Origin of the sequence: Kibdelosporangium banguiense (genome assembly GCF_017876405.1) — a bacterium.
Taxonomy (GTDB): domain Bacteria; phylum Actinomycetota; class Actinomycetes; order Mycobacteriales; family Pseudonocardiaceae; genus Kibdelosporangium; species Kibdelosporangium banguiense.
Genome location: NZ_JAGINW010000001.1, coordinates 6,534,712 through 6,592,382, shown reverse-complemented (window position 1 = coordinate 6,592,382; position 57,671 = coordinate 6,534,712). Strand labels below are relative to the sequence as shown.

At 66.5% G+C, this 57,671-nt stretch carries 15 protein-coding genes (2 of these 15 only partly in view); 3 read left to right on the top strand and 12 right to left on the bottom strand.

Annotated elements, in window-relative coordinates; genetic code table 11:
* Nucleotides 1-2,930, top strand: partial view of a condensation domain-containing protein gene (locus tag JOF56_RS30780; RefSeq protein ID WP_209642968.1) — the 3' portion only. 2,842 nt of this gene lie to the left of the window's left edge; the window shows 2,930 of its 5,772 coding nt (coding positions 2,843-5,772); the start codon falls outside the window, past its left edge; it ends in the stop codon at nt 2,928-2,930.
* Nucleotides 2,927-8,062 carry a non-ribosomal peptide synthetase/MFS transporter gene (locus tag JOF56_RS30775; protein ID WP_209642967.1) on the top strand — a complete coding sequence of 1,712 codons (5,136 nt, stop codon included), beginning with the start codon at nt 2,927-2,929 and terminating at the stop codon, nt 8,060-8,062. The genes JOF56_RS30780 and JOF56_RS30775 overlap by 4 nt, the downstream gene beginning before the upstream one ends.
* On the opposite strand, the gene JOF56_RS30770 is transcribed toward JOF56_RS30775, so the two are convergent.
* The 6 genes from JOF56_RS30770 to JOF56_RS30745 all read right to left on the bottom strand — a co-directional run bounded on the left by JOF56_RS30770 (nt 8,004) and on the right by JOF56_RS30745 (nt 14,520).
* Nucleotides 8,004-9,014: a 2-oxo acid dehydrogenase subunit E2 gene (locus JOF56_RS30770; protein ID WP_209642966.1), complete on the bottom strand. Its 1,011-nt coding sequence runs from the start codon at nt 9,012-9,014 to the stop codon at nt 8,004-8,006. The genes JOF56_RS30775 and JOF56_RS30770 overlap by 59 nt on opposite strands.
* A 19-nt stretch (nt 9,015-9,033) precedes the next feature.
* Nucleotides 9,034-9,987 carry an ACP S-malonyltransferase gene (locus JOF56_RS30765; RefSeq protein WP_209642965.1) on the bottom strand — a complete coding sequence of 318 codons (954 nt, stop codon included), beginning with the start codon at nt 9,985-9,987 and terminating at the stop codon, nt 9,034-9,036.
* An 8-nt stretch (nt 9,988-9,995) separates the two neighbouring features.
* On the bottom strand, nt 9,996-11,561 hold the full coding sequence (locus JOF56_RS30760; protein ID WP_209642964.1) for an AMP-binding protein: 1,566 nt from the start codon (nt 11,559-11,561) through the stop codon (nt 9,996-9,998).
* A 14-nt stretch (nt 11,562-11,575) separates the two neighbouring features.
* Nucleotides 11,576-12,832, bottom strand: coding sequence for a pyridoxal phosphate-dependent aminotransferase (locus tag JOF56_RS30755; protein WP_209642963.1), 1,257 nt, complete (start codon nt 12,830-12,832; stop codon nt 11,576-11,578).
* Nucleotides 12,833-12,847: 15 nt separating this feature from the next.
* Complete coding sequence (locus JOF56_RS30750) at nt 12,848-14,203, bottom strand: KamA family radical SAM protein (RefSeq protein ID WP_209642962.1); 1,356 nt, start codon at nt 14,201-14,203, stop codon at nt 12,848-12,850.
* 137 nt (nt 14,204-14,340) lie between these two features.
* Entirely contained in the window at nt 14,341-14,520 is a 180-nt protein-coding gene (locus JOF56_RS30745) for a hypothetical protein (protein ID WP_209642961.1), read from the bottom strand.
* Nucleotides 14,521-14,633: 113 nt separating this feature from the next.
* Between JOF56_RS30745 and JOF56_RS30740 the strand changes: the two genes are divergently transcribed.
* Nucleotides 14,634-15,221: a TetR/AcrR family transcriptional regulator gene (locus JOF56_RS30740; RefSeq protein ID WP_209642960.1), complete on the top strand. Its 588-nt coding sequence runs from the start codon at nt 14,634-14,636 to the stop codon at nt 15,219-15,221.
* Between the two features lie 8 nt (nt 15,222-15,229).
* On the opposite strand, the gene JOF56_RS30735 is transcribed toward JOF56_RS30740, so the two are convergent.
* From JOF56_RS30735 to JOF56_RS30710, 6 genes are all read right to left on the bottom strand, one after another.
* Nucleotides 15,230-16,819: an AMP-binding protein gene (locus JOF56_RS30735; protein WP_307855329.1), complete on the bottom strand. Its 1,590-nt coding sequence runs from the start codon at nt 16,817-16,819 to the stop codon at nt 15,230-15,232.
* On the bottom strand, nt 16,816-32,628 hold the full coding sequence (locus tag JOF56_RS30730; protein ID WP_209642959.1) for a type I polyketide synthase: 15,813 nt from the start codon (nt 32,626-32,628) through the stop codon (nt 16,816-16,818). The genes JOF56_RS30735 and JOF56_RS30730 overlap by 4 nt, the downstream gene beginning before the upstream one ends.
* A gap of 36 nt (nt 32,629-32,664) precedes the next feature.
* Entirely contained in the window at nt 32,665-37,203 is a 4,539-nt protein-coding gene (locus JOF56_RS30725) for a type I polyketide synthase (RefSeq protein ID WP_443667648.1), read from the bottom strand.
* A 25-nt stretch (nt 37,204-37,228) separates the two neighbouring features.
* Nucleotides 37,229-40,225: a type I polyketide synthase gene (locus JOF56_RS30720; RefSeq protein ID WP_209642957.1), complete on the bottom strand. Its 2,997-nt coding sequence runs from the start codon at nt 40,223-40,225 to the stop codon at nt 37,229-37,231.
* Between the two features lie 188 nt (nt 40,226-40,413).
* On the bottom strand, nt 40,414-50,217 hold the full coding sequence (locus JOF56_RS30715) for a type I polyketide synthase (RefSeq protein WP_209642956.1): 9,804 nt from the start codon (nt 50,215-50,217) through the stop codon (nt 40,414-40,416).
* Between the two features lie 3 nt (nt 50,218-50,220).
* A protein-coding gene (locus tag JOF56_RS30710) for a type I polyketide synthase (RefSeq protein WP_209642955.1) crosses the window boundary here: on the bottom strand, nt 50,221-57,671 show its 3' portion. It continues 8,047 nt past the right edge of the window; only the last 7,451 of its 15,498 coding nucleotides appear in the window; its start codon lies off the right edge, out of view; the stop codon is at nt 50,221-50,223.

The window sequence follows — 57,671 nt, the reverse complement described above, 5'->3', positions numbered from 1 at the left end:
CGACCGTCACCGGTCTCGCCGCGTCCCTGACCGACCACATCCCCACCGAGGTTCCCCAGCCCAGGCCGGTGGGCACGCCGCCGCCGCTTTCGCCTGGCCAGGAACGGTTGTGGTTCCTGCAGCGGCTCGATCCGGATGACGCGTCCTACACGATGTTCATCGTCCGGCGGCTGGCCGGGCCACTTGATGTGACGACGTTCCGGCGCGCGTGCACGGATCTGGTGGCACGGCACGAATCTCTGCGGACGGCGTTCCCCGAAGTGGACGGCCGGCCGCTGGCTGTGGTGCAGGACCCTGAGCCGGTTGATGTCGAGTACATCGATGTCGGCAGCGAGGACGAAGCTCGTGCCCGAGCAGCTCAGCAGACGAACTCTCCGTTCGACCTTGCCGCGCCCCCGCTGCGGTTCACGCTGATGCGACTCGACGAAGCCGATCACGTCCTGTGCGTCACGATGCATCACATCATCGCCGACGGATGGTCTCTCAACGTCTTCCTGGACGATCTCTCCACTTTGTACTCCGGCGCAGAGCTTACCGAGCTGCCGGTGCAACACGGCGATATCGCGCTGTGGCAACGCGGGCGGGAACCTTCGCTCGACTATTGGCTCAACCAGCTCGCCGATCCGCCCGTCCTGGATCTACCCCGGTGCACCAATGGTCACGGTGGGTTTCATGCGTTCCGGATCCCTGGTGATGTCGCTAATGGACTCGAACGGGTCGGTCGCGAGCACGGCGCGACGCTGTTCATGGTGCTGCTGGCGGCGTATCAGGTGTTGCTGGCACGGCACACCGGGCAGACGGATCTACTGGTCGGCTCGCCGGTGGCCGGCCGTGATCTGGTCGAACTGGAGCCCGTGATCGGCTATCTCAGCAACACGGTGGTCCTTCGTGGAGACTTGAGCGCGAACCCGGTCTTCACCGAGTTTCTCGAACGGACCAGGGATACGGTCCTTGACGCGATGGCGAATCAGGATGTGCCGTTCGAGAGCCTGCTTGCCCGCCTTGGCGTCGGGCGTGACCTCACCCGGACCCCGCTGTTGCAGACCATGGCCGTGCTGCACACTCAGGCCCTGCCCCGCGAAACGCTAGGCGATCTGCGGATGACCATGTTCGACGCGGGCTACCGGCAGGCCAAATTCGATCTGATGCTGGAGGCCTGGCGCGACCCCGACAGCATCTACACGGTCCTCGGATACGACACCGCTGTCTTCGACGCGACTACTGTTGCCCAATTCGCAGAGCGGTTCACGACTATCCTCAGTGGAATCGCATCGCGTCCGGAGCTTTCCCTTTCAGCTCTACCTGTGCTGACCGAAGCGGACCACACTCTACTTGCGACACTGGGCGGCAGCTCGGCGCATCCGCCGTCGACTTCCGTCCCTGAGCTCATCGACGAAGCGTTCGAAACCTGTTCGGACGAGATCGCGTTGGTCTGCGGTGAGAAGGCCATCACCTATGGCGAACTCGGCGAGCGGGTTGCCCGCACAGCTTCTGCCACTCCCGGGGCAGTGCTGGGCATCGAATCGAGCCGTAACATCGACACGATTGTCTCGCTACTGGCGGCTTGGCGAGGTGGGGCCGCCTATCTGCCGCTGGACCCGGACCTTCCCCCGGCTCGCCGTACGTATCTGTTGGAGGACAGCTCGGCTGCTGACGCTTCCCGTGGCCTGGCCTATGTGCTGTACACGTCAGGTTCTACGGGCTTGCCGAAAGGCGTACTGGTCGACCACGAGAACCTGGCCGCCCGAGTGCACTGGATGCGGGAGGCTTACGAGCTCGGGCCCGGTGATCGGATCGTGCAGCTGGCATCGCTTTCGTTCGACACGCATGCCGAGGAGATCTACCCGGCATTGACCACGGGTGCGACCGTCGTCCTGCTTCCGGAAGGGCCGACGGCGTTGCCCGCGTTGCTTGCCAGGCAGCCCGGCATCACAGTGCTCGACCTGCCCACGGCGTTTTTCCACCGGCTGGTCGACATGATCGACGATGTGCCCTGGCCGGACAGCCTCCGGTTGATCATTCTCGGCGGTGAGCAGCTTCAGCAGGCCAGTCTGCGACGGTGGCGTGACCACTTCGGCGACCGCGTCCGGATCGTGAACACCTACGGCCCGACCGAGACGACGATCGTGGCCACGGCTGGAGATCTGGGCGACGACGTCCACATCGGACGCCCGATCTCCGCGACCACTGTGCGGATCGAGGACGAGTACGGCCGGCTCGTACCGCCCGGCTCACCAGGTGAACTCGCGATCGGCGGCGCGGGCGTGGCTCGTGGTTACCGCAACCGGCCTGATCTCACCGCGCAACGATTCGTCAACCGGGAAGGCGGCCGGTACTATCTGACAGGCGACCGGGTCCGGTGGCGGCCGGACGGGAACCTGGAATTCCTCGGCCGGACCGATGACCAGGTCAAGGTCCGCGGCCACCGGATCGAACCCGGGGAGATCGAGAGCCGGCTGCTGGAGCATCCCGAGATCACCGCGGCCAAGGTCATCGCCAGGCACGACAAGCTGATCGCCTACACCGTGGGCCGGTGTGAGCCCGGATATCTGAAGGAAACCCTGCCACCGTACATGATTCCGGTGTCCTGGGTGGAGCTCGTCGAACTCCCGTTGACCAGGAACGGCAAAGTCGACACGGCCGCGCTCCCGGACCCCGAACCTGTGCGGGACATCGGTTTCATCGAGCCCTGCACGGAGGCCGAAGAACTCGTGGTGTTCGTCTGGGGCGAGGTGCTCGGCATCGACGGAATCAGTGCGACGGACGACTTCTTCGCGCTCGGCGGGCACTCGCTGCTGGCCGTCCAGGTCGCGGCCCGGCTCGGCTCGATCATCGAGGTGGACGTGCCGATCCGGATGCTGTTCACCCTGCCCACCGTCGAGCAGCTCGCCGCCGGACTGGAAAATCTGCTGGTCGAGGCCACCTCATGACCGAGCTGAGTGAGGACATCCGGGCCCGTCTCCGACGCCGCACACCTGCCCGGACAATCGACCGCAGGCCACCGGGCGAGACGCCGCCGTTGTCGTACGCGCAGGAACGACTGTGGTTCCTGGACCAGTACGCGCCTGGCAACACCGCCTACACGATCCCGGTGGCCAGGCGCATCCGCTCCGCCGTCGACCCGGATGACTTGACCAGTCGGCTGGCCGCCATCGCCGCGAGGCACGAACCGCTACGCATGCGGTTCACCCCAGAGATCGTCCTGGGCGACAACACAATCCCTTTGACGGTCACCGTGGCCGGGACCGAGGCGGAAGCCCAGGCCCTGATCAGCGACTTCCTTCGTGAGCCGGTCGATCTGAGCACTGGGCCGGTCTGCCGGGCCCTGCTCGTCCGGCTGGCGCCCGAGGATCATGTCCTGGCGTTCGCCCTGCATCACATCGCGGGTGACGGCTGGTCAGCGGAGATCCTGCTTCGTGAATTGCTCGACGGTGCGGCGCCGGAACTCCCGGTACGGTACGGCGACTACGCACGCTGGCAGCGAAACCGGGATGATTCCGCCGACGTCGCGTACTGGCGAGCGCAACTTGATGGCGTTCAACCAGTGGATCTTCCGGCTGACCGGCCCAGACCACCTGAGCTCACCTACCAGGGAGCCCCACACAGCTTCCAGCTCGGCCGGGCACTCACTGACCGCGTTACGCGGCTTGCCCGTGAGCAAGGTGCGACGCCGTTCATGGTGATGCTGGCGGCGTTCGCGATCACACTGGGCAGGCATGCCGGTCAGGACGACGTGACCATCGGCTCGCCTGTGGCCGGGCGGTCCCGGCCGGAGTTCGAGAACCTGATCGGCTGTTTCGTCAACACCCTGGCCCTGCGGATCCGGATCGACCAGCCATCCTTTGCAGACCTGCTGTCGAGTGTCCGGGACACCACGCTGGATGCGTTCGGTCATCAGGAAGTCCCGTTCGAACGACTCGTGGCAGAGCTCGATGTCGAACGCGACGTCGCCCGCTCCCCTGTTTTCCAGGTGCTGTTCGCGTTGCAGAACTATGCCGCCACGGACACCGAGGGATTCAGCCTCAACGAGTGGGCCACGCGCTTCGACCTCGAGCTGTATGCCAACGAAAACCCTGACGGCCTGGCTGGGCTGTTCATCTACAACACAGCGCTGTTCGACCACGACCGGATCGAACGACTCACCGGCCATCTGCTGACTGTCCTGGAAACAGTGACTTCACAGCCCCAGATCCGGCTGGCCGAGCTCGATCTGCTGACACCGGCCGAGCGTGCGCAACGCCTCGAATGGAACGACACCAACACCGACTTCGGCCCGGCGGAGTGTCTCCACAAGCTGGTGAACCATGAGGCCACACTGATCCACTCCGGTGGCGAGCTCTCGTGGACGACTCTCGATCGACGAGCTAGCCATCTAGCCACACGACTAGCCGGAATACAGCCGAACGAACTCGTGGCCGTGGTAATGGAACGCGGATGGGAGCAGGTCGCTGCCGTTCTAGCGATCACCAAGGCTGGTGGCGCCTACCTCCCGGTCGACGCAGACCTGCCCGAAGAACGGCGCCGTCATCTCATCGAACGCGGTGAATGCCGTTACGTCATCACGCAGGCGAAGTTCGCCCAGCCCGGCTGGCTTGTCGTGACCGAGGACGAAGCCGAGACCGAACCTGTTTGCCCGGCCACACCGGCGGATCTGGCGTACGTGATCTTCACGTCCGGATCGACCGGCGAGCCCAAGGGCGTGATGATCGAACACCGGATGGCGTGGAACACCATCCAGGACGTCAACCAGCGCTTCGGCGTCACCCCGGACGACCGGATCCTTCAGCTGTCGGCCTTGAGTTTCGACCTCTCGGTGTACGACATCTTCAATGGGCGGGCCAGCTTGGTCATGCCCGATCCCAGCCAGGACAAGGACCCCGCGGCCTGGGCGAAACTCGTCGCCGAGCACGGGATCCCAGTGTGGAACACCGTGCCCGCGTTGATGGAACTGCTGGTGGACCATGCCGAGCACGAGGGCACTGACATCTCCTCGCTACGGCTGGTGATGATGTCGGGCGACTGGATTCCGCTGAGCCTGCCCGGACGCATCCGCGCCCTGGCACCGAACGCGCGGATCATCAGCCTCGGTGGGGCGACCGAAGGCTCGATCTGGTCCATCCACCACCCGATCGGCGACGTGGACCCGGCCTGGACGTCGATTCCCTACGGCCGTCCCCTGGCCAACCAGTCATTCCATATCCTCGACGCCCATATGCGCGACATTCCTGTAGGCGTGACCGGTGATCTTTACATCGGCGGTGTGGGTGTCGCGCGTGGCTATTGGCGGGATGAACGCACTCGGACCGCGTTCGTCAACGGCATGTACCGGACCGGTGATCTTGGGCGCTACGGCCCGGACGGCACGATCGAGTTCCTCGGCCGGGCCGACAGCCAGGTCAAGATCCGCGGCTACCGGGTCGAGCTGGGCGAGATCGAGGCCCAGCTGAGCCGGCATCCCGAGGTCGCCGACTGTGTGGTCACCACACGTGGCGAACGCACCAACCGACAGCTCGTGGCGTATGTCGTGCTTCGCAATGACATCGATCTGAGGGCGTACCTCACCGGCATTCTTCCTGCGTACATGGTGCCCACGTGGTTCGTCACGCTCGACCGGCTGCCGTTGACCGGGAACGGGAAGGTCGACCGAGCTCGGCTGCCCGAACCTGAGGCGCCGGCCCGCCAGGTCGCGCAGGCCGCGACAGAGACTGAACGTGTGATCGCCGCGATCTGGGCCGAGCTGCTCGAACTCCCGGTCGGGGCCGATGACAACTTCTTCGAGCTGGGCGGGCACTCGCTGCTCGCGATCAAGGCTGTCGCGCAGATCCGCCGCGCGCTGGACCAACCGGTCGCGGTGATGGATCTGTTCAAGTACCAGACCGTGCGTGAACTGGCCGCCCAACTGGGCACCGAGGACAACCGCGGTCTGCTGTACGAACTCACGCCGAAGCGCCCGACAACCGTGAGTTACGTCTGTGTCCCGTATGGCGGCGGGAGCGCAGCGGTCTATCAACCACTCGCGGACGCACTTCCCGAGAACTGTGCACTGTGGTCAGTGGCGATCCCCGGCCATGATGTCGGGCTGGACGAGGACAGCCTGCCGTTTCACGAACTCGCGGCCCGGTGTGCCGCAGAGGTTCAGGCAAAGGTGCGCGGGCCGATCGTGCTTTATGGCCACTGCGGCGTCGGCTCCGCTCTGACCGTGGCCATCGCGGCGAGACTAGAGGCCGGGGGCCGGCCGCCCGATTCCGTCTACATCGGAGCGATCTTCCCGTTCGCCCGGCCCGGCAGCAGGCGGCTGGGCCGGTTGGCCCGCCTGGAGTTCCTGCGCGGCGACCGGACCTACGCGAACTGGCTGACGTCCATGGGTGTGGACATGAGCGACCTGGAGCCGGGCCAGGCCACACGGATCATCCGGACCATGCGCCGGGACACCGACGCGGCCGAGGAGTACTTCACCAGTCTGTTCCAGTCGGCCACGCGGCTGAAGGCACCGATCATCGCGGTGGTCGGCGACCAGGATCCGGCGACCGAGTTCCACCAGGAACGCTACCGCGAGTGGCACTTCCTGACCGATACGGCCAAACTGGTCGTCCTGGACGAGGCCGGGCACTTCTTCCTGAAATACCGCGCCGACGAGCTGGCCGCGATCCTCACCGGCGGCACGGCAGGTGACCATTGGCGGCTGGCGGCCACATCGAAGTCGGAGCGGGCTTCCCGTCCCACGGGCCCGCAGCCCAGTATGCGGCGGTTCCTCGGCGTGGCCGCCGGGCAACTGGTGTCACTGATCGGGTCCGCGCTCACCCAGTTCGCCATTCCGCTCTGGATCTACCTGACCACCGGTTCGCTGGCCCAGTTCGCGCTGTTCGCCGTGATCGGCCTGGTTCCAGGCATGGTCGCGGCGCCGTTGGCCGGCGCGATCGTGGACCGGACATCACGCCGCACGATCATGCTCGCCGGAGACTTCGCCTCCGGAGCGATCCAGCTCGCACTCGGGCTGCTCCTATGGACCGGAAATCTGGCGACCTGGCATATCTGTCCGTTACTGGGATTGCTGTCGGTCGCCACGACATTCCAGCGACTGGCCTACACCTCAGCGGTCCCCCAGCTTGTCCCGAAGCGGTATCTGGGGCACGCCAACGGGATTGTGCAGCTCGCCGGCGGGACATCCCAGTTGCTCGTGCCGGTGGCGGCAGTCGGCCTGATGGCCGGGATCGGGCTTGAGGGAATCCTGATCATCGATGTGCTGAGTTATGTCGTCGCCATCGGCGTGACCTTGGTCGTGCGGTTCCCGGACGCGATGGCCTGGCGGCGCAAGGAACCGTTGCTCGCCGAAACGATCGCAGGGTTGCGCTACTCGTGGGGCAATCCGGGTTTCCGGCGGATGCTGGTGTTCTTCGCGGTTCTCAATGTGTTCCTGTCGCCGCTGTTCCTGATGATCTCGCCTTTGGTGCTGTCGTTCACCACGCTCGCCGACGTCGGGCTGGTGTCCTTTATGGCCGGTCTGGGCGTGTTCCTCGGTGGGCTCGCCATGACGGCGTGGGGCGGTCCGCAGCGCAAGCGGATGCGGGGCGTCCTGCTCAGCACTGTGGCTCTGTCGGTGTTCTGCCTGATCACGAGCCTCCGGCCGGATCTGCTGCTGATCTCGGCCGGCGCTTTCGGGATGTCGCTGTGGCTGACCCTGCTCAACGGGATCTACACCACCATCGTCCAGGTCAAGGTGCCGCAACGACTGCACGGCCGGGTTTTCGCGCTCAACACGCTCATCGCGTGGTCCACTCTGCCGATCGGGTTCGGCCTGGTCGCGCCGTACGCCAGTACCCTGCTCGAACCGCTCGCGCCCAGCGTCAGAGCCCTGATCGGCACCGGCCCCGGGCGTGGCATCGCCTTGATGTACCTGATTTTCGCGCTCGCCATCGCGGTGATCGCCGTGGTGGCGCTGCGCAGCAGGCTCGCCAGGTTCGACGACGAGGTCGCGGACGCCGTGCCCGACGACCTCGTCGGCCTCAAGGCGCTAGCAGATCCCGCAAGCTCTGCAGGAAGACCACCGCGTCCCGGCCGTTGACGACGCGGTGGTCGTAGGCCAGGCCAATGTGGGCAACGCCGTTGTCCGGGGCGCCGAGCGCCAGCGCGCACACGTTGCCAGGGTGGATGATCGGGATCGCCAGCATGATTCCTTCATCGTGATGCAGTGTCACAACGATGTTCGCGCCCAGGAGATCCTCCTGCCGGAAAGTGCCGTGCTGCGCGGAAGTCCGGAACGCCGCCATCTGCCTCGCGATCTCCGGCACCGCCGGATTCCCGCGGATCACCGGGATGTGCAAGCCGTCGCCGAGGTCCACTGTCACCCCGACCTGCGGCGTGTCGGCGAGCCGGATGGTCCGCTCGTCCTGCAGAGTCGCGAAGAACAGCGGGAAGTCCTTGTGCAGCTTGGCGACGGCCGAGACGAGCAGGTCCGGCAGCCCGACCAGCATGCGCAGTTGCCGGGTCGTCTCCCGGGCTTCCCGCATCGCTGCCGAAACGTCCACTTTGATCACGGTGTAGGCGGCTGGGATCGTCTGGTGCGACCGCGTGACGGTCCGGCTGATCGCCCGTTGTACCGGTGACAGTGTCCGGACGAGACCGCCGAGCTGCTCGATATCGTTGCGCCGGACCACTTTCAGGCCGAGCGCCTGAACCTCCTGCGGGCTGACGCAGAGCTCCCGGATGAGCGCGGCGGCCGGCTCGGTGATGATCGGCCCGCTCTGTGGACGTTGCCCGGCCACGATCGGCGTGACTTCGGCGCCTTCCGGCAGCAACTGGGCGATCACCTGCCCTGGCGAGCATTCGGCGCCGGGTTCGACGAGATGACGCAGTACGCCTGCCTGCGGGCTGAGCAACTCCTCGGCGGCCTTGGAGGTCTCCAGTGTCGCCACGGGCCTGCCTGGCTCGACCTGTTCACCGTCCGCGACGATCCACTCGGTCAGGATGTACTCGGTGTCGTTGTTGTTCAGTTTGGGCACGCGGACTTCGGTCATGCCAGTCACATCTGGCAAACTACCGCACAGCAACCACTCTGGCACGTGGTTGCATCACGAAACGGGGATTTATGCCGACCACTTCGAAGTTCCGGGTGGTGCACGGGACACGTCCGAACATGCTGTCCTGACCGGCGACATAAAGCTTGGTGACGCGCGAACTCTGCAATGTCGCGACCACGTCCGGCCACTGCACCGCGCGAACGAACCCGTCCAGCAACATGGTCCGCACGCCGGCACCGGTGTGCCGCACCGATCCGTCCTGGTCGGCGATCACCGGCACGACCGGGTCGGCCCAGGTGACCTGGCTGAAGATCTCGGCGTCCACACGTTCACGCAGTCCTGCGAAGATACTGGCGTGCATGGGCGGTTGCATGGTGTACAGCGACAGGCCGCCGATCGAGCTCAGCCTGCGCTTGACCCAGTCCACCTGCCCGATGCCCAGTGACAGCATGTGGAAATCGTGGTCGAGCCGGCACGAGATCTCGTGCCAGTGCCCGGCTTCGGTGAGCTCGCCGAGGATCTTGGTCAGTTCGGGCAAAGGTGTCCGGACGAACGAGTGAGTCACGATGTCCGGGTGCTCGGCAGTGAAGTACTCGTCCATCACCGTCGCCAGTTGCGAAGTCAGCCACACCACCTCGGCGAAACTCACCGCTCCGGAATGCGCCGCGGCCGCCCGGCCGCCGAAACTCGGCCCGGTGATCAGATCCGGCTCCACGCCGATCGTGTCCTCGGCCCACTGCGCGAACGCCAGGCAGTTCACCACGAAGGCGACCTGCGCATGCCGGTTGTACTCGCCTTTGGCGTCACGGTAGGCGTCGAACAGGGAGTATCCGAGGACTTTGTCCGCCTCCGCGACGAGTTTACGGGCGAACGGGTTGATGAGCATGAACTTGGCGATGTCCTCGAACCGGGACGGGCCCATGCCGGGGAAAACCAGGGCTGTGTGCGCGTTGCCGGAGTCTGCGACCATGATTCGCCCTATTTCCTGAGTGCTTGCGCCGCGACCGCCGTGAGGGCGAGCCGGTCGATCTTCTTGTTGGTGTTCAACGGGAACTGCTCGACATGCCGGTAGTGCCTGGGAATCATCTGCTGCGGCAGCACATCGGCCAGTTTGTGCGCGAACACGGCAGGCGGAATACGTTCGCCGGTGTAGAAAGCCATCAGTACGGCGGTGTTGTCCACCAGAGCACCGACAGTGACGCCGTCCAGCACGCCGTCGATCCCGCGCAGCGCGTGGTCGATCTCGGCCGGCTCCACCCGGTAACCGCCGACCTGGACCTGCGAGTCCACCCGGCCGAGGTAGATCAGTTCCCCGGTGTGCACGCGCCGGACCCGATCACCGGTGCGGTACCAAATGCGGCCCTCTTCACGCAGGTACTTCCCAACGCCGTCGGCAGGGTCGACGTAACCGGCGGACATCTGCGGTCCCGTGACCCATAGTTCGCCTTCGGTCTGTGACAGCTCGCCGTTCTCGTCGACCAGGCGCTCGCCGTGCCCCGGGTGGATCGGACCGAGCGGCACCACACCGTTCACGCCCAGCTCAGGCGAGGTCAACGGGTTCCAGGTGTGACGGTGCGTGGTGATCGTCATCTCGGTCGGGCCGTACACGTTCACCACGGCCGACTCCGGCGCCGCGGCCTGCCAGCCCGCGGCGTCCTCACAGGTCAGGGCCTCACCGCCGAAGTACGTCCAGCGCAACGACGGCATCGTGCCAGGCTGCAGCTTGCCCGTGCGCCGGACCAGGGCGATGACGCTCGGTGCGGAGAACCAGACCGTGATCCCGTTCTCCCGCACGAACATCGGGATGTCGCGGTATGCAGGCGTGAGCACGGAGACGAGGCCTGCGCCCGCACCCCACGCGCACCACAGGTCCGAGACGGCCGAGTCCCAGTTCAGGCCCGCTGCCTGGGAGAACACATCCTCGGCGGTGAAGTCGTACCAGGCGTCCATCAGTCCGAAGTAGTGCGTCATATTGCCGTGGGTCAGGCGCACGCCCTTCGGCTTCCCGGTCGACCCCGATGTGAACAGCACGTAGGCAACATCATCAGGCTGGACTGCGCGCGGCTGTGCCAGCGCACCCCGCAACGGAATCGTGCCGCCGCCGGTGCCCGGGGCAAGAACGGGCAGGTCCAGACCGAGCTCAGGGAGTTGTTCCGCGCCTTCCTTGTCGACAATGATTGCCGCAACGCCTGCGGCCTCCAGCATTTGCCGGGTGCGCACCGCCGGGAATTCGGTCATCAACGGCACAACCGGAAGGCCTGCGTACAGACACGCCAGGATTCCGATGTACGCTTCGATGCTGCGACCTGTCAAAACCGCGACAGGTTTTGCCCCCAATGCCACATTGGGGGCATCTGATGCCCCCAATGTGGCATTGGGGGCACCCGTCACGTTCAGCAGCGCCCCCGCCCAGGACAGGGCGAGTTCGTGCGCGGCCGCGTAGGACACAGATTCGTCGCCGACAGTGATAGCCGGATGGTCGCCCGCACGCTCGAGACCGCGTAAGAAACGTGCGTGCAGCGCATGCTCCAATGCCAGTTTCATTTCGTCAAAACCCCTCACGCGCACAGTTTGGTGAAGGCTTCCTCGATCCTGGTCAGGACGTCCCGTACGTGCGGAAGCCTGGTCGGGTCGGCGGAGTCCAGCGCGAGTTGCTGCAACTCGGCGGTGTCGCCGTAGAGCATGCTGGTGGCGGCCTTGAAGCGCAACGCGCCGAAGTCGTCGCCGAGCAGGTGTCCAGCCAGCACCACGATGCCGTACTCGTCGAGGATGTGCTGGCGCAACGAGTCCGAGTCGGTGATCCCGAGCAGGCTCAGTTTGTTGCGGACCGGCTCGAAATCGGGATATACATAAAAAGCACCCGTCGGCGGCCGGCATGTGGCACCGGCGTCGACCATGATCTGGTGCACCGCACGGGCCACCGCGCCGTGCAGACGGGCGCTGTCGGCGAGCCGTTGCCTCAGCTCGGGTGGCTCGTTGAACGCGTACTCCGCGACCTCCTGCATCGGTCCGGCCAATGTGGACCAGACCTCGCTCGCGAAGGACACCACGCCGTCCCGGATCTGGTTGCCCCACGCGCCGTCCGGGAACCGGGCCACGCCGATCCGCCAGCCGCCCAGTGCCAGGCTCTTGGAGAACCCTGACGTGACAACGGTTCGCGGCGGTACGAGCTCGGCCGGGCTGATGAACGGGGCTTTCGGGTCGTGCACGACGTCCCGGTAGATCTCGTCGGAGATGATGAGCAGGTCCTCCTGCTCGGCGATCGTGCAGACCTCCCGGATCAGCTCGGGCGTGGCCAGCGTCCCGGTGGGGTTGTCGGGCAACGTGAGGATCACGATCCGCGGATCACGCCCCAGTGCGCGGGCCGCGAGAATGGTCTCCCGCAGGGCGGCCGGGTCCGGGATGCCACCGGCCTGCGGCGGGATCGGCACGCCGAACGCCTTCTTGCCGGCGAGTTCGGCCTGCGGGGCATAGGTGTTCCACGCCGGCTTGGGGATCAGCACGTCGCCCGACACGACCAGGTTCAACGCCATCAGCAGCGGTTTGCTGCCCGGGGCCAGCACGATCTGGTCCGAGCTGGTGGGCATCCGCCTGCGGGAGAAGTATCCCGCCGCGGCCTCCCGGGCCGCCGGGCCACCGGCGACCGGGCCGTAGGAGTTGCGGCTGGCACCGGCGATCAGACGTTCCACCAAGGGAGCGAACGCGGGCAGCCGTGCCTCCCCGAACCCCAGGTGCACAATGGATTCACCGTTGGCCTGACGAGCGGCGACCAGTTGGTTGAGCGCGAGGTTCGGCGAGACCCGCCAGCTGGCCATGGGTGTCTGCTCCCTTCAGCCTTGCCCGGTCAGGGCAGGCGTCCCCTGGACACCGGTGCCCGCGACGGCAGCGGTGATGTCCGGCGGCGCGGATCGGTCGATGCGCAGCTCGGTCAGCCACGAGGCACTCGTGGAGTACCTCGCCCGGAATGGTCTCCCAGCCAGCGCGGGATTTCGAGCCTGCAGCATCCGCAGTTGGAAGAACCGGCCTGCCGGGGTCTCCTCGACCCCGTCCACCACGACCTTCCCGGGTGTCGCGGACATCACCGGGCCGCGGACCGTGCGGGCCAGTCCCGGCAAAGTCCGGTACGCCGCATGGAAAATCTCCACGGCACGGGCCAACGGCACCTTGAAGTACTCATGTGGACCGGTATCGCGTTCCACGAACATGTAGTAGGGCACTGCCCCGACGGCCAGCTCGCGGCGCCAGAGCTCCGACCAAGTGGGGGCGTCGTCGTTGACGTGCGCGATCATCGGCCCCTGGCAGTACACGACAGCACCCGTGGACCGGATGCGGGCGATCGCCTGGCGCGCGACGGCGGTCTCGAGTTCCCGGGGATGCGAGAAATGCGCCATCACTGCCAAGGTCCGGCCGGCGGCGACGACTTCTTCGAACAGCCGCAGGACGTCGTCGGCGTCCCGGTCGGTGACGAACCGATACGGCCAGTAGGCGACCGACTTCGTGCCGATCCGGATCGTGCTGACGGACTCGACGTCCAGAATCGGCCTCAGGTGCGAACGCAGCCGCTCGGTGGACATCACCATCGGGTCGCCGCCGGTCACCAGGACGTCCGAGACGTGGGGGTGCCGCTTCAGATACGCGATCAGGCCGTCCGGATTCGGTGCGGCGAACCGCAGATCGGCGTCGCCGACGAACTGGGCCCAGCGGAAGCAGTAGGTGCAGTACGAATGGCACGTCTGCCCCTGAGCCGGGAAGTACAGCACGGTCTGCAGGTACTTGTGTTGCAGACCAGGGATCCGCACACCGTCCACAGTGGGCACGTTGAGCTGTCTCTGGCCGGACGGGTGCGGGTTGAGCCCGTCGCGGATCTCCTTGACCGCCTGGCGTAACGCCACCTTCATGCCCGGGTCGGCGCCCAGGGCGGCCAGCCGGAACTCGTCGGCCGGCGACAGCATGCCGCGCTGCGGGAAGACCATCCGGAAGATCGGGTCGTCCGGGATGTTGTGCCAGTCCACCAGTTCGTTCAGCACGTACTCGTTCACCCGGAATGGCAGGACGCGGGCAATGGCCTTGATCGTCGAACAGATCTCGGCGGGCAGACCGAAGCGCTCCGCGACGGCGTCGATATGCCGAGGCCCGTACGCACGGAATCGCGCCGTATCGGTAAGACCGTCTGCCAGCAACGTCATGCGTGAAATCCTCCGGTCTCAATACCACGGGGATGAAACCAATGATAAAGAGACGACGACAGCATGGGCCCCTAGCCGACCCCACCAGCGCCCTTGTAAATTTCGATACCCGATTCGCGAAACACGCCGCAGGCAGTTCAGCGGCGCGCCGGAGACCACCGGTCCCAGCGCGGCCGCCGCCTGCCGGGGAACACGGTGTGGATGATCGCGAAGGTTGAGCGCATCAGCACGGCCGCACCGATACCTTGTAGTGCCCGGGCGGCCACAAGCATCCCGGGACCGCCCGAGGCTGTCTGGTTCACGGCTACCTGCGTCACGGGAGAACTGTACAATGGTCTTACATGTTTGTCTAGGACGGATGTCTAAGACAATCATACAAGACATCTGTATGCAACGTTCGTCCAGGTCATTCCTGCAGATGGGGACTGTGATGGGACATCGGGAGCAGCTGCTCGAGGGCGCGAAGAAGTGCCTGCTCGAGAAGGGGTTCGCCCGGACGACCGCCCGTGACATCGTCGCGGCGTCCAACACCAACCTCGGATCGATCGGGTACCACTTCGGCACGAAGGACGCGTTGATGAACGCGGCCCTCATCCAGGCCACCGAGGAGTGGGGTCAGGAGATCGGCCGGACCCTGGCCGAGAACGTCGACCCGGACGCCACGCCGATCGAGCGGTTCGAGACGACCTGGACCCGAGTGATCGACCTGTTCGAGGAGCACCGGGCGTTGTGGGTGGCGCAGTTCGAGGTCTTCACCCACCTCCAGCACTCGCCCGAGATGCGCCCGTACTTCTCCGCGGCCCAGGAGACCGCCCGCCGCGGCCTGGCGACGCTGCTGCAACTGATCGACCCCGCGTCCGACGAGAAGTCGGTCCGGTCGGTCGGCTCGTTCGCGCTGGCCATGCTGACCGGGGTGATCGCGCAGTGGCTGGTGGACCCGAACAAGGCCCCCAACGGCCGGGACCTCGCCGATGCGATCCGGGCCGTCGCGGGCGTCGAGAGTGCTCTGCCTTCGTGAGTACGGCCTCACGCACCCCCTGCGGCGGCCAGTGCTGCTCGGTCGGTCTTGCCGTTCGCGGTGACCGGCAGTTCCTTGAGTACCTTGACGTCACGGGGAACCATGTAGTCGGGCATGGTCTGCATGCAGAACGCGCTGAGCGCGACCTCCTCGAAGTCCGGCACACCAGGCTCCATCACGACGAACGCGCTCAGCTCCGGGTCCTGGCCGGAGCGCTGGCGCACGAACGCCGCCGCGGAGGCGATGCCGGGGAACTCGGCCAGCCGGCGTTCGACCTCGCCCAGCTCCACCCGGTTGCCGCGGATCTTGACCTGTGAGTCGGCCCGGCCGCAGAAGTACAGCTCGCCGTGTTCCCCGCGATACGCCAGATCGCCCGATTTGAGCACCTTCTGCCCGGAGCGCGGGTTGAGCGGGTCGGGCACCAGCGCGGCACGGGTGGCTTCCTCGTCGTCCCAGTAGCCGTTGAACAGCGACGGACCGCGCATGTAGATCTGGCCGACGACGTTCGGCAGATCGATCGGGTGGCCGTCGTCGTCGATCAGGATCATCTCCGCGCCCGGGTAGGCGAATCCGATCGACAGCCGCTTGAGGTCCGCCGGTACCGGGTTGGGCACGTCGGTCAGGGAGAACGCCATCGACTCGGTCGGCCCGAAGCAGTTCACGATCCGCACCATCGGCAGCGCCTGCTGCAGCCGGCGCAGTTCCGGGATCGGGAAGTTCTCGCCGGAGAACAGGATTCCCCGGATCCGGGTCAGCTCGGCCAGGGCGTTGTGTTCGTGGCGCATCACCGGCCGCCAGATCGACGGCACCCCGTTGACCTGGGTCGCACCGGATTCCCGCAGGAAACCGAGGAACCTGCGCGGCCATTTCACCGACTCGCGCGGCACCGGGAGCAGCGTGGCGCCGCTGCCCAGCGCCAGGCCGATGTCCAGCAGGGCGAAGTCGAACTGCAGCGGGGACGTCGTGGCCACCCGGGCGTCGCTGGTGATGATGCCGTGCGCCAGCATGCCGCGGTAGAACGCGATCACGCCGCGGTGGCTCATCGCGACCCCTTTGGGGCGGCCGGTGGTGCCGGACGTGAAGATCATGTAGGCGGCGTCGGTCGCAACGACTTCCCGCCGGTATCGGGTACGTGCCTTGGGTGCGCGGCTGATCACCAGTCCAGTTGGCCCGAACCGCCCGGTCGCCACCTCGGGTGGCAGGTCGTCGCGCGTGCCGTCGGCTGCCTGTACATGCAATGCCGCGTCGGCCGACTCGATGATCGACATCACCCGCCGCAGCGGGGTGTCCGGGCTGACCGGGATGAACGTCAGTCCAAGTGACGAGCACGCCAGCAACATCGCGACGGCCGGGCCCGAGGTGTCGGACTCGATCACCACCCGGTCGCCGATGTCCAGCCCGAGTTCGTCGAGCGCGAAGGCGTACTCGTGGACCAGCCGCGCGAGTTGCCGATACGTCAGCGTGGTGAGTTTGCCGTCCACGCCTTGTTCGGTGACGGCGGCTTTGTCCGGGGTCACTTTGGCCGGGGCGAGCATGAATTCGTGGAACAGCTCCACCTTTTTGTGCTCGCTGATGGAAAACTCTCTGCTGGCGCTCACCGGGTTCCTCCAAAAATGCTGTTCTCGAGCCAGCCTTCGATGGCCCTTGCCGTTGTTCCGGCGTTTTGTTCCGCGATCGTGAAATGCGTGCCCGGCACGGTCAGCACGGTGTGCGCCGACTCCCAGGTCGCCTGCCAGTTCGCTGCCGTGCGGTCGCCTGGTCCCATTTCGAACAGTTCCCCGGCCTGCACGAACAACACCGGGGCGGCCACGGCCTGCATGGTGAACTCCGGCAGCAGCTCGACGTACCGGCCCATCGCCGAGAGCTGGGCGCTGTTGAACGTGCCGAGCTCGGCCGCCTTCGCCGGCACCGCAAGGGCCATCTGTTTGAAGATGCCCGACCCGCCTTCGTCGTCACCGTCCTCGGTGACCCGGTAGGTGTCCAGCAGGATCACCGCGAGAAGTCTGCTGTCCAGCTCACGTTCCATGTACGCGGCTGTCGCGTGGGCCAGCAGCCCACCGGAGGAGAATCCCAGAAGTACGAACGGTTCGCCGTTCGCGGCCCGCCGGACACTTTCCGCCAGCACCTTCACCGCGGCGCCGAACGAGTCCGGCAGGCTCTCGCCCATCCCGAACCCGGGCATCGGCAACGCCGTCACCGGCATGTGCAGTTGCGCGGCCAGCCTGGCGTGCTGGTGGACGCCGCCTGCCACGGTCGGTGTACTGAGGCAGATCAGGCGCGGCCGGGAGCTGTCACCGGGTGTGGAGAACGTGACCGGCTCGGGGAACTCGGTCAGGTCCTCCGGCGAGTGGAACTCCGGGCGAAGTGCCGCAACGGCTTTCAGCAGCGACAGTCCTTTTTGGAGGTTTCCGTCCACGATCGCCTGCAGGAACAGGTCGTACAGGGTCTCGGCCTGCTGGGTCGCGGCGGCCGGCTGCTGCGTCTGGGTCATCTGCGAACAGATCAGCGTGGCCAGTTCAGCCGGGTTGCGGGCATCGAACACCGACAACGCCGGCAGGTTCAGGCCGGTCACGGAGTTGATCCGGTTGCGTAGTTCGACCGCGGTCAGCGAGTCGAATCCGGCTTCCAGGAAACCGCCGTCCGGGTCGATGGCGTCCACGTCGCCGAAGCCCAGAACCTCCGCCGCGTACGCCCTGACCAGGCCCAACACCACCTTGGCCCGTTCGTCCTGGGGCAGGTTGGCCAGCTGGAGTTGCTGTGTCCCCTCGGATCGGCCCGCCGCGCGACGCCGGATCGTGGGTGCCATGCCCTGCAGCAAAGCCGGGATCTCGTCTTCCCTGGCCCGCAACGCAGCGAGGTCCACGCGCAACGGAACCAGCTGCGCCTGTCCGCTGGCCAAAGCCGCGTCGAACAACGCCAGGCCCTCCTCGGCGGACAACGCGGGCATCCCGTTGCGGTTCATCCGCTGCAGATCGGCCTCGCTGAGGTACTGGCTCAGCCCGGTCGCCACGTCCCACAGCCCGAACGCCATCGAAGTCGCGGGCAGGCCTTCGAACTTGCGCTGCGCGGCCAACGCGTCCAGGAACACGTTCGCCGCCGCGTAGTTTCCTTGCCCGGCAGCCAGAACCAGGCCACCGGCCGAGGAGAACAACACGAACGCCGCAAGATCCTTGTCCTTGGTCAGTTCGTGCAAGTACCAGGCCGCGTCCGCCTTCGGCTGCAACACCATGTGCATCTGCTCGGAGGACAGCGAACCGGCCAATCCGTTGTGCGCCAGGCCTGCCGCGTGCACGACACCAGTCAGGTCCAAGCCGTTTACCAGCCGGGTAAGGGCTTCGCGATCGGACACGTCACACGCGGCCACGGTCACGTTCGCGCCGAGCCTGATGAGGTCGGCTTGCAGGTCACGAGCTCCCGGCGCGTTGATACCGCTGCGGCTGGTCAGCACGAGATTCTCGACGCCGTGCTCGGTCACGAGGTGCCTGGCCACGAGCGCGCCCAGTCCACCAGTGCCACCCGTGATCAGGACTGTGCCGTTCTTCCTCCACTGTGGAGGATCATTCGTCACGGTTGTCCTGATCAGACGCGGAACCAGCACGTCTCCCCCACGGATGGCGATCTCCGGCTCACCCGTGGCGACCGCCGCGGCCAGGATCTCGTGCGAGGCCTCTTCGTCGTCGAGATCCACCAGCACGAACCGGTCCGGATTCTCCGCCTGCGCGGCCCGCAGCACGCCCCAGACCGGAGCCTGCCGGACGTCCACGGCCTCGCCTTCCCTGGTCGCGACCGCGTTTTTGGTCGCGACGACCAACCTCGGCGACCGCTCGTCCCGCAGTGCCCACTGCACGGCCGCCAGCGCCTGGTCCAGGATCCATCGAACCGCGCCCGGCACCTCACCGGCCGGCGATTCCAGCATCAGCACGTCCGGCAGCTCGCGGGGTGTACCGACCGGAACCTGGTTCCAAGCGATCTGCAGCAGGGACTCGGCACCCGCGTTGAGCTGCTGCGGGGAAACCGGCCGCAGAACCAGCGCGTCGACCGACGCGACCGGAGCACCCGTGTTGTCCGTGATCTCCAAAGACACCGCGTTCTTCAGGCCCTCGGCTGCGGCAAGGCGGACTCGGACCATGTCGGCGCCGCTCGCGTGCAGCGTGACACCGTTCCAGGAGAACGGAAGCAGGGCTTGGCCGCTGTCGGAGTCCGCGCCCAGGCCACCGAATCCGAGCGCGTGCATGGTGGCGTCGAGCAGTGCCGGATGGATGCCGAACCGCTCGGCTTCAGCCTTGGCCTGCGCTGGGAGGGCGATTTCCGCGTAGATCTCGTCGCCCTTGCGCCAAGCCGCCCGCAGGCTCCGGAACACCGGCCCATAGTTGAAGCCACGCTCGGCCAGCATGTCGTAAATACCGCCGCAGTCCTCCGGCACCGCCCCCACCGGCGGCCACTGCTTTGCCCCCAATGCCACATTGGTGGCATCAGATGCCCCCAATGTGGCATTGGGGACACACAACATGCCCTCGGCGTGGCGGGTCCAAGGCCGGCTTTCGGTCTGGGAGTAGATACGCACGGTTCGGCGGCCGGTGTCGTCCGCACCGCCGACGACCACCTGGATCGCGACTCCGCCTTGGTCAGGCATGGTCAGCGGGGCCAGCAGGGTCAGATCTTCCAGCACAGGGCAGCCGACGTGATCACCAGCGTGGATCGCCAGCTCGACGAACCCGGTGCCAGGCAGCAGCACATTGCCGTGCACATCATGGTCGGCGATCCACGCGTGGCTGGAGGCCGACAGTCGGCCGGTGAACATCACGCTGTCCGAGTCCGGCGACTGGATCACGGCACCGAGCATGGGATGGCCGGCAGGCATCTGTCCGACGCCGGAAACATCGCTGGTCGCGGTGGCCGCGTCAATCCAGTAGCGCTCACGCTGGAACGCGTACGTCGGCAACGTCACCCGCCGCGCCCCAGACCCGGCGAAGAACTCCGGCCAATCCACCGACCCGCCGGACACATGCAACTGAGTCAACGCTGTGACGATCGCGTTCGTCTCGGGCCTGTTCTTGCGCTGCAACGGAATCAGCGAAGCATCGGACACGAACTGCTCAGCCATCCCGGTCAGCACACTGTCCGGCCCCAGTTCGAGGAACCGCGTGATGCCCTTGCCCAGCATGAAGTTCACGCCATCGTGGAACCGGACCGGCTCACGCACATGCCGGACCCAGTATTCCGGCGTCTCCAACGAGTCCGCGAACTCACCGGTCACAGTGGACACAACAGGGATCGTCGGCAGGTTGTAGGTCAGACCTTCCGCAACACTGCGGAACTCCGCCAGCATCGGCTCCATCAACGGCGAGTGGAACGCGTGGGACACCCGCAACCTGGTTGTCTTCCGGCCCTGGTTGGCGAACCGGGTCGCGATCTCCATGACCACACTCTCCACACCCGACACCACCACCGACTGCGGGCCGTTGATCGCGGCGATGGTGACCTTGTCGGTCATCATCGGCGCGACTTCCTCCTCAGTCGCCTGCAACGCGGCCATCGCACCGCCCGCCGGGAGTCCTTGCATCAGCCAGCCGCGGGCGGCGACCAGGGACGCCGCGTCGGCCAGTGACAGCGCGCCCGCGACATGCGCGGCGGAGATCTCCCCGATCGAGTGCCCGGCCAGGTAGTCGGGCTGGACGCCCCACGACCGCACCAGGTGGTACAGCGCGACTTCGACCGCGAACAACCCGGCCTGAGTGAAGACCGTCTGGTTGATCAGGTCTTCGTCGTCGCCCCAGATCACCCCGCGCAACGGCATGTCCAGGCTCTTGTCCAACTCGGTCACAGCCGCGTCGAACGCCTCCGCGAACACGGGGTAGGTAGCATGCAACTCCTGGCCCATCCGCAGCCGCTGCGCGCCCTGACCGGTGAACAGCAACGCGGTCGAACCCTTGACCCGGCCTGTGCTCTGGACGACCCCCTGCAGGGCGCGGCCTTCGGTCAACGCGCCCAACGCCTGCAGCAACTTCGTCCGGTTCGAGCCGACGACCGCAGCCCGGAACGGAAGCTTGGCCCGGGCAGTGGCCAGCGTGTAGCCGACGTCGATCGGGTTCAACTCCGGGTCCTCATCCACATAGGACAGCAGTTTCCCGGCTTGTGCCGCGAGTGCCTGCGGGGTCTTGGCCGAGATGACCCACGGGACCGCCGAACGCATCTTCGGCTTGACCGCCGCACTTGGCTCGGCAGGTGCCTGCTCGATGATGACGTGCGCGTTGGTGCCGCTGATGCCGAAGGACGAGACGCCCGCGCGTCGCGGACGGCCTGGGTCGGTCCATTCCTGGGCCTCGGTCAGCAGCCGCACCGCTCCCCCGGACCAGTCGACCTGTCGCGACGGCTGGTCCACGTGCAGGGTCTTGGGCAGGATGCCGTGCCGGATGGCCTCGACCATCTTGATCACGCCCGCGACACCCGCCGCGGCCTGCGCATGGCCCATGTTCGATTTGACCGACCCCAGCCACAACGGCGTCACCCGATCCTGGCCGTACGTCGCCAGCACGGCCTGCGCCTCAATCGGGTCACCCAGCGTGGTTCCGGTGCCGTGCGCCTCGACCACATCAATGTCCTGAGTAGACAGTCCAGCATTGGCCAACGCCTGACGGATCACGCGTTGCTGCGAAGGACCGTTCGGCGCGGTCATCCCATTGGACGCGCCGTCCTGGTTGATGGCCGTCCCACGGACGACTGCCAGCACGGGGTGTCCATTCCGGCGTGCGTCCGAGAGCCGCTCCAGCAACAGAACGCCCGCACCTTCCGCCCAACCGGCACCATCGGCGTTGTCCGAAAAGGACTTGCATCGGCCGTCCCCGGCCAGCCCGCGTTGCCGGCTGAACTCGATGAACATGCCGGGCGTGCCCATCACCGCGACACCGCCGGCCAGCGCCAGCGTGCACTCGCCGGACCTGAGCGCCTGTGCGGCCAGATGCAGTGCGACCAAGGAAGACGAACACGCGGTGTCGACAGTGACCGAAGGGCCTTCGAGCCCGAACACATACGAGGTCCGGCCGGAGACCAGGCTGCCGCCCGCAGTGAACGCGGCCTGTGCGCCGAGGCCGTAGTCGTGGTACATCAGGCCGGCGAACACGCCGGTCGGGCTGCCTTTCAGGGTCGCCGGGTCGATTCCGGCGTTCTCGAAGGCCTCCCAGGACGTCTCCAGCAGCAGTCGCTGCTGTGGGTCCATCATCAGCGCCTCGTTGGGGCTGATCCCGAAGAAGGCCGGGTCGAAGTCGGCCGCGTCATGCAGGAAACCGCCGCGCCGGGTGTAGGTCTTGCCGGGTTTGCCTGGTTCCGGGTCGTAGACCTGTTCGTCCCAGCCTCGGTCGGCCGGGAAGTCGGTCACCGCGTCGATCCCGTTGGCCACGAGCTCCCAGAGCTCCTCGGATGTCGTGACGCCACCCGGATAACGGCAGCTCATGCCGACGATGACGATCGGGTCGCTGTCATCGGCGCGGACCGCGATCACCTCAGTCGTCTCGGCGGTCCCGGTGAACGTCGCCACCAGGTAGTCCGCGACCGCCTGGGAGGTCGGGTAGTCGAACACCAGCGTCGCCGCGAGCCGCATCCCGGTCGCCTTGTTGAGCTGGTTACGCAGTTCGACCGAGGCCAGCGAGTCGAAACCCAGGTCCTGGAAGGCCCGATCGGGCTCGATCGCCTCCGCGGACGTGTGCCCCAGCACCGCGGCGACATGACCTCGCACCATCTCGAGGATGTCGGCGTCGCTCATACCTGTCAGTCCGGCGGTCCGCGCCTTCGCCTGCCGGACAGGCATTCTGACCAGACCTCTGAGCAGCGCCGGAATCTCCTCCCGGCGACGCAACACCGACGCGTCGATCCGCAGCGGGACAACTGCGGCCTCGCCGGTTCGCAGCGCGGCGTCGAACAGAGCAAGTCCTTGGTCAGGCTGAATGGCAGGCAGTCCTTGGGTGGCCATGCGCTGTTCGGCTTCGTCCAGCATGGTGGTCATGCCGGTGTGCATGCCCCAGAGCCCGAACGCCATCGAGGTCGCCGCCAGGCCTTGGGATTTTCGTTGTGCGGCAAGGGCATCGAGGAAGACGTTGGCAGCGGCATAGTTCGCCTGGCCGGCCGCGAGGAGAAGACCACCGGCGGACGAGAACATCACAAACGCGGTGAGGTCCTTGTCCCTGGTCAGCTCGTGCAGGTTCCAGGCCGCATCGAGCTTCGGCCGCAGGACGGTGTCGAAACGTTGTGGTGTCAGCGATCCGATCACACAGTTGGCTGTCGTCCCGGCCGCGTGCACGATCCCGGTGATCGAGTACGCGGCCAGCAGCCGTGTCGCCGCGGCCGGGTCGGCGACATCGCACGGCTCGACCGAGACTTCGGCACCCAGCTCGGCGAGTTCGACCTGCAGGAGCGCGGCACCTGGCGTGTCGATGCCGCGACGGCTGGTCAGGACCAGTTTCCGGACGCCGTACCGGGTCACCAGATGACGGGCCACCAGGGCGCCGATTCCGCTGGTCCCGCCCGTGACCAGGACTGTCCCGTCCGGTCGGAACGCCGGTGCCGCCTCGCCGTCACTCGCTCCGGCCAGCCGTGGCACAAGCAGTTCCCGGCCGCGGATGGCGATCTCCGGCTCGCCGGTCGCGATCGCGGCATGGATCAGGCTGCCGGCCGGGTCGTCGGTGTCGATCAACTGGAACTGACCGGGGCTTTCGGCCTGCGCGGCCCGGACCAAGCCCCAAACTGGCGCTTGCTTGATATCAGGTGGTGCGGTCGTCGCGTTGCGCGTGATGATCGCGAGCGGGCCTTCGGCGGCTTGGATCGCCTGGAGAACCTGGTTCAGCAGGGTTCTCGTGGCGGTCGGGACGTCACCTTCCGGCGTGACACACTCCAGCATCATGATGTCCGATGCGACCGCGGCTGGGGTGGGAATCGTGGTCCACTGGATCTGCAGCAGGCCGTTGCTACCGGTGTTGAGCTGCTCGGACGACACCGGGCGGCCCACCACGGACTCGACCGACAACAGCGGCTTGCCCGCGATGTCGGCGACATCCAGGGACACGATCTCGGGCGTGGGGCGGGTGATCCGTACTCGGATTTGCGTGGCGCCCTTGGCATACAAGGAAACCTTGTTCCAGACGAACGGCAGAACCGTGTCGCCGTCACTACCGCCGTCGACCAGAGCCACATGCATTGCGGCGTCGAGCAAGCCAGGGTGGATGCCGAACCGTTCGGCGTCAGCGTGCGCCTGGTCTGGCAGCGCGACCTCGGCGAACAGCTCCTCACCGCGTCGCCAGGCCTTCTGCAGTCCCTGGAACGCCGGCCCGTAGCCGAACCCACGGTCGAGCAGCACGTCATAGGGCGAGCCGAGCTCAATCTCCACCGCCCCCACCGGCGGCCACAGTTTTGTCCCCAATGCCACATTGGGGGCATCTGATGCCCCCAATGTGGCATTGGGGACACACAAAATGCCCTCGGCGTGGAGGGTCCATGCGGTGTCGTCGACTCTGGAGTGGATCTGGAGCGGGCGGGTGCCCGCGTTCTCGGCTCCGACCGTGACCTGCAGCTGGACGGTCTCATCGGGCAGCATGATCAACGGCGTCTGCAGAGTGAGTTCATTCAGCATGCTGCATTCAGTCTTGGCGGCCGCGTACAGGGCGAGCTCGACAAAACCTGTGCCAGGCAGCAGCACACTGCCCAGAACGTCATGATCAGCTATCCACGACTGGTTCTGCAGGGACAGCTTGCCGGTCAGGACAATCCCGTCAGAGCCTGCGAGCGGCACGACAGTGTCCAGGACCGGGTGCTCGGGCATCGCACCGCCGTACCAGCCGTGAGCGAGATACTCCTGTGTGCCGACCCAGAACCTTTGACGCTGGAAGGCATACGTGGGCAGATCCACCCGGCGGGCTCCGGCGAAGAAGGTCGCCCAGTCCACTGCGACACCGGTCACGTGAAGGTGCGCGACAGCTGTCGCTAGAGTGATCGCTTCTGATCTGTTGCGACGCATCGCCGGAATCATCACCGCGTCGGGCGCGGACTGCTGAGCCATCCCGGTCAGGATCGCGTCCGGGCCGAGTTCGACGAACTGCTTGACACCCTGGGTGGCCAGGTACTCCATCCCGTCGGCAAACCGGACGGTCTCGCGCACGTGCCGGACCCAGTATTCGGCAGTGTCCAGACCATCCGCGATCTCACCGGACATAGTGGACACGACGGGAATCGAGGGCTCGGCGTAGGTCACTGTGTCGGCGACACGCTGGAACTCCGCCAGCATCGGCTCCATCAGCACCGAGTGGAACGCGTGCGACACCCGCAAACGATTGGTCTTACGACCCATTTCCGAGAACCTCGCCGCGATCTCGTCGACGTAGCTCCCGATGCCGGAGATCACCACGGAATCCGGCCCGTTGATCGCGGCGATGTCGACGTGATCGTCCACGAAGTCCAGCAGCTCGTGCTCGGTCGCCTGCACCGCGACCATCGCGCCGCCAGACGGCAGAGCCTGCATCAACCGGCCGCGAGCCGCGACCAGGCGGGCCGCGTCGGCCAGCGACATGACTCCGGCAACGTGTGCGGCAGCGAGCTCACCGACGGAATGTCCAGCGAGATAGTCAGCCTTGATCCCCCACGATTCGACCAGCCGATACAACGCGACTTCGATCGCGAACAATCCAGCCTGCGCGTAGCACGTCTGGTAGATCAGGTCTTCGTCGTCGCCCCAGAGCACGTCCCGCAGCGGCCGATCCAAATGCTTGTCCAGCTCAGCGAGCACCGCGTCGAAGGCCCTGGCGAACACCGGGTGGACACCGTGCAGTTCACGTCCCATACCCAATCGCTGCGCACCCTGACCCGTGAACAAAAACGCCGTTGCACCCCTGTCACGGATCGCCCCCTCAATCGTGCGATCGCCCACGATCGCGGCTCGGTACTCGAACGCGACCCGCTGCGTGGCCAGCGTGTATCCCACATCCGCCGGGTTCATGCCCTCCACAGAGGACAGCAAGGACTCGGTCTGCGCCCGCAGCGCCTGTGGGGTCTTGCCGGAGACGACCCAGGGCGCGACGGGAATCGGCGGCTCCGGGCGTGCCGCCTCGGCCGGCGCCTGCTCGATGATCACGTGCGCGTTGGTGCCGCTCAGGCCGAAGGACGAGATGCCGGCGCGGCGCGGACGGCTGGAAACCCACTCCCTGGCCTCGGTGAGCAGTTCGATGGCGCCCTTGGTCCAGTCCACCTGCGGCGTCGGCTCATCGACATGCAGTGTCCTCGGCATCACGCCGTGCCGCATCGCCTCGACCATCTTGATGATCCCGGCGGCACCGGCGGCGGCCTGGGTGTGGCCCATGTTGGACTTGATCGACCCCAGCCACAACGGCTCGGCACGATCCTGGCCGTAGGTCGCGAGCAAGGCCTGGGCTTCGATCGGATCACCGAGCGTGGTTCCCGTGCCGTGTGCCTCGACGACATCGACATCCGAAGCAGACAGTCCGGCGTTGGCAAGCGCTTGCATGATCACGCGTTGCTGAGACGGGCCGTTCGGCGCGGTCAGGCCGTTGGAGGCGCCATCCTGGTTGATCGCTGTGCCACGCACGATCGCCAGCACAGGATGCCCGTTGCGTCGCGCATCGGACAGCCTCTCGACCAGCAGCATGCCAACGCCTTCGCCCCAGCCGGTCCCGTCTGTGCTCGACGAGAACGACCGGCACCGGCCATCCTTGGCCAGCCCGCGCTGACGGCTGAACTCGACGAACACCTCCGGCGTGGCCATCACAGCCACACCACCGGCCAAAGCCAGCGAGCATTCACCTGACCGCAACGCCTGCACTGCCAAGTGCAAGGCCACCAACGAAGACGAGCAGGCTGTGTCGACAGTGACCGACGGGCCTTCCAATCCGAACACATAGGACACACGACCCGACGCGATCGCGCCTGTGCTGCTGTTGGCGGCGTAGTCGTGGTACATCATGCCCGCGTAGAACCCGGTCGAGCTGCCCTTCAGCGAGGCCGGGTCGATGCCGGCCCGTTCGAACACCTCCCACGCGGCCTCCAGCAACAGGTACTGCTGCGGGTCCATGATCCCGGCCTCGTTCGGGCTGATCCCGAAGAACGCCGGATCGAACTCCCCCGCCTCGTGCAGGAAGCCACCTTCCCGGGTGTACGTCGTGTTCGGGCCGCCGTCCGGGTCGTAGAGCCGCTCGATGTCCCAGCCGCGGTTGACCGGGAAACCGGTCACCGCGTCCGTGCCCGACTCCACCAGCCGCCACAGATCTTCCGGCGACGCCACGCCACCCGGATAACGGCAGCTCATCGCCACGATCGCGATCGGGTCATCGGACATGTCCGCGGACTGGATCGCGATCGTCTTCTCCTGAGTGCCGCCGATTTCATGGGCGAGATGTGTGGCTAGAACACTCGGTGTCGGGTAGTCGAACACGAGCGTCGCCGGCAGCTTCACACCGACGGCATCCGACAGGGTGTTGCGGAACTCGACCGCGCTCAGCGAGTCGAAGCCCAGCTCGTTGAACGTCCGCGTAGGTTCGACAGCTTCCGGCGCGCCATGCCCCAGGATCACCGCGACATGGGTGCGGACCAGCGCGAGCAGGGCTTCCTCACGCTCCGATTCGGACAACACGGCCAGCGCAGTAGACGCCGCGGGAGTAATGGACGCCCCGCGACGACGGCGGCCACGCACCAGGTTGCGGAGCAGCGGTGGCACGTCGTCGCCCATCGCCTTGACGTCCAACCGGATCGGCACGAGCATGTTCTGATCCGTGCGAACTGCGGCATCGAACAGAGCAAGCCCTTGCTCGGCTGTTAACGCGCCAATCCCGGTCCGGCTCATCCGCCACAGGCCGGCTTCGCTCAACTCGCCTGCCATGCCACCGGTCCACAAGCCCCAAGCCAGCGACTGACCGGCAAGCCCGTTGGCGCGGCGGTGCTGCGCCAGACCGTCGAGGAACGCATTGGCAGCCGCATAGTTGACCTGCCCCGGCGAACCGAGCACACCGCTGGCCGACGAGAACATCACCAGCGGGCCTTGGACGAGCTCGTGCAGATTGATCGCGGCATCGACCTTCGGCCGCAACACAGTGTCCATGCGGCTGGGAGTCATCGTTGAGATGGCGCCGTCGTCGATCACTCCCGCGAGGTGCAGAACGCCGTCAATCCGGTGCTCAGCGAGAAGGATCGCGAGCGCGTCCCGGTCTGAGACGTCGCATGACGTGATCGTGACGTCGGCGCCGAGCTCGGTCAGCTCCATCCACAGCTCGGCCGCGCCGTCCGCGTCCGGGCCGCGCCTGCTGGTCAGCACCATCTCGCGGACGCCGTACTCGGTGATCAAATGCCGGGCGAACAGCCTGCCGAGCGTGCCCGTCCCACCCGTGACCAGGATCTTTCCGTCGAAGTCGACCTCGGTGCCGCCGGCCGGGGACCGTACGAGCCTCGGGCCGTAAAGCGTGCCACCGCGCACCACGACCTGCGGCTCACCTGAGGCCACAATCGCTTCGATGTCGGCTGTGCCGTCGATGTCCGCGATCAGGAACCGGTCCGGCGCCTCCAGATGGGCAGTGCGGATCATGCCCCAGATCGCCGCACCAGCCAGATCCGTCACGTCCTCACCGGGCAAAGCCATGGCACCACTGGTGATCACCAGCATCCGGGACTCGGCCAGACGCTTGTCACCGAGCCAGGTCCGCATCGCGTCCAGCATCTGCCGGGTGGCCGCGTACACATCCGTCTCGGTCGGCTGGAAGAAGACGATGTCCGGTACCGGTCCGAGGTCCATCGGCCCGCCGAGGTCCTCCCAGTCCAGTGTGGACACTTTGGTGTGACCGGCGGGCACAGGCGTCCACTGCACCTGGTAGAGCGAGTCCTGACAAGTGGTACGGGCGAGCTGTTCGCCGGAAACCGGCCTGAGCACAAGCGAATCCACCGACATCACCGGCAACCCGGTTTCGTCCGCGATCTCCACCGCGATCCCGCCCGCACCACGCGGCGTCAGCTTCAGCCGTACCTTGGTCGCGCCTGCCGCGTGCAACTCCACACCGGACCACGCGAACGGCAGCACAGCTCCTTCGGTGAACATTCCGGTGAAGGTCGCCGCGTGCAGACAGGCATCCAGCAGCGCCGGGTGCAACCCGAACCGGGCGCCCGCATTCTGCTGTGGCAAGGACACTTCGGCGTAAACGTCATCGCCGGATTTCCACGCTGCTTTCAGCCCTCGGAAGGTCGGGCCGTACGCCAGTCCAGCCGAGGCGAGCTCCCCATACAGCTGACCCGCGTCAATCTCCACCGCCCCCACCGGCGGCCACAGTTTTGCCCCCAATGCCACATTGGGGGCATCAGACGTCCCCAATGTGGCATTGGGGACACACAAAATGCCCTCGGCGTGCAGGAGCCATGGGCCGTCGTCGGGGCGGGAGTGGATTGTGACGCTGCGAGAGTCGTCGCCCGCGCCGACGATCACCTGGATCTGAACGCTACCTCGCTCAGGCAAGACGAGCGGCGCCTGCAGGGTGAGCTCGCTGAGCCGCTCACATCCGACCTGGTCACCGGCCCGGATCGCGAGCTCCACAAACCCCGTCCCTGGGAACAGGATCACCCCTCCGACCACGTGATCAGCCAGCCAAGGGCTGGTCGACGTCGACAGCTGCCCGGTGAGCACGGCTCCGTCCGAGTCGGCCAGCGTCACGGCCGCGCCCAGCAACGGATGATCAGTCGATTCAAGTCCGGCACCAGCGACGCCCTCGACCCAGTAGCGCTGACGCTGGAACGCATACGTCGGCAGATCCACCCGGCTCGCGCCGGAGCCGGCGAAGAGCGCGGCCCAGTCGATGCCGGTCCCGGACACGTGCAGCTGCGCGATCGCGGTCATCAGGACCTCGAGTTCCGGCCGGTCGCGCCGCATGATCGGGACCAGCACGGCATTGTCGAGCTGCTGCTGGGCCATCGCGGTCAGCACGCCGTCCGGCCCCAGCTCGAGGTACGTCGTGACACCTTGTGCTGCCAGGCAACGGATACCGTCAGCGAACCGCACCGACTGACGGACATGCCTGACCCAGTACTCAGGCGTGTCGATGTCGCCGGCCAGATCCCCGGTGACCGTGGAGACAATGGGGATCTGCGGCGGGTTGAACGTCAACGTCCGTACGACCCGCCGGAAGTCGTCCAGCATCGGGTCCATCAGCACCGAGTGGAACGCGTGTGAAACGCGCAGGCGCTTGGTCCGGGTGAACTGCCCTGCGATCGCGAGAACCTCTGCCTCGTCACCGGCGATGACCACCGAGTCCGGCCCGTTGACCGCCGCGATCGACACCCGGCCGGTCAGCAGCGGAAGGATTTCGTCCTCGGCCGCCTGCACCGCGACCATCGCCCCACCGGCGGGCAGAGCCTGCATCAGCGCGCCACGAGCGGAGACCAGCTCGCAGGCGTCCTCAAGGGACAGAACACCGGCCACGTGCGCGGCGGCGATCTCCCCGATCGAGTGCCCGGCCAGGAAGTCGGGCCTGATGCCCCACGACTCGATCAGCCGGTACAGCGCGACCTCGATGGCGAACAACGCCGGCTGCGCGTTGCCCGTCTGGTCCAGCAACTCGGCGTCGGTACCGAACACCACGTCCGGCACGTCCAGGTTCGCCAGCACCGTGTCCATCGCGTCGGCGAACGCCGGGAACGTCGCGTACAGCTCCCGGCCCATCCCCAGCCGCTGCGCGCCCTGGCCGGTGAACAGGAATGCCGTCAGCCCGCCCGAAACTGTTCCTTTGTGGACACCAGCCTTGATCTCCCCCGAGACGAGCGCTGCCAGGCCGGACAGCACCGCTTCACGGTTGTCCGCCAGGACGACCGCCCGGTGTTCCAACGCCGCCCGGGAAGTCGCCAACGAGTAGGCGATATCGATGTCAGGCTGGTCGCTGATGTGATCCAGCAGCCGTGACGCCTGCGCCCGCAAAGCTTCCTCGCTGCGGGCGGACACCAGCCACGGCAGCGGCGTTCGGGCAGGCCAGTCCTCCGGCTCCGGGTCGTCGTCCAACTCGACCGCGGGAGCCTGCTCGATGATCACATGCGCGTTGGTGCCGCTCAGGCCGAACGAGGAAACGCCCGCCCGGCGCGGGTAGTCACGCCGCGGCCAAGGCTGCGCCTCGGTCAGCAACCGCACTGCGCCCGCGTCCCAGTCGACGTGAGTCGACGGCTCGGACACGTGCAGTGTCTTCGGGATCAGGCCGTTGCGCATGGCCATCACCATCTTGATGATTCCGCCGACACCGGCCGCCGCCTGCGCGTGCCCGATGTTCGACTTGATCGAGCCGAGCAGCAGCGGCCGTTCGCGATCCTGGCCGTAAGTCTGAACGAGGGCCTGTGCTTCGATCGGGTCACCGAGTGTCGTGCCGGTGCCGTGGCCTTCGACCACGTCGACCTGTGACGCCGGGACCTGCGCGTTCGCCAACGCCTGGCGGATCACGCGTTGCTGGGCCAGACCGTTGGGCGCGGTCAGGCCGTTGGAGGCACCATCCTGGTTGATCGCCGAGCCACGCACGATCGCCAGCACCGGATGGCCGTTGCGTTGCGCGTCGGAAAGACGTTCCAGCAGGAGAACACCGGCACCTTCAGACCAACCCGTGCCGTCAGCGGACTCCGAGAACGCCTTGCACCGACCATCCGGCGCCAGCCCACGCTGGCGGCTGAACGCGATGAAAGGCGCGGGCGTGGACATCACCATCACGCCACCGGCGAGCGCGAGCGAGCATTCCTTCTGCCGTAAAGCCTGCGCGGCGAGGTGCAGTGCGACCAAAGAGGACGAACACGCAGTGTCCACAGTGACCGCCGGGCCTTCGAGGCCGAACGTGTACGCGATCCGGCCGGAGATCACAGCGGCCGAGTTGCCGGTGGTCATGTACGCCTCGGCGACCTCCGGCACGGCGTCCAGCAGGTACTCGTAGTCCTGGATCCCGGACCCGGCGAACACACCGACCTGTTTGCCCCGCAGCGAATCCGGGTTGATCCCGGCTCGTTCGAAGGCCTCCCAGCAGACCTCGAGCATCAGCCGCTGCTGCGGGTCGGTGCCCAGCGCCTCCTTGGGGCTCATGCCGAAGAAACCGGGGTCGAAACCGGCGATGTCGTGGACGAAGCCGCCTTCGTTGACATGACTCGTGCCCGCGGCCTGCGGATCGGTGCCGCGCAACTGGTCAAGATTCCAGCCACGGTCGGCAGGGAACTGGGAGAGCGCGTCCCGGCCCTCGGCCAGCAGTTGCCAGAGGTCCTCGGGCGTCCGGACGCCACCGGGGTATCGGCAGCTCATCGCCACGATCGCGATCGGCTCGGCGTCCCGGCCCTCGAGGTCCTGCAGGCGTTTGCGGGTCTGGTGCAGATCCGCGGTCACTTTCTTGAGGTACTCGAGCAGCTTCTCGTCGTTGGCCATGTCTCACCGTGTCCTTTTCCGCACACAAAGGCCGCGTCAGGCGAGGCCGAGTTCCTTGTCGATGAAGTCGAAGACGTCGTCGGCCGAAGCCGTCTCGAGCCTGTCGCCCCCGGCCGTGCTCACTGTCCTGGTCAGCCGGGCGAGCAGGGCATGCAACCGGGCAGTGACCCGGTTGCTTTCGATCTCCTCGGGCGACAGCCCGGCCACTGTCTCTTCGAGACGGTCGAGCTCGGTGAGGATCGAGGCGGAAGCCCTGTCCTGGCAGAGCTGCGAGCGGAGGAACTCGGCCAGTTTCAGCGGGGTCCGGTAGTCGAACACCATGCTGGTCGGCAGTTTCCGGCCGGTCGCGGTGCTCAGCCGGGTTCGCAGATCCACCGCGGCCACGGAGTCGAAGCCGAGATCGTCGAACGCCCGCCTCTGCTCCACCTCAGCCGGATCGTCGTAGCCGAGCAGTTGGGCCACATGCGTGCGCACAAGTTCCAGCAAGGTCCGGCTCTGTTCGGCCCGCGGCATCTCGGCGAGCTCGACAGCCAACGGCCGCTGAGGGCTTTCCTGCACGTCAGGGAGTGCGGCAAGCAACGGGCACGGGCGTGCGAGCGTGTAGTTCGGGGCGAACCGGGGCCAATCGAAGTCGGCGATCACAACGTTGCCCTCGCGCCGGTCGACGATCTCGCGCATCGCGGTGATCGCCTTGCCGGGCGGCATCGCCGGGGCACCGATCTGGCGCATGAACGCGCTGAGTTCCTCGTCGACGAGTCCGCTTTCCCATGCTCCCCAGGCGATCGAGGTGCCTACCTGACCACGGGCCCGGCGCTGCTCAGCCAAGCCGTCGAGGAACGCGTTCGCACTGGCGTAACCGGTCTGCCCCCAGGTGCCCCAAACAGCCGAGCCGGAGGAGAACATCACGAATGCCTGGAGCGCGGTGTCGGCCAGCAGTTCGTCCAGATGCGCCGCGCCGGCGATCTTGGCGCGCCCGACCTGCGCGAACTCCTCGATCGTGAGTTCACTGAGCGGGGCGATCCGCTGTGCCACACCGGCCGCGTGCACGACCGCGGTCATGGGGTGTTCGCTCAGCAGCGCCGCCATGCGATCCCGGTCCGCGACATCACAAGCCGCAACCGTGACCTTGGTTCCCTTCGCGGACAACTCGTCAGCGAGCGCTTGCGCACCTTCGGCCTGCAGGCCGCGCCGGCTGGTCAGCACCAGGTGTTCGGCACCGTCGGCGGCCAGCATCCGGGCGACGTGCGCACCCAGTCCACCGGTTCCACCAGTGATCAGCGTGGTCCCGCTCCAGGTGGTCTTCTCCCCTGCCGGGCTGTCCGGCAGCGGTGCACGCACCATCCTGCGGGCGTACACGCCATTGGTCCGAACCGCGATCTGGTCTTCGGTTCCGGTGATCGCGTCCAGGAGTCGCGGGACCTCCCCTGCGTCGAGGATGTCCGCGATGCCGCCCCACGTGTCCGGGTGGTCCATGGCAAGGCCTGTTGCCAGGCCCCAGATCGCGGTCTGGAACGGGTCGCTGAGCTCGCTGGGCTGCTCGGCCGCGACCGCGCCGGAGGTCACGCACCACAACCTGGCGTCTTCGCCCGCGTCCCCCAATGCCTGGACAAACGTGATTGTGTCCGCACATCCTTGGGACAACACCGGGTGCTCGGCGTGCGGCCTGGTGTCGAGTGCGAGCAAGGACAGTACGCCGTCCGGTGCCTGCTCGCGGATCTGCCGAGTCAGCTCTTGTCTGGGCCCGGGGTGGATTCGAATGACTTCAACCCCACGACTGGCCAACTCCGCGATGATGCAGTCGACCAGACTGTCCGGCACCTCCGGGACGGCCACCAGCCATGTTCCGGCGAGCGCGCTCTTCGGCGCGTCCACGATCTTGTGCCAGGCGATCTTGTACCGCAGAGCGTCCGTTTGGTGGCCGGTTGAGGCCTGGACACTCACATTCCAGTAGTGCTTGCGTTGGAAGGCATACGTCGGCAGATCGACTCGCCGCGCCCCGGCGAAGAACGTGGTCCAGTCAACGTGTACACCACGCGCATACGCTTGCGCGATCGCTGTGACGAGTTCCCGCTCCTCACAGCGTCCACGCCGCAGAACTGGCAGGAACGCGATGTCTTCGCTGGTCACGCACCCGGCGCCGACCGGAGCCAGCGCCGCGTCCGGGCCCAGTTCGACGAATGTCGTGACGCCGCTGTCTTCCAACGACCGCACGACATCACAGAATCGAACGGCTTCACGGGCGTGCCGGACCCAGTACTCGGCGTCGAACCTGGCCTGCCCTCCGGTCACAGTGGACACGACCGGAATGAGCGGCTCCTGATAGGTCAGGGTCTCCGCGATGGCCCGGAACTCGCCGAGCATCGGTTCCATCAGCGCCGAGTGGAACGCGTGCGACACCTTCAGCCGCTTGGTCTTCCGCCCGATCGCGTCGAAGCGCGCGACGATCTCGGCGACGGCCCCGTCAGCACCGGAGATCACGACGGCCTCAGGCCCGTTGATCGCCGCGACGCTCACGTTTTCGGCCGTCAGTGATGCGACTTCTTCTTCCGTGGCCTGGATCGCGGCCATCGCCCCGCCGGACGGAAGCGCTTGCATCAAACGGCCTCGTGCCGTGACCAGCTCGGCGGCGTCCGCGAGCGACATCGCTCCACTCACGTGTGCGGCGGCGAGTTCGCCGATGGAGTGACCGGCCAGCAAGTCAGGCCGCCCGGTCCAGGATTCGACCAGCCGGTACAACGCCACCTCGACCGCGAACACGCCGGACTGGGTGAACACCGTCTGGTTCACCAGGTCTTCATCGTCACCCCAGACGACCTCCAGCAACGGCCGCTCCAGGTGCATGTCCAGCTCAGCCACCGCAGCATCGAAGGCCTGCGCGAACACCGGAAACACACTGTGCAGTTCGCGACCCATCCCAGGCCTCTGCGAACCCTGGCCAGTGAACAGGAACGCTGTCAGGCCATCCGGATTCGCCCGGCTGACCGGCGCGTGACCTTCCGCGAGTGCACGAAGGCCCCGTTCAAGCTCATTCTGGTCAGCGGCGACCACAACAGCGCGGTGCTCCAACGCAGCTCGGGTCGTGGTCAGGGAGAACCCGACATCCCTGATGTTCTGTCCATCCAAGTAGGACAGCAGGTTGGCCGCCTGTGCGCCTACCGCGTCCGCCTTCCGGGCCGAGACGATCAGCGGCACCACCGAGCCTGCCCAGCCAGCCTCCTCGACAGAGGTCTCCGTGGCCGGTGCCTCTTCGATGATCACATGGGCGTTGGTGCCGCTGAGCCCGAAAGACGAGATCCCTGCCCGGCGTGGGCCTTCGCTGCGCCATTCGATCGCTTCGGTGAGCAGCTCGACCTTGCCCGCCGACCAGTCCACATGGGGCGATGGCTCGTCCACGTGCAGGGTCTTGGGCAGAATGCCGTGCCGCATCGCCTCGACCATCTTGATGATCCCGCCGACACCGGCCGCGGCCTGCGCGTGCCCGATGTTCGACTTGAACGACCCGAGCCACAGTGGACGGTCGCGATCCTGGCCGTAGGTCTGCACGATGGCTTGCGCCTCGATCGGGTCGCCCAGCACGGTTCCAGTGCCGTGCGCTTCGACCGCGTCGATGTCCGATGCGGACAGTCGGGCGTTCTTGAGCGCCTGCCGGATCACGCGTTGCTGGGACGGGCCGTTCGGCGCTGTGAGGCCGTTGGACGCGCCATCGGAATTCACCGCGCTGCCACGGATGACCGCAAGCACTGGGTGACCGTTTCGGCGAGCGTCGGAAAGGCGCTCGACCAGGAGCATTCCGACGCCCTCGGACCAGGCTGTCCCGTCGGCTGCGCCCGCAAACGATTTACACCGGCCGTCGGGAGCGAGTCCGCGGTCCTGGCTGAACCCCACGAATGAGTCCGGAGTGGACATCACGGTCACACCACCCGCCATCGCGAGCGTGCTCTCCCCGGACCGGATCGACTGAACGGCCCAGTGCAATGCGACCAAAGAGGACGAACACGCGGTGTCCACCGTGATCGCCGGGCCTTGAAGGCCAAGGACATACGCCACCCGGCCGGACGCGACGCTTGCCAGCCCGCCGGTTGAGCTGCCGGAAGCGTAGTCATGGTAGACGACACCGGCGAACACACCGGTCCGGCTGCCCTTCAACGAGGTCGGATCGATGCCCGCGCGTTCCAGGACTTCCCACGCCGTCTCCAGCAAGAGCCGCTGCTGCGGGTCGGTGTCACGGGCTTCGCGGGGTGATATCCGGAAGAAGTCCGCGTCGAACTCGCCCGCGTTGTGCAGGAAACCGCCTTGCTCGCAGTAGGTTTTGCCGGGCGTGGCCGGCTCGGGGTCGTACAGGTCTTTCGCCCAGCCGCGGTCGGCCGGGAATCCGGAGATCCCCTCCGAGCCGGTCGACACCAGCCGCCAGAGGTCCTCCGGTGAGCCGATGCCGCCGGGGAAACGGCAGCTCATCGCCACGATGGCAACCGGTTCGTGCTGCCGGGCCTCGGCCAGCCGCAGCTTGTGGTTGGCCTGCTGCAGGTGCGCCGTCGCGCGTTTGAGGTACGCCCGGAGCTTCTCGTCGTTGGCCACCATCTACAACCTTCTCCCGTTGGCGCTAGGAGATTCCCAGCTCGCGGTCCAACGCTTCGAACAGCTGCTCGTCCGTGGCGTTGGTGAAGTCGGTGAACGCAAGCGCGTCGGACTCCTCGGCGCTGCCCGGTCCGATGTGCCCGCCGATGAACTCGGCGGCGGCCCGGGGCGTCGGATAGTCGAAGATCAACGTCACGGGCAGCGGCACACCGGTTGCCGTGCTCAGTCGCTTGCGCACCTCGATCGCCGCCAGTGAGTCGAACCCCAGCTCCTTGAACGCACGATCTGGCGCGATCTCCGCGATCGTGTCGTGGCCGAGCACTGCGGCGACATGCCGGCGGACCAGGTTGAGCAGTTCGCGCTGTGTCCCCGTGAACCTGGCGATGTGTTCGGCCACCGGGGGCTCTTCTGTGCTCTTGGACTGCGCGTCAATCCAATAACGCTTGCGTTGGAAGGCGTACGTCGGCAGGTCGACCCGGCTGGCACCGGCGAAGAAGACCGGCCAGTCGACACGGACTCCGGCAACGTGCGCAGCGGCGAGCGCGGTCACAATCTCTGGTTCCTCGGCCCGATCACGGCGAAGAACGGGGATGAACGTGGCCTCGCCGGCGCATGCCTGGCCCACCGCGCTGAGCGTGCGATCCGGCCCGAGCTCGATGAATGTCGTGACACCTTCGCTGACGAGAGTGCCGATGGCATCGGCGAACCTCACTGCGTCGCGCAGGTGCCGGGCCCAGTAGTCAATCGAGCCCATGTCAGTGATCAGGGGGATCGTCGGCGTGCCGAACGTGATGCCTGCGATCGCCGCCCGGAACTCGGTGAGCATCGGTTCTATCAGCGGCGAATGCGCGGCGAGTGAGATCTTGAGCCGTTTGGCCTTCTCGAACCTGCCCGCGATACCCAGGACCTCGGCTTGCGCACCCGCGATCACGACCGACTGCGGTCCGTTGATCGCCGCGATCGACACACTCGCGGTCAGCAACGGCGTGATCTCGTCCTCAGTCGCCTGAACCGCGACCATGACACCGCCTGGGGGCAGCGCCTGCATCAACCGCCCCCGGACCGCGGCCAGCTTCGCGGCGTCCTCAAGGGACAGAACTCCGCTGACATACGCGGCCACGATGTCGCCGGCCGAGTGCCCGGCCAGGTAGTCCGGTCGCACACCCCACGACTCGACCAGACGGAACAGCGCGACCTCGATCGCGAACATCGCAGTCTGCCCGAACGCGGCCTGGTCGAGCAGATCTTCGTCCTCGCCCCACATCACCTCGCGAAGAGGGCGCTCAAGGTGCTTGTCGAGCTCCGTGATCACTGCGTCCAACGCGGCCGCGAACACGGGATACACGCCGTGCAGCTCGCGCCCCATTCCCAGTCGCTGGGAGCCCAGCCCAGGGAACAGGAACGCGGTCAGGCCTGGTCGTCCCGACCCATGGACGATATTGGGCGATGGCAGATCCGCGGCCAACGCCTGCAGGCCACGGGAGAAGTCCGGGCCGATCACAGCCGCGCGATGCTCCAGCACCGCGCGGCCGGTGGCCAGCGAGAAACCGGTGTCGGCCGGGTTTCCGTCCACTTGCGACAGTTGAGCGGCCTGGGCGGCGAGGGCCAGCGGCGTGTGGCCGGAGATCACCCACGGCACCACACCGAGGCTGGCCTCGCCTGGCTTCGCGGGTTCGTCGGCCTGCTCGACGATCACGTGCACGTTGGTCCCGCTGATGCCGAACGACGAAATCCCGGCTCGCCGTGGACGGCCGGTCTGCGGCCATGGTTGCCGCTCGGTCAGCAGCTTCACGTTTCCCGCGTCCCAATCGACGTGCGGTGTCGGCTCGTCCACGTGCAGGGTCTGGGGCAGTACACCGTGCCGCATCGCCAGAACCATTTTGATCACGCCTGCGATGCCTGCTGCGGCCTGTGCGTGCCCCACGTTCGACTTGATCGACCCGAGCCACAACGGCAGTTCCCGGTCCTGACCGTAGGTCGCGATCACGGCCTGGGCTTCAATCGGGTCACCCAGCGTTGTTCCGGTGCCGTGCGCCTCGACGGCATCAACATCTGATGTGGACAGTTTGGCGTCGGCGAGCGCCTTGCGGATGACTCGTTGCTGTGACGGGCCGTTGGGCGCGGTCAGCCCATTGGAAGCGCCGTCCTGGTTGACGGCCGATCCGCGGATGACCGCCAGCACGGGATGTCCGTTTCGGCGAGCGTCCGAGAGCTTTTCCAGCAACACCACACCGGCGCCTTCTGCCCAGCCCATGCCGTCAGTGGACGCCGCGAACGACTTGCAGCGGCCGTCCCGGGCCAGCCCACGCTGGGTGCTGAAGTACACGAACATCTCGGGCGTCGACATCACCGTCACGCCACCGGCGAGCGCGAGCGTGCAATCGCCCTGACGCAATGCCTGTACAGCCCAATGCAGTGCGACCAAAGAGGACGAACACGCGGTGTCGACCGAAACCGCCGGTCCTTCAAGGCCCAACGTGTAGGCGACCCGGCCGGTGACCAGGCTGCCGCCGCTGGTGCTGCCAGGCTCGTTGCCCAGCGCGTAGTCGTGATACATCACGCCCGCGAAAACCCCGGTGGGACTGCCTTTCAGCGAATGCGGATCGATGCCTGCGCGTTCGACGGCCTCCCAGCAGATCTCCAGCAGCACACGCTGCTGCGGATCCATCGCACGGGCCTCGTTCGGGCTGGTCCCGAAGAACGCGGCGTCGAAATCGCCGGCATCGTGCAGGAATCCGCCTTGGTTGGCGTACGTCTTGCCTGGGCTGGGCTCGGGGTCGTAGATGCCAGGGTCCCAGCCGCGGTCGTCCGGGAATCCGGAGACCGCGTCCACGCCGTCGGCCAGCAGGTCCCACAGTTCCTCGGGCGAATTCGCACCACCCGGATAGCGGCAACTCATCGCCACAATGGCGATCGGCTCGTTCTCGATCCGTTGTTCGGCCTCGGCGAGCCGTCTGCGAGTGTCCCGGAGGTCTGCTGTGGCTCGCCTGAGATAGTCGAGAAGCCTCTTCTCGTCGCTCACGCCAGACCACTTCCCCTCGCCCATCGGGAAAAGGCCGGTCCGGGGGATCTCAGGCCCGAGTACCAGCTGGTTGATGCCGCTTGTGGCTGATTTCAAGCTACTTGCGCCACCGACCCCACTGGCACCCCTAGCCGCCCTTGTTGCGAGTAACCACTCGTGAATTCGTCATGTCCCCCACGGGGAATTCCTCACGAGTACGGTTCACTGTCGAGAATGCGGAACAGCTCGTCAGCGGTGGCCGATTCGATGTCGTCGTCGAGCGACGATGCTGTTTCTGCCATTTCGGATTCTGCCATTTCGGACACGAGCAGAGAGGTGACGGCGCTCGCGGTCGGGTGATCGAAGATCAGCGTCGCGGGCAGCCGCAACCCGGTCGCCGAGGTCAACTGGTTGCGCAGTTCGATCGACGACAGCGAGTCGAAACCCAGCTGGGCGAAAGTACGGTCGGGATCGATGGCCGAGGCCGACTCGTGCCCTAGAACTGCCGCGATATGTGTACGCACGACTTCCAGGACATTTCGCGCACGCTGCTCGGCTGTCAATCCGGCCAGTTGTTCCCGAAGGTCAGTGGTCTCAGCCAGGTTGCACGGAATCCTTACCAGGCCACGCAACAAGGCAGGCAGATGGTCCCGGGTGCGCAGAGTGCCGACATCCAGTTTGATCGGCACGACCACAGCCTGATCAGCGCCGAGCGCCGCGTCGAACAACGCAAGTCCTTCTTCGGCTGACAACGCGGGCATACCTGCCTGCTTCATCCGCTCGAGATCCGTGTCCTGAAGCGTCGCGCTCAGACCCACGCCCCACAGTCCGTACGCCATCGAAGTCGCCGGCAGGCCCTGCACCCGGCGCTGAGCAGCCAGGGCGTCGAGGAAGACGTTGGCTGCCGCATAGTTTCCCTGGCCGGCAGCCAGGACCAGGCCACCCGCGGAAGAGAACAGCACGAACGCGGTCAGGTCGAGGTCTCTGCTCAGCTCATGCAGATGCCATGCCGCGTCTGCCTTCGACTCCAGCACCGCGTCGATCCGGTCGGGTGTCAGCGAGCTGATCACGCCATTGTCCGCGATCCCGGCGATGTGCACGATCCCCGAGAAGTCGTGATCGGCGAACAGCTCTGCCAACGAGTCCTTATCGGACACGTCACAGGCCGCGATCCGCACCGAGGCACCGAGCTTCGTGAGTTCCATCCGCAGCTCGGGCGCGCCTGGTGCGTCGATACCCCGGCGGCTGGCCAGAACCAGTGACCTGATCCCACGCTCAGCGACGAGATGCTTGGCGATCAGCGCGCCGAGGGCGCCGGTCCCGCCGGTGATCAGGACGGTTCCGGTCCACTCCGGACCGTCCTGGGGCTGCGCCTTGGCCAGCCTGGGCACGCTGATCTCGCCCGCACGGATGGCGATCTCGGGTTCGCCGGTCGCCACCGCGGCGGCCATTGCCTGCCGGGATGTGTCCTCGTTGTCGATGTCCACCAGGACGAAACGACCCGGGTTCTCCGCTTCGGCCGCCCTGATCAGGCCCCAGACCGGGGCCTGGCGGACATCCGCGCCTTCGTCCTCGTGCACGGACACCGCGTTCTTGGTGAGCACCACAAGTTGCGACCCGGCATTGCCGGAATCGGCTAGCCACTCCTGGACCACACCTAGCACTTGCTCAAGCACTGACCGGACCGCGATCGGAATGCCACCGTCCGGCGATGTCACCTCCAGCACGGTCGGCAGTTCGCCCGGCTCGCCTGCCGGGATCACGGTCCACTCGATCCGCAACAGCGGCACACCTGCCCGCAGCTGGTCCGGCGACACCGGCCGCGACACCAGCGATTCCACCGACAGAACGGGGTTTCCGGTCTCGTCGGCCACCTGGATCGTCGTGCCGTCACCCTCTGCGGGTGCCATCCGGACCCGCAGCGATGTGGCTCCGGAGGCGTGCAGCGTGACTCCGTTCCAGGAGAACGGCAGCAGCGTATCGTCGCCTTGCAGGCCGATCAGGCCTACGTGCATCGCGGAGTCGAGCAGCGCGGGGTGAATCCCGAACCCGTCCACGTCCGTGTCCTCAGGCAGCGAGACCTCGGCGAACAGTTCGCCACCCCGTGTCCAGGCCTTTCTGAGGCCCTGGAACACCGGACCATAGCCGTACCCACGGCTCAGCAACATGTCGTAGGCACCCGCGACATCCACTTCCTCCGCCCCCACCGGCGGCCACAGTTTTGCCCCCAATGCCACATTGGGGGCATCAGATGTCCCCAATGTGGCATTGGGGACACACAAAACGCCCTCGGCGTGCAGGAGCCAGGTGTCGTCGGCCTGGGAGTAGATGTGCACAGTTCGGCCAGAGTTCTCCGGCGCACCGACGACAACCTGGATCGCGCGGCTGTCAGCGAGAACAAGAGGCGCTTGCAGGGTCAGTTCCTGGATGACGGGGAATCCGGCCTGGCTGCCCGCGCGGATGGCCAGGTCCACAAAGGCGGTGCCGGGCAGCAGGATGTTGCCCAGGATGTCGTGATCCGTCACCCAGGGTTGAGTCTCAGCCGACAGCCTCCCGGTGAACGTGACAGCCCCGGAGTCGGGTGCCGGCACGGCCGCGGCCAGCAACGGGTGGTCGATTTCCGTCTGACCGAGGCGGGTGAGGCCGGTGCTCGCCATTGGCGCGTTCATCCAGTACCGCTGACGCTGGAAGGCATAGGTCGGCAGGTCGATCCGGCAGGCCCCGGCAAAGTAGGTCTCCCATGAAACGTGTTCACCTGACGTGTGCAACTGCGCGAGCGCGGTCGTGATCGCGACGGACTCCGGCCTGTTCTGCCGCATGGCCGGGATCACCATCGCGTCCGGCCCGAGTGACCGCTGGACCAAGCCGGTCAGCACGGCATCAGGCCCGAGCTCGACGAACCGGGTGATGCCCTGGGCCGCCAGGAACGTGATCCCGTCGGCGAACCGCACCGGCCGACGAACATGCTGAACCCAGTATTCAGGCGCACGGATATCCGTGATGCCACCGGTCACAGTGGACACGATCGGAATCTGCGGCTCGTCGAAGGTCAGGCCGGCGACCACCGTGCGGAACTCGTCCAGCATCGGGTCCATCAACGGCGAGTGGAACGCATGTGAAACGGGCAAGCGCTTGGTCTTGCGACCCTGCGCCGCGAACCTGGCCGCGATCTCCAGGGCGACGTCCGCGACACCGGACACGACAACCGACCGTGGCCCGTTCATCGCGGCGATCCCGACCTTGCCAGTGATCATCTCCGCGACCTCGGCCTCGGTGGCTTCGATCGCGACCATCGCGCCGCCGGAGGGCAATGCCTGCATCAGCCGTCCACGAGCGGCCACCAAGGCACAGGCGTCCGCCAACGACAGCATCCCGGCGACATGTGCGGCCGAGATCTCGCCGATGGAATGCCCTGCCAGGTAGTCCGGCCGCACACCCCACGACTCCAGCAACCGGAACAGGGCAACCTCGACCGCGAACAACCCGGCCTGGGTGAACATCGTCTGGTTGATCAGGTCCTCTTCGTCGCCCCACAGCACGCCGAGCAACGGCAGATACAGCCCCTTGTCCAGCTCGGCCACGGCCGCGTCGAACGCTGCCGCGAACGCCGGGAACATCGCGTGCAGTTCCTGGCCCATACCCAGGTGCTGAGCACCTTGCCCGGCGAACATGAACGCCGTTTTGCCCGCGCCTTGCGTACTTGTCCGCACCACGCCATGTCCCGTCTCGCCTTGGGCCAGCATGCCCAGCCCACGGATGAGCCTGGCACGATCACCGATCACGGCCGCCCGATGTTGGAAGGCCACCCGCGAAGTCGCGAGCGAATAGCCCACATGCCAAGGATCCAGCTCGCCACGACTCTCCACATGCGACAGAATACGCGCGGCTTGGGCCCGCAACGCCTCGGGCGTCTTACCGGAGATCACCCACGGCATCAACGAGGCGTTCACCGGACGTGGGCTCGCCGAAGGACCGGGAGCCTGCTCGATGATCACGTGCGCGTTGGTGCCGCTGAGCCCGAACGACGAGATCCCGGCCCGCCGGCACTCACTGACCCAGTCCAGCGCCACGGTCAGCAGCCGCACATCGCCTCCGGCCCAGTCGACCTGCGGCGTCGGCTCGTCCACGTGCAAGGTCGGCGGCAGCACACCGTGCCGCATCGCCTCAACCATCTTGATCACACCGGCGACACCGGCCGCCGCCTGGGTGTGGCCCATGTTCGACTTCACCGAACCGAGCCACAGCGGCCGTTCGCGGTCCTGCCCGTAGGTCGCGAGCAGAGCCTGGGCTTCGATCGGGTCACCCAGTGTCGTGCCGGTTCCATGTGCTTCGACAACATCCACGTCGGCTGCGGCCAGACCAGCATTGGCCAGCGCTTGGTGGATCACTCGCTGTTGCGCTGGGCCGTTGGGCGCCGTCAAGCCGTTGGACGCGCCATCCTGGTTGATCGCTGAGCCCCGTACGATCGCCAGCACCGGGTGGCCGTTGCGCTGGGCGTCCGAAAGCCGTTCGACCAGGAGGACTCCGGCCCCTTCCGACCATCCTGTCCCGTCGGCGGCTCCGGCGAACGACTTGCAGCGACCATCCGGCGCGAGCCCTCGCTGCTCACTGAAGTACACCAGGTTGTCCGGTGTGGACATCACGGTCACGCCGCCGACCAACGCCAGCGAGCACTCACCGGACCGTAACGCCTGCGCCGCCAAGTGCAATGCGACCAATGAGGACGAACAAGCAGTGTCCACAGTGACCGCTGGGCCTTCCAGACCGAGGGTGTACGAGATCCGGCCGGACACAACGCTGCCCGCCGTACCACCGCCGTAGTCGTGGTACATCACACCGGCGAACACTCCGGTTGAGCTGCCGCGCAGCGATGCCGGGTCGATCCCGGCGAGTTCGAGCGCCTCCCAGGAGGTTTCCAGCAACAGGCGCTGCTGTGGGTCCATCGCCACGGCCTCACGCGGCGAGATCCCGAAGAACGCCGGGTCGAACTCGGCCGCGTCATAGAGGAATCCCCCGATTTTGGTGTAGCTCTTGCCAGGTTTCCCCGGCTCGGGGTCGTACAGCTTCTCGTCCCAGCCACGGTCGACGGGCAGCTCGGACATCACGTCAACACCGTCGGCAACGACCCGCCAGAGATCTAGCGAGGACTTGATACCACCCGGATAGCGACAACTCATCGACACAATGACGATCGGATCATCGCTGACATCAGCGGTCGCGGACGGCGCCTCGACCGGGTCACGCTGACCACTTCGCAGGCTTCGAATGTGGTCCGCGACAGCATTGGCCGTCGGGTGGTCGAAGATCAATGTGGCGGGCAGGCGCAGCCCGGTGGCGAGGTTGAGCTGGTTGCGGAGCTCGACCGCGGCGAGTGAGTCGAATCCCAGCTGTTCGAAGGGCCGGTCCGGCTCGATCGACACCGCCGAGGCATGCCCGAGTACCGCGGCGACGTGCCCTCGGACCAACTCCAGCACGTCTTCAGCCTGCTTGCGGCGTGCCGGCATCCGTACCAGCCCACGCAACACTGGCGGGACAGCTGTCCCCCGCAACGCAGGCAGATCCAGTCTGACCGGAACCATCTGGGTCCGGCCGGACAAGGCCGCGTCGAACAGGGCCAGGCCTTCCTCATCGGACAGCGGCTGCATGCGTCCGAAGTCCGTACCAAGACCAGCACTCCAGTGACCGAAAGCCATCGAGACACCGACGAGTCCGTTGGCTCGACGATGGGCCGCGAGACCGTCGAGGAACGCGTTGGCCGCGGCGTAGTTGCCTTGACCGGCAGAGCCTGTCACCCCGGCGATCGACGAGAACATCACGAACTTCGACAGATTCTTGGTCAGTTCGTGCAGATGCCAGGCGGCATCTGCCTTGGGCGCGAAAACCGTGCCGAGCCTGTCCGGGGTGAGCGACCCGATCAACCCGTCGTCCAGCACACCGGCCGCGTGGATCACTGCTGTCACCGGATGCTCGGCGAGCAGCGCCGCGACGGCGTCTCTCGACGAGACATCGCAGGCGACCACCATGACATTCGGACCGAGCTCGTCCAGCAGTTCGCGGGCGCCGGGCGCGTCCAATCCCCTTCGACTGGCCAGGACCAGGTGTCGGACGCCGTGCTCGGTCACCAGATGCCGGGTGACCAACGCACCCAGGCCGCCTGTCCCGCCAGTGATCAGCACCCGGTCGTCGGCGTTCCACTCTGGTTGACTTCCGGCAGCCTTGACGAGCCGTGGCACGAACACGGTACCGGCGCGGATCGCCATCTCCGGCTCACCGGAAGCGATCGCGGCCGCCAAGGCGTCCTGGGAACGCGGTGAACCGTCCAGATCGACGAGCACGAACTGGTCGGGATTCTCGGCCTGCGCGGCCCTGACCAGACCCCAGATCGGTGCCTGGACCACATCCATACCGTCCTGTTCGGACACCGCGACGGCGTTCGTGGTGACCACGACCAGTTTGGCCGGCCATTCACCGGACAACCAACTCTGCAGCTCACCCAGCACTCGTGCGGTCAGCGAATGCATCGCGGCCAGGACTTCGCCGTCCGGCGTCACGCACTCCAGCACCGCGTCGGACAACCCCGCCTTGGTGACCTCGATCGGGTTCCACACGATCTCGAACAACGACTCGGCCGGGCGCTCGAACGACACCGGCCTGGAGATCAGCGATTCCACTTCCAAAACACCAGGCGCTTGCAGCGACAGGGTGTCAGGAGTCGGCTGAGTGATCTTCACACGGAGTGTCGCCGCGCCCGTCGCGTGCAACTCGACGCCCCGCCACACGAATGGCAGCGAAGTGCGTTCGCTGTCGAGCATGGCCGCGTGCATCGCCGAATCCAGCAAAGCGGGATGAATTCCGAAACCACCTGGGTCTTCCGGCAACGCGACCTCGGCGTAGATCGCGTCCTCGTATCGCCAGGCCGCCTGCAACCCTTGGAACACCGGGCCGTACGCAAGCCCCAGCCTCAGCAATGTGTCGTACGCACCCGACACATCCATCTCCCGCGCCCCCACCGGCAGCCATTGTTGTGCCCCCAAAGTGGCGTTGGGGGCATCCAACGCTCCGAAAGCCACTTTGGGGGCACACAAAGTGCCTTTGGCGTGGAGGTGCCAGGTGCCGTCGGTCTGGGAGTGGATGTGCACTGTGCGGGTGCCTGATTCCAGTGGGCCGACCGTGACCTGGATGTCCATGGTGCCGGAGATGACGAGTGGGGCCTGAAGTGTCAACTCTTCAATCCGGGCGCACCCGGCCTCGCTGCCGGCGCGAATCGCGAGATCCACGAAAGCACTGCCGGGCAACAGGATCGTGCCGAGGACTTCGTGGTCGGCCAGCCAAGGCTGTTTCTCCACCGACAGCGAGCCGGTCAGCACGATCCCGCCTGAAGCGAGCGAGACGGAGTTGCTCAGGATGGGGTGGTCGAAATCCCCGGCCAGGCCGGGTGGGTCCATCCAGAAACGCTGTCGCTGGAACGGATACGTCGGCAAGTCCACCCGCCGTGAACCCTCGAAGAACGCGGACCAGTCAACGGTCGCCCCAGCCACGTACATCTGGCTCACCGCAGTGAGAAGCGTGGCCACCTCGGGCCGGTCACGGCGCATGGACGGCGCGAACACGGCACCTTCGGCCGATTGCTGGGCCATTCCGGTCAGTACGGCATCCGGCCCGATCTCCAGGAACCGGGTGACGCCGATCGACGAAAGGAACTGCACGTTCTCGGAGAAGCGGACGGTGTCGCGGACGTGCCGGACCCAGTAGCCGACCGAGCCCATGTCCGAGATCAGCGGGATCTTGGGCAGTCCGAACTCGATGTCGGCGATCGCGTGCCGGAACTCGGCCAGCATCGGGTCCATCAACGGCGAGTGGAAGGCGTGCGACACACGCAAGCGCTTGGTCTTCTCGAACAGGCTGGCGATCGTGACGACCTCGGTCTCGTCGCCCGCGATCACGACCGCCGAAGGCCCGTTCACCGCCGCGATCGAAACCCGCGCGGTCAGCAAAGGCGTGATCTGGGCTTCGGTCGCCTCGATGGCGACCATCGCCCCACCAGGCGGCAATGCCTGCATCAACCGGCCACGAGCCGCGACCAACGCACAAGCGTCCTCAAGGGACAGAACTCCGGCGACATGGGCGGCCGCGATCTCTCCGACGGAATGACCGGCTAGATAGTCAGGGACGATTCCCCACGATTCGATCAGCCGATACAGCGCGACCTCGATCGCGAACAACGCGGGCTGCGCGTTCCCGGTCTGGTCGAGCGCCTCGGCATCCGATCCGAAGATCACATCCCGGACATCCAGATGCGCCAGCACGGCGTCCAACGCGGAAGCGAAAACCGGGAAGGCGGAATACAACTGCTTGCCCATCCCCAGTCGCTGCGAGCCTTGACCGGTGAACAAGAACGCCGTCAGACCCGGGAAACGGCCGGGCCCGCGAATCAGCCCTGACGCGTTCCCGCCGCGGCCGAGTTCGGTCAATCCGTGTTCGAGGTCCTCCCGGTTCGACCCGAGCACCACGGCCCGATGTTCCAGCGCGGCACGTCCCGTCGCCAGCGAGAAACCGACGTTCTCAGCTCTTTCATCCAGATAGGACAGCAACCGGGTTGCCTGTGCGGCAACGGCAGTGGGAGTCTTTCCGGACAGCACAAGCGGCACCATCGGAAGATCGGGACCGTCGGCAACGGGCTCGACGGCAGGAGCCTGCTCGATGATGACGTGTGCGTTGGTGCCACTCAGCCCGAACGACGAGATCCCAGCCCGCCGCGTCACACTGGTCCACTCCTGCTCACGTGTCAGCAGCCGGACGTCGCCAGCAGACCAGTCGACCTGTGGCGAAGGCGAATCCACGTGCAGTGTCCGGGGCAGCACACCGTGCCGCATGGCTTCGACCATCTTGATGATCCCGGCGACACCGGCCGCTGCCTGCGCATGCCCCATGTTCGACTTGATCGACCCCAGCCACAACGGCTTGTCCCGGTCGCGGCCATAGGTCGCGAGCAACGCCTGCGCCTCGATCGGATCGCCCAGAACCGTGCCGGTGCCGTGTGCCTCGACCGCGTCGACGTCTGATGTGGACAGCCGGGCGTTCGCCAGAGCAGCTCGGATGACCCGTTGCTGGGCCGGCCCATTCGGAGTTGTCAGACCGCTGGAAGCGCCGTCCTGGTTGACGGCCGAGCCACGCACAACGGCCAGAATCGGGTGACCGTTCTTTCGGGCATCGGAGAGTTTCTCGACAAGCAGGACTCCAACGCCTTCAGCCCAGCCAGTTCCATCAGCAGCAGCCGCGAAAGGCTTGCACCGGCCGTCCGGCGCAAGCCCGCGCTGTTCGCTGAAATACACCAACATCTGCGGTGTGGCCATCACGGTCACGCCACCAGCCAATGCAAGTGAGCACTCGCCTTGCCGTAACGCCTGACACGCCAGATGTAACGCCACCAGAGACGATGAGCAAGCTGTGTCGATGGTCATCGCGGGCCCTTCAAGGCCCAAGGTGTACGCCACGCGGCCGGATACGATGCTGCCCGCGCTGCCATCGCCGTAGTCGTGATACATCACGCCCGCGAACACACCGGTATCGCTGCCGCGCAAGGACGTCGGGTCGATTCCGGCGCGCTCGAAGGCCTCCCAGGACGTCTCCAGCAGCAGGCGTTGCTGGGTGTCCATCAGCTGGGCTTGCTTCGGGGAGATCCCGAAGAAGTCCGCGTCGAACTCGGCCGCGTCGTGGAGAAAACCGCCCTCATGGGCGTACGACTTGCCAGGCTTGCCCGGTTCAGGGTCGTAGACGTGCGGGTCCCAGCCCCGGTCGGCCGGGAACTCCGACATCACGTCACGTCCGTCGGCCACCATCTGCCACAGACCGTCCGGTGTGGTCACACCGCCGGGGAAACGGCAGCTCATCGCCACAATGGCAATGGGTTCACCAGCCGCTGCCCGCAGGGTGGCGTTCTGCTGCCGGAGCCGTTCGTTGTCCTGCACGGACTTACGCAACGCCTCGACGATCTGCTCGACGGAAGCACTCACGGCCTACTCCCCGTCTTCGGGTTCGAGCACCGCGCGGACCAGGTCGTCGATCGCCATCGTCCCGATGTCCGGCGTGGGCTCGCCTGGCGGAGGCACGCTCAGATCCGCCATTTCCAGCAGCATCTGCAACATCCCGGTCTCCCGGATCTTCTCCAGCGAGATCGACGCCAGCAGAGCCCGGATCGCCGCATCGTCCAGCACAGGCATGTCCGGGGGCGTCAGTTCGGCGAGCAAGAACCCAGCAAGCGCTTGCGAGTTCGGGTAGTCGAACGTCAGCGTGGCAGGCAGTCGCAGCCCGGTCTCGGACTGCAGCCGGTTGCGCAGTTCGATCGCGGCCAGTGAATCCAGGCCCATTTCGGTGAAGCCACGGCTCGGCTCGATCATCGTCATGGTGTTGTGGCCGAGCACAGCGGCCACGTGGCTACGAACCAGATCCAGGACCATCCGGGCCCGTCCAGCCTCCGACATTCCGGCCAGATCCCGTTCCAGCGAAGGAGTTTCAACCGTGGCCGGACGACGGGTCGCGGTCTTGGCGAGGCCACGCAGCAAAGCCGGGATCTCGTCCTGCCTGGCCCGCAACGCCGGAAGGTTGATCCTGATCGGAACGAGGACGGCGTCCTGACCACGTACCGCGATGTCGAACAATTCCATACCGTCCGCAAAGGACAGTTCAGGTAGCCCCGAGCGGTTCATCCGCTGGGGGTCGATACCCGCACCGGCCGTTGTCTCCCACAATCCCCACGCCAGAGATGTCGCCGCCAGACCAGAAGCCCTGCGGTGCTCGGCGAGAGCGTCGAGGAAGACGTTGGCCGCGGCGTAGTTCGCCTGCCCAGCCGCGAGAACCATGCCACCGGCCGAGGAGTACATCACGAAAGCGGCCAGATCCAGGTTCTTCGTCAGCTCGTGCAGATGCCATGCCGCGTCGGCCTTCGCCGCCAGAACCCGGTCGACCTGCTCCTCGGTCAACGCTGTGCCCAGGCCGTTGTCCATCACGCCTGCCGCGTGCACGATCCCTGACAGCGGATGCGCGGCTGGAATCTCGGCCAGAATCTCCGCGATCGCACACCGGTCGGACATATCCGCGGCTGGAATCCAGACCTCGGCTCCCATCGCAGTCAGCTCGTCGCGCAACTCCACCGCGCCCGGCGCGTCGATGCCCCGGCGACTGGTCAGGACCAGGTGCCTGATGCCGTGCTCGGCAACAAGATGCCTGGCCACCAAGGAGCCCAGCATGCCGGTACCACCTGTGATCAGGACTGTGCCGCCAGCGATCCATGGCGATCCGTCGCCCGAGACAGAGGTCTTCACCAGTCGCGGTGCGAACGCCATACCTCGGCGGATCGCGATCTCCGGCTCACCGGAAGCGACGGCCGCGATGAGAATCCGAGCGGATTCCTCAGTCCCGTCCATGTCGACGACCGTGAACCGGCCAGGGTTCTCCGCCTGCGCGGCTCGGACAATGCCCCAGACCGGTGCCTGCCGCAGATCGACATCGTCTTCGGCCGGATCGACGACCATTGCGTGCCGGGTCACGATCGCCAGCGGTCCTGAGGCCGCTCGAATCGCAGCAAGCACTTGCGCAGCAACTGACCGAACGCCTCCGGGAACGTCACCGTCCATATCAGACTCGACAGTGAACGTCTCGATCTCTGTGGCCGTACCGAGTTCGATGGATTGCCAAGCGATCTCGTACAGCGAGTCGTGCTGGGCGGAGACCTCTCGGACGATCAGCGATTCGACCGTCGCGACCGGCTGGCCAGTCGGGTCGGCGATGGCCAACGCGATCGCATCCGGCCCGGGTTTCGAGAGCCGCACTCGCAGTGTCGAAGCGCCTGCCGCGTGCAGAGACACTCCAGCCCACGCGAACGGAAGCGCGGTCCGGTCTGCTTCGGGTCGGCCTTCGTCCAGGATCCGTTCGGCGTGCAGGGCCGCGTCCAGCAAGGCCGGGTGCAGGCCGAATGGCGTCGCATCAACGTCCGAGGGCAGGGTGATCTCGGCGAAGACGTCGTCACCACGCCGCCAAGCCGCCCTGAGTCCTTGGAATACCGGGCCGTAGCCGTACCCAAGCGCGGCCAGGTCGTCGTACATTCCGGACACATCTACGCTCTTCGCGCCCGCTGGTGGCCAGGCACGTAGGTTGAACGTCGCCTGCGGAGCCTGCGAAGTGAGCATGCCTCGCGCGTTACGCATCCACTCGTCGTCCTGCCGGGAGTAGATCGAAACCGCGTGTCGACCGGATTCCGCTGCTCCCACAACGACCTGAACCGCGACTCCACCCTCGGCCGGGATCATCAGGGGAGCCTCCTGGGTCAGCTCCTCCAGCACATCGCAGCCGACCTCGTGACCTGCTCGCAGGGCCATTTCCACGTACGCGGTACCCGGCATGATGATCTTGCCGAGGATGGCGTGGTCAGCCAGCCACGGATGGGTTTCCAGCGACAACCGGCCGGTCAGCACCAGCGATCCGGACTCGGCCGACGGCACGACGGCACTCAGCAACGGATGCTGAGCAGCCACCTGACCGTGACCTGCGGCGTCGCTGATCTCCCTGCCAGTGGGAATGTCCAGCCAGAACCGGCGCCTGTGGAAGGCATAGGTAGGCAGGTCGACACGGCGTGCGCCGCTTGCAGCGAAGTAGGCATGCCAATCGGGAGATGCGCCCGCGACCTGCATGTGTGCGAGCGCAGTGATGAGCGTCGAGGTCTCCTCACGGTTCTTGCGCATCATCGGGATCGCTGTGGAATCCGGGAGCATGCCGGACAGCACGGCATCCGGACCGAGCTCAACGAACCGGGTGACGCCGGCCTCCTGCAGGCACGACATACTGTCGGAGAACCGCACAGCCTCACGGACGTGCCGGACCCAGTACTCCGGCAAGCCCATCCCAGCCGTCAGGCCACCGGTCGAACTGGACACGATCCGAATACCAGGTTCTTGGTACGTAAGGCTTTCCGCGACTGAACGGAACTCGGCCAGCATCGGGTCCATCAACGGTGAGTGGAACGCGTGTGACACCCGAAGCCGGGTCGCCTTGCGATCCTGCCCGGCGAAATACTGGGCGAGATCCACGACGGCGTCCTCGTCACCGGAGATCACCACGCTCATCGGCGCGTTCAGCGCGGCGATGGTGACCTTTGAGGACAGTAGCGGCCGCACTTCCTCCTCTGTCGCCTGGAGCGCGACCATCGCTCCGCCGGACGGCAGGGCCTGCATCAGCCGGCCCCGGGCCGCGACCAGCTTCGCCGCGTCGGCCAGCGACCACAGCCCGACGGCGTGGGCCGCCGACAACTCGCCGATCGAATGACCGGCGACGAAGTCCGGCCGGATGCCCCACGACTCGATCAACCGGTACAGCGCCACCTCGACCGTGAACAACCCGGCCTGGGAGAACACGGTCTGGTTGAGCATCCCGTCGGACTCGCCCCAGATCACATCCTTCAACGGCAGGTCGAGATGCTTGTCCAGTTCCGCGACAACAGCGTCGAACGCCTCGGCGAAGACCGGGTACGCGGCGTACAACTCCTGGCCCATTCCCAGGCGCTGAGCACCCTGACCAGTGAAGATGAACGCGGTCAGGCCGCCGGACCGGGCGTTGCCACGGATCACGCCCGGCTTGTCCTCAGCCAGCGCGGCCAGACCGCGCAAGGCGACATCCCGGTCCTTGGCGGGAATCACCGCGCGGTGATCCAGTGCGGCACGGGAGGTGGCCAGCGAGTACGCCACGTCGAGCAAGCGCATGGCCGGGTTGGCCTCCAGGTGGGCCCGCAACCGCTCCGCCTGTACGGCCAACGCGGCCTCGTCCGCGGCCGAGATCACCAACGGCACCACCGCCGCCACGGCCGGGCTCGGGTCCACTGTGTCCGATTCCGGCGCCTGTTCGAGGATCACGTGCGCGTTCGTCCCGCTGAGCCCGAAAGACGACACCGCGGCCCGCCTGGGGTGGCCGTTCTGCCGCCACGGCCTGGGCTCGGTCAACAGCCGCACCGCGCCCGCCGACCAGTCGACCTCGGGTGACGGCTCGTCGACGTGCAGCGTCTGGGGCATCTGGCCGTTGCGGATGGCCATCACCATCTTGATCACGCCGCTCACCCCGGCCGCAGCCTGCGCGTGCCCGATGTTCGACTTGATCGACCCCAGCCACAGCGGTTCGTCCCGATCCTGGCCGTAGGTCTGCAGGAGGGCTTGCGCCTCGATCGGGTCGCCCAGTGTCGTGCCGGTGCCGTGTCCCTCGACCACGTCCACTTCGGATGGACGAAGACCGGCCACGGCCAGTGCCCGCTGGATCACCCGTTGCTGCGATGGGCCGTTCGGCGCGGTCAGGCCGTTGGAGGCGCCGTCCTGGTTGATCGCCGAGCCACGGATGACAGCCAGCACCTCGTGCCCGTTGCGCTGGGCATCGGAAAGGCGTTCCACCAGCAGCAAACCGACGCCTTCCGACCAGCCGGTACCGTCCGCCGCGGCGGCGAAGGCCTTGCATCGGCCGTCTGCGGCGAGGCCCAACTGCTGGCTGAACTCCACGAAGATCTCAGGTGTCGGCATCACGGTCACGCCGCCGGCCAGCGCCATCGTGACTTCGCCGGACCGTACCGCCTGGCACGCCATGTGCAGGGCGACAAGCGACGACGAGCACGCAGTGTCCACAGTGACCGCCGGGCCTTCCAGCCCGAGGGTGTACGCGACGCGACCCGAGGCGATACTTCCCGCACTGCCGTTGCCTAGATATCCAGCGAGATCATCCGGGATCTTTGTCAGACGAGTGCCGTAGTCGTGATACATCACGCCCGCATACACACCGGTCTGAGTACCGCGCATGCTCGTCGGATCGATCCCGGCACGTTCGAAGACCTCCCAGGAGGCCTCCAGCAACAGGCGTTGCTGCGGATCCATCGCCACGGCCTCACGCGGCGAGATCCCGAAGAACGCCGGGTCGAACTCGGCCGCGTCGTACAGGAAACCGCCGTCCCGGGCGTACGTTTTGCCTGGCAGACCGGGTTTCGGGTGGTACACACCAGTGGTGTCCCAGCCTCGGTCGGCCGGGAACGGCGACACGACGTCCCGGCCCTCGGCCACCAGCTGCCACAGGTCTTCGGGTGACCGCACACCGCCGGGGAAACGGCAGCTGATCCCGACAATCGCGATCGGGTCGTCAGCGACGGCCTCGACCGGCTTGATGTCGACGACCGTGGCACCGCCAACGAGCTGATCCCCGAGGTAGGAGGCCACCGCACGTGATGTCGGATAGTCGAAGACGAGCGTCGTGGGAAGTCTCAGCCCGCAAGCCGAGTTCAACGCGTTGCGCAGTTCGATGGCCGCGAGCGAGTCGAAACCGAGCTCCTTGAACGCCCGGTCCGGACCGATCGCGGCGCCCGACGGGTGCGCGAGCACCGCAGCGACATGGCTGGTCACGAGCTCAAGCAGGGCACGTTCCCGTTCGCCCCCGGTCATCGAGCGGAGCTTGCGGGCAAGATCGTTCCTGTTCGGGGCCGCGGCTTGAACAGTCCGGCGAACCGGCGCGCCGATCAGACCACGCAGCATGGGCGGGACGTCATCTCCCCTGGTCCGCAGCATGATCGGGTCGATCCTCAGTGGTGCCAGCATGGCTTCGTCGGTCCGCATCGCCGCGTCGAACAGCGCGAGTGCTTCTTCGGCTGAGAGCGCGGGCAGTCCGAGGCGTTGCATCCGATCGAGGTCCGCGTCCCCCAAGCCGGTGTTCACGGCCCACATTCCGAACGCCATCGCGGTGGCCGGCAGGCCCGCCGCACGCCGGTGCTGCGCCAACGCGTCCAGGAAGACATTGGCCGCGGCATAGTTCGCCTGCCCCGACGGGATCACGAGTCCGCCTGCCGAGGAGAACAGTACGAACGCCGACAGGTCGCGATCCTTGGTCAACTCGTGCAGGTACCAGGCCGCGTCGAGTTTCGGCCGCATCACCGAGTCGAGCCGGTCCGGTGTCATCGTGCTCAGCACACCAGGGTCCACAATGGCCGCAGCGTGCACGACACCGGTCAGATCCGGGATACCGGCGATCAGATCCGCAAGAGCATCACGGTTTGACACATCGCAAGCGATGACCTGTGCGCCCAGTTCGTCGGCGAGCTCGGCGGCTCCAGGCGCGGCCAGGCCACGACGACTCGTCAGCACGAGACGTTCAATCCCATGCTCGGCGACGAGATGCCTGGCGATCAAGGCGCCCAGCCCTGTCGTGCCACCGGTGATCAGCACCGTTCCAGCAGCGTCCCATGATGAAGCTGTGCCCGCGACCATGGTCCGGACCAGCCTGGGTGCTCGGATCTCGGTGCCCTGCACGAGAAGTTCCGGTTCGTCCGACGCCGCCGCGGTCAGCAGCGCCGACGTGTCCACGCCGTCCCAGTCGACCAGCCCGATCCGGCCGGGATTCTCCGCCTGCGCCGCCCGGACCAGGCCCCACACGGGGGCTTGGACGAGGTCAGGTTTCTCGCCCATCGCGTCGTGCGTCACCACGACCAGCTTTGACGATTCGAAGCACTCGCCGGCAATCCAGGTCTGCAGCAGCCGGAGTACCTCGTTGGCCACTGTCCGCACCGCGCCGGGGATGTCCCCGGCCGGAGACAGGCAGGGCGCGATCACCGCCTCCGGAACATCCTGGAGCGAGGCGAGATCCGGCACAGTCAGCACACCGAGGTCCAGACCGAGCGCGACGCAGTCGTCCGCGCTGCGGGAATTGGCGATCGGGTTCCACTCGATGTGGAACAACGACTCCTTCATGGCACCCCGGACGGCATCGAGTCGGCTCGAAACCGCCCGGGAAATCAAGGTACCGACCGACAGCACAGGCCGGCCGGTTTCGTCGGCGACCATCATCGCGGACTCCTCAGCACCGCGAATCCGGCGAACCCACACTCGCAACGCGCCCGCACCAGCAGCGTGCAGCGTCACATTGGTCCACGCGAACGGCAACAACGGCTCGGTCCCTGGGTCGACCAGGACGTCCGCGTGCATTGCCGCATCGAGCAACGCCGGGTGCAGGCCGTACTTCCCGGCCTCGGCGCGGACGTGTTCCGGCAGTTCGACTTCCGCGAACAGCTCGTCACCACGCAGCCACGCCGCACGCATTCCTTGGAACGCCGGGCCATAATCGTAACCGCGTTCCTGAAGCCGCTCGTAGGCGTGGTCCATCTCGATCGCGGTCGCGCCCGGAGGCGGCCACTCAGTCAGATCCCGTTCTGGCGCTGGTGCTCCTGCAGCCAGGAACCCAGCCGCGTGGCGTACCCACGGCTCGTTCTCCCGGCGGGAGTAGATCTTGACCGCCCGGTGTCCCGACTCATTCGCGCCAACGATCACCTGGACGATCACGCCGCCCCGCTCGGGCAACAGCAGCGGCGCCTCCAGCGTCAGCTCTTCCAGCAGGTCACAGCCGACCTGGTCACCGGCCCGGACAGCCATTTCGACCAAACCCGTGCCAGGCAACAACACCG

Bases quoted from the DNA above. Each gene is read 5' to 3' on its own strand.
- JOF56_RS30770 (WP_209642966.1), bottom strand. From the start codon at position 9,014: ATGACCGAAGTCCGCGTGCCCAAACTGAACAACAACGACACCGAGTAC.
- JOF56_RS30765 (WP_209642965.1), bottom strand. From the start codon at position 9,987: ATGGTCGCAGACTCCGGCAACGCGCACACAGCCCTGGTTTTCCCCGGC.
- JOF56_RS30775 (WP_209642967.1), top strand. From the start codon at position 2,927: ATGACCGAGCTGAGTGAGGACATCCGGGCCCGTCTCCGACGCCGCACA.
- JOF56_RS30740 (WP_209642960.1), top strand. From the start codon at position 14,634: ATGGGACATCGGGAGCAGCTGCTCGAGGGCGCGAAGAAGTGCCTGCTC.
- JOF56_RS30750 (WP_209642962.1), bottom strand. From the start codon at position 14,203: ATGACGTTGCTGGCAGACGGTCTTACCGATACGGCGCGATTCCGTGCG.
- JOF56_RS30760 (WP_209642964.1), bottom strand. From the start codon at position 11,561: ATGAAACTGGCATTGGAGCATGCGCTGCACGCACGTTTCTTACGCGGT.
- JOF56_RS30755 (WP_209642963.1), bottom strand. From the start codon at position 12,832: ATGGCCAGCTGGCGGGTCTCGCCGAACCTCGCGCTCAACCAACTGGTC.
- JOF56_RS30730 (WP_209642959.1), bottom strand. From the start codon at position 32,628: ATGGCCAACGACGAGAAGCTGCTCGAGTACCTCAAGAAAGTGACCGCG.